Origin of the sequence: Viridibacillus arvi (assembly GCF_001274945.1) — a bacterium.
Lineage (GTDB): Bacteria > Bacillota > Bacilli > Bacillales_A > Planococcaceae > Viridibacillus > Viridibacillus arvi.
Genome location: NZ_LILB01000008.1, coordinates 391,695 through 445,461, shown reverse-complemented (window position 1 = coordinate 445,461; position 53,767 = coordinate 391,695). Strand labels below are relative to the sequence as shown.

Genomic DNA, 53,767 nt, shown 5'->3' with positions numbered 1-53,767 from the left:
TGAATTTTAGGTATCTAAACCCGAATTCAATCGAAGATGCTTTTTTTATTTGTCTATACATTTGGGGTCAGTCCCGTTAAGCTAAACTTGAATGGAGGAGCTCTTTTTCTTTTAGTTTTTTACTAGTTTTATATCTTGTTGATGTTTTATCCAGTATTGCTGTAATTTTTGCTTTCCAATGTTGATATTCGGGTGGAATTGAATAAATGCATTTGCCCTAGTTGAGTTCAATTGTTTAAGTGCATCTTGTATCTCGTGTTCTAGTTTGCCATTATAATTTTTATTGGCAATTGTTAAACCCGCTAAATGTCCTTGCTTAATAGCAATTTTAGCACCCTCAATCCCTGTGATATTGCCAGCTACGTAAAGGCCATCTAGAACTGTTTCCATCGTCTCATTATGTAGGGGAACATAGCCACCAAGTTCTTCAATCCAATGGAATGGACAGCCTGCTAAAGCGGCTAATTCTGCTAAAGGATATAAGCCACCAGCAATGCAGACAAAATCAACACTAATTTTTGTTTCTGTCCCAGGGATTATTTCACCGGATGGACTAATATCTGCTAGGACAACGCCTTCTACAGAATTATTACCATAGATCTCAATAACAGCTTTACGAAGCATAATGGGAATATCCCACATTTTCATCCCTTTTTTAGGATAGAAGGTGATGCCCATTTTCTTTAGAAAATCATTTTTCATTAATTTACTGCCCATTTTTACTAATTGGGAAGGAGCCATATGAGCCACATTTAATAAGGAATTCATAACGGCTAATGGATTCCCAGTTTCCTCCGATACCTTTGTTAGCTTAGGTAAAGCAATACATGCAACTTCTATATTTGCTATTTTTAACTCCATTGCAATCGCAGAAGAAAGTACATTGACACCTACTATTACGCCTTTATTCCCTGGTTTAACACGATGAACATTTGTCATAACTTGAGCAGCGCCTACAGACATTACACCTGGTAGCGTCCACCCAGGTATAGGGATTGGCGATTCAGCAGCACCTGTCGCTAATAATAAATTTGGTGTTGTATAGGTATGTTCATTAGTATATACAACCCACTGGCCATCAATTTTTTCGATATTAGAGACTGGGGTACTTAATTTAAAATCAACACCTAATGCTAGTGCGCTATTATATAGGTTCGCGGATTCCTTGACGCCATTCCACCAGCCACCTGTTGGTTCTTCATATAATTGACCAAGTAATCTACCACCAGCTTTCATATATTCATCAATAACTGTTACTTTGAATCCTTGTTGTGCCATGGAGATAGCCCCAGATACGCCTGCAGGCCCTGCACCGATTACGATAGCATTATTCATTATTAGCCCTCCAATCACGAACAGGTGTCGGTAATTTTCCACCACTTATGATGTCCATATTCTCCTCTAAAGGTGTTAAACATGCACGGACTCCTTGTTGGCCGTTAACATGTACTCTGCATTCGAAACAATGTCCAATATTGCAGTAAATACCTCTTGGTGTACCGCTCTCCTCATGATAACGGATTGTACGAATACCATTTGCCAATAAAGCAGCAGCAATAGACTCTCCTAATAAACCTGTTAGTGTTTCACCGTTATATGTAAATGAAATTGTATTTGAGTCATTTAATCGCCCTAATACCGGGTGATCTATAATACGCATTGTCATTTATTTACACCCCCCAAGTCTCCGAAGTGAATTGGACGAATAGGTGGTTGATATTTCAAGGAAACTTGTTTCTCGTTACGCGGTTGGACTTTATTAGCTATACTGTCGACTAAATTACGGCATGTTCTACCTCCACAGTAGCCCATACCCGCTCTAGTGCGAAGCTTTAGTTCGCGTGCTGTGCAATCGTAGGTTGTTGCTGTCTCGACCAATTGCCCGTAAGTTACTTCTTCACATCTACAAATTATCATGTTATTTTCTGACAATACGCTCACCACTTTCAAAAATGTTTGCAATCTATTCTTAAAATAAATGCAAGAACTATGCCAAAAACCAACTGTAGTTATTTTATGCCTAATTTATTTAGACGGTTGTAAAGTGTAGCGCGGGTGATACCAAGATTTTTTGCACATGTATTTTTATTCCCATCGGCTTTATGTAACTCTTTAAGTAATATATCTTTTTCGTATTCCTGCAATTGCAGATTCAAGGGAAGGGAATCGAATTGTTTCAAAGAATCGCTCTCCTCTTTTTTACTATTGGTATGGGAGGGAACATGTAATTCAATTGGTAAGTCTTCAGATTTTATGATTCCGTTATCAGAGAATACAACAAGTCTTTCAACGACGTTTTTTAGTTCGCGAATATTTCCTGGCCATGAGTAGCCCATTAGATTTTGTAGTATATCTTGAGAAATACCGTGAACAGGGCGGTTATACTTAATAGAAATTTCATATAAGAAATAATGGGTTAATTCGATTATGTCGCTAATTCTTTCACGTAGAGCAGGAATTTTAATGTTGACTACGTTTAAGCGATAATATAAATCTTCTCTAAACTTTCCTTCTTTTATAAGCTCCATAAGATCACGGTTAGTAGCTGCAACAACATGGAAATCAACTTCAATTTCCTTAGTTCCCCCAACAGGATAGAATTTCTTTTCTTGCAGAAGCCGTAAGATTTTAACCTGCATATCGAGTGGCATTTCACCGATTTCATCTAAAAACAATGTTCCGCCCTTTGCAAGTTCTACTTTTCCTTTTTTCCCTTTTTGATCTGCTCCAGAAAATGCTCCTTTTTCATAACCAAAGATTTCACTTTCAAATAGTCCAGGTGGAATGGCACCGCAGTTTATGGCTATAAACGGAGCTTTATCATCTTCTCTAATGGTGTGAATGGCTTTAGCAAATAACTCTTTTCCAACACCGCTTTCACCATTAATTAGAATATTGGCATGTGTTGTGGCAGCCTTTTTTACTCTTTCTAATGTCTTTTTTAGAGTAGGGCTATTTCCTTTAATGTAAGTGAATGGATTATCAGCGTTCTTTACTTTTCTTACTTCTTCTTCTAAAGAGAATAATTTTTCTGAAGTCTCATAAAGCTCATTATTTAAACGAATTTGATTTGTAATATTAGCTTCTGAGACAACTGCCCCAATAATAGTATCTTGCCAAATTACTGGATTTGAGTTAATTCTTACAACTAAATCTTCTCGTGGCTGATGCTGAGCGTGTTGAATAGATGTCCCTTTTTGCAATGAATTTAGAATTTCGAGGTGTTCAGCCTGGAAAAAATCAGTGATCGGTCGACCTAATACATCACGTTCCTTTAACGTAAATAACTCTTCTGCTCCTTTTGTCCAATATAATATGTTCTGATTTTCATCAATAACTGTGCAAGATTCATCAATCGTATTTAAAATCGTATCAAAAAATATATTAGCTTTTATGTGCTCTGCAAATAAATTTGAAAGTAATAGAGTGCTAGAAGTATAGCCGATAAAGTCACCATTCATAGTAAATAATAAAGGCTTATTATGCTCACAAGCATTAAGAATAGTTGATATCGGAGTATCCAAAGAAAAGATATCGCAAAAGATTCGTGAATCATCTAATTTAATAAATATTTCCCCAGTATCATTACGAAAAAAAGTTTGTTCTGAGGGATTAGTTTGTAATGAAGAAGTTAAAAGTTCTTTTGAATTCAGTATTGAAAAGTTTTTTGATAAGAGCTTAAGAAGTAATTTTTGTTCATTATTCATTAATATCCCCCACCTTAATTGTTTAATAAATTAGAATTGTCTAATTTATTTTACACAATATAAGAAAAAATAGAAAGTTAATCCATCAATTCTAAAAATATCTTAAAAATGGGTTGTTACATATTAATAGTGATTTTATTTTAGCAATCCATCTTTATTTTATAAGCTGAATGCTAAATAGATAATTCAATACAACAGAAATAGAGAGGTTTATTATATTAATTTATTTATCAATTTTTATTAAATACGTGATATTTTCTGAGCAAAATTAAAAGTTGGCACGGTTCCTGCATTATATATTGCTGACAGAAAGAAAAAGGAGGAGACATAGTGAGTGCTATACAACATCGAGATATTGTTGTGATAGGTGGTGGGATCATTGGTGCAGCAATCGCGTATTATGGCTCAAAAGCTGGTTTAGATATAACAGTACTTGAAAAAAATGAACTAGCTAGTGGAACATCCTCAAGATGCGACGGCAATATTTTAGCAATAGATAAAGATCCAGGTTTTGATAGCCAAATGTCTTTAAAAAGCCAGGAACTTGTTCATAAATTGAGCAATGAATTAGAAATACCTTTTGAATATAGAAATCCGGGTAGTATTTTAGTTTGTGAAAATGATGCGGAAATGGAAGCAGCAAATCAATGGGTGAAAAGGCAACAAGAAGCTGGCCTCAATTTTAGAATGTTAGATCGACAAGATTTACGTAACGAATCAAAGTATTTTGCAGATGATTTATATGGGGGGCTAGAGTGTGCAACTGACTCAACTGTAAACCCATATATGCTGACGTTTTCTATGTTTCATAGTGCAGAAAAGCAAGGTACAAGAATTCATAAAAATATTGAAGTAAAGCATATAAAGAAAAATCCTGATGGTCGCTTTACAATCGAAACATCAAATGGCATCTTTTCAGCAAATAAAGTAGTTAATGCATGCGGAGTTTGGGCTCCCAAAATTGGTGAAATGTTAGATGTACATATCCCCATCTTACCAAGGAAAGGTCAGCTTATTGTGGCATCTCGTCAAGAGCCAGTTGGTCTGCGTAAAGTGATGGAATTTGGTTATTTAATATCGAAATTCGGTGGAGAAAGACAGGTGGATAAAGCGACTGAACAATATGGCGTTGCTTTAGTTTTTGAACCAACAGAGAGTCAAAATTTTTTAATTGGTAGTAGTCGCCAGTTTGCTGGATTTGATACAAGAGTAGACCATGAAGTAACGAAGTATATAGCAAAGAGGGCAGTTCGTTTTTATCCTAAAATGGCTGATATGACAGTAATTCGAACGTATGCAGGATTACGACCATGGACAGAGGATCATTTACCTATAATTTCTGAAGTAGAACATATTCCTGGATTTTATATTGCAGCAGGACATGAGGGTGATGGTATTAGTTTAGCAGCTGTGACTGGAAAATTAATTGAAGAAATGCTTACTGAAAAAGCTACTTGTGTTCCAATTGAACCTTTAAGATTACAACGTTTTAGGGAAAGGATGTTGACCTAATGAATCTGCAAAGATTATTTACAACTGTTGATACTCATACAGGAGGGAATCCAACACGAACATTAGTTAGTGGGTTACCACCTTTAAAAGGTAAAACTATGTCTGAAAAAATGCTCTACATGCAACAAAACTATGATTGGATTAGAAAATTTTTGATGAATGAGCCTCGTGGACACGATGTGATGTCCGGTGCTTTTATTACGGACCCTTGTCATCCAGAGGCAGATGTAGGCGTAATTTATGTAGAAACAGGCGGTTATTTACCAATGTGTGGACACGACACAATTGGTCTGTGTACAGCATTGATTGAAACAGGAATGGTGCCGGTTGTTGAACCATATACAAATATTAAAGTAGATACACCTGCAGGATTAGTGGATGTTCAAGTGAAGGTGGAAAAAGGCATAGCAAAAGAAGTAACTTTTGCTAATGTTCCAGCATTTTTATTGAAGTCTATTGAAATTGATGTGGCGGATATTGGGGAAGTGAAATGTGACATTGCTTATGGTGGGAATTTTTATGGAATTATAGATGCTCGATCATTGAATCTACCATTAGTTGAAAACAATGCATCTACAATTATCGACATAGGTATTCAAATTCGTAACGCTATTAATGAGCGTGAAGATATTGTGCATCCTGAATTTCCGTTTATCCGTGGTCTAACTCATATTGAATTTTTTACAGATCCGGTTCATCCAACGGCAGATGTGAAAAATACAGTAATTGTTCCTCCAGGAGGAATTGATCGTTCACCTTGTGGAACAGGGACTTCTGCAAAACTGGCTACATTATTTAGTAAAGGTGAAATTGGCATAGATGAGCTCTTTGTACATGAAAGTATTGTGGGCACTCTATTTAAAGCAAGAGTATTAGAAAAAACGAAAGTTAAACAATTAGATGCAGTGATTACTGAAGTAACCGGTTCGGCTTGGCTTATGGGTATGCACCGCTTCTTCTATAATGAACGTGATCCTTTAAGAGAAGGGTTCCTACTTATTCCACCAATGGAACATGAAACAGAGAAAGAAGGTGTCTAAATGAAGTTTGAGAAAATGTTTAGCACGATTGATGCGCATGTTGCGGGCGAGGCATACCGTATCGTATTTCAATCACCCATCACCTTTGCAGAAAATAACATTAAAATGAATCACGAAAAACTACAATCACAATTTGAAAATACTAAAAATCTGTTGTTAAAAGAACCTAGAGGCCATCGAGGTATGCACGGATGTATCGTTCTACCATCGGTTGTAGCAGATTTTAGCCTACTATTCTTTACTCATGAAGGAGTAAGCAATTTTAAATACGAGTCTTTAATTGCAACTTTAACAGGACTATTAGAAACAGGGAATTTACAACAAAAATCTTCACACCTTTATACCGTTGAAACAGTGAATGGAATTTTTGAGTTACATGCTGAAATAGCTGATGGTGAAGTTATTGCTGTAACACTTTGTCACACAAGTGATTTAATAGTTGAGAATTCTCAGGATACGCCTCTAATAGTAATAGATGCAGAGAGACAGTATGCATTATTTGAGAAGGAAAATAAAGCTCAAGAAATTACTTTGGAGAATTTAGCTTCACTTAGTAGATGGGGCAAAGGGAAAATTCGTAACTTAGTGGAAAAAGGTATAAATGTTACGGGTGTCATTTTAATAGAGCAAGATGCTGAAGATATTTCTCAAGTACGCTCAGTAACATTTGAGAGCGATGGCTATATTTTACGCTCACCAGGTATCGATAGTACTCTTGCGATTGCAAAAGTTTATCAGAAAGAAGTATTACAAAACTCAAGTGTTTTTAACAGTACTTTTAAAGTACAAAAGGATTCAAGTGAAGCGCTTTATACTATTTCAACAGAAGCTTTTGTGACAGGTATACATCAGTTTATATTCGATCGGGAAGATCCGTTAGAAAACGGTTTTATATTAGCTTAAACAAATTTGAGGAGGAATTAACATGACAAAATTAGAAGGCGTATTTCCAGTATTAATCACACCTATGTTCGACAATGGTGAAGTGAATTGGGAAGGATTCAAAAACAATATTGAGTATTTTGTTGCACAAAACGTAGGTGGTATCACGATTAATGGTAGTACAGGAGAATTTGTTAGTTTAACAAAAGAAGAACGTTTTAAAGCAGTTGAAATCGCTGTTGCACAAGTAAATGGTCGTATACCCCTAATTGTTGGTACAGCAGCAGAAACGACTGCTGATGCAATTGAGTTTACAAAACAAGCTGAAGAAGCAGGTGCTGATGCAGCATTATTAATCAATTCATACTATGCTCACCCAAAAGAAAATGAAATCTACGAGCATTTCAAAGAAGTAGCAGAATCTGTGAAATTACCAATAATGATTTATAATAATCCGTTCACATCTGGCGTAAATATTAGCCAAGAAACGATTTTACAAGTCGGTCGTGACGTAGAGAATATTACACATATTAAAGAATCAAGTGGTGAAATCCGTAAAGTACGTGATATTACACGCCAAGGTAAAGGATTTATCAAAACATTCTGTGGTGCAGATGATTTAGTATTAGAGTCATTCCTAGTTGGAGCGACAGGATGGATTTCAGTAGCAGGTAATATTGCGCCAAAATTAGCGGTGGAACTATATGAGAGTGTGCAAAATGGCGATCTAGATAATGCTTGGTCAGTATATGATCGCTTATTACCATTATGTAACTTCCTTGAAGGTTCAGGAAAATATGTGCAAATTGTTAAACGCGCAATGGAGATTAAAGGATTAGCGGGTGGCCCAGCACGTAAACCACGCTTACCATTGAATGAGGAAGAAGAAGCACAATTACAAGAACTTATTAAAAATGTAGAAACAGTACCACAATAGTTTAATAGAAAACTATTAAAGGAATATGACAGTAAAGAGAAAATAATCCTCTTTTAGTGAATAACTATTAGAGGATTGTTTTCGGTCAATTTAATTTTGGAGGGAGTATGAGATATGACAACAATTAATTATAGTCTAAAAGAAAAAGTAGTAGAATTTCTAAACGGAACTATCGGCTTGTATATTAACGGAGAATACGTACCATCTATTAGTGGGGGAAAGATAGACGTTATTGACCCTGCTACAGAGGAAATCATCACACAAGTATGTGAGGCTCAAGCAGAAGATATTGATGTAGCAGTAACTGCAGCTCGTAATGCTTTCGATGAGGGTGAATGGACGAAATTAGAAGCAGCAGAGCGATCACGTCTTATGTACAAATTTGCGGATTTATTAGAGGAACATCGTGAGGAACTTGCACAATTAGAGTCACTTGATAATGGTAAACCGTATGAAGTGGCTTTGGCAGATGATATCGATGGTACAATTCAGCATTTTAGATATTATTCAGGATGGGCAACAAAAAGTGTAGGTAATACAGTTCCGGTTTCTCCTGATTACGTAACTTATACGGTTCACGAGCCAGTAGGTGTTGTGGGGCAGATAATTCCGTGGAATTTCCCGTTAGCGATGGCCGCTTGGAAACTTGGAGCTGCTTTGGCAGTAGGTTGTACCGTAGTTATTAAGCCGGCGGCAGAAACGCCATTGTCATTATTATACGCGGCTAAATTATTTAAAGAAGCGGGTTTCCCAGATGGTGTTGTAAATGTTGTTCCAGGATCGGGTCAAGGAGCAGGCGGGGCAATTGTAGAGCATCCTCATGTTGATAGAGTGGCGTTTACAGGATCTACTGCGACGGGTAAAAAAGTAATGGAAACAGCTGCACAGCAAATTAAAGGTGTGACATTAGAACTTGGTGGTAAATCGCCAAGCATCATTTTAGAAGATGCTAACTTGGAAGAAGCTATTGAAGGTGTTTTCAATGGGATTATGTATAACCACGGTCAAAACTGTAGTGCGTGCTCACGCTTGTTTATTCACCGCAAACATCATGATTATGTTGTTGGGGAATTAGTGAAGCGAGCTAATCAGTTAAAACTAGGACGTGGTTTAGAGCCGTCAACAGATATGGGCCCATTAGTATCTGCAAAACAGCAAAATACTGTTTTAGGCTATATTGAAAAAGGAAAAGCTGAAGGTGCAAAATTAGTTGCAGGTGGCGGCAAGCCATTTGATAAAGGATATTTTGTAGAACCTACTATTTTTGTAGATGTTGAAGATCATATGACTATTGCTCGTGAGGAGATTTTTGGACCAGTACTTGCTGTATTTGTATTTGACACAGTTGATGAGGTTATTCGACGTGCAAATGATAGTGACTATGGTTTAGCTGCTAGCGTATGGACTGAGAATATTAAAACAGGTCATTATATCGCCAACCGTTTACAATCAGGGACAGTATGGATTAATGATTTCGGTCTTGAATGGGAAACAATGCCGTTTGGAGGTTATAAAAAATCCGGGGTTGGTAGAGAAATGGGCGGAGAATATGGCCTAGCAAATTACACTGAGGTTAAGAGTGTATTTGTGAATATTAAACGTTCATAGTTAATCGACTTTAAAAAGAGATGTTTTAAGACTGCGTAAAATTTAGAGTAACATTTCAATATTACTATTATAGAAAATGCTCGATATCCTATTAAGGGGTATCGAGCATTTTGTAGTTCAGATTAAAGTTCCTTACGCTTACTAGCAGAAGGAATTCTCATTTCTTCGCGGTATTTATTGATTGTCCTCCTAGAGATTGTGATGCCATATTCGGAGTTGAAATATTCCGCCATTTTTTGATCGGAATAGGGTTTTATTTTATTTTCTTCAGCAATGAGCTCCTGCAAAAGAGTCTTTACTCTTTCTTGTGAAATCGTATGACCATCTTTTGTTTCGAGTTTAGATGTAAATAAGTTTTTAAGTTCAAATGTACCAATTGGTGTTTGAACAAACTTATTGGTTGTTGCTCGACTTACGGTAGATTCATGCATTTCTATAGCTTCTGCTACTTCTTTTAAAGTAAGTGGTTGTAAAGCAGAAAAACCTTTAAGAAAAAATTCCTGCTGCTTTTCTAAAAGTACCTGCATGATTTTAATAATTGTATTACGACGTTGTTCAATGCTGTTAATGAGCCAATTATAGTTTTTATAATGCTCATTAATATATTTTTTTTCATCACGATTAGCAGTCGGTAAGTTCATATAAAAACTATTTAATTGGATATTTGGCAAGTAAGTATCATTTAAATGGAATAGTAGTTGATGATTATGTTCTTCCACAATAATATCTGGACGCAAATATTCCGTTGTTTCATGACTCATAACAGCACAGGGTTTCGGGTTCAAGGTTTTAATCAAATCATTGCATTCTTTTATTTCTGAGAGTGAAATATGCATTTTATTGGCGATAACTTGCCATTTTTTATCTGCCAATAAACTTAAATGTTCATTAATAAGTATAGTTAGTTGTTGATGTTCAGGATATCGATCACGAGCTTGTAATGTTAGACATTCTTCTAATGTACGGGCACCAATACCAGAAGGACCGATTTGTTGTAATAGTTGTATTCCTTCAGTAATTTCTTTTGTTTCAGAAGTGGTATGTATGTGATCCGTTTGGAAGTATCCTTGATCATTTAAATTATAAATAATGTACTTTAACTGTTTTTGTATGTAGTCATCATTGAAATTAAGTTTTACTAATTTATATAAATAATCTCTAAAATCAATTTCAGCTTTATATGTAATATCTGTAGTTTCTTTTCTTGAGTGATTCGAAAAAGTGTACATAGGTAACTTTTCGACGTATTGATCATCTGCTTTTTCTTGAAGTTCAATTAAAGGGTTCTCTAATTCTTGTTGCCGGATAAATTGTTCTAAATCATCATTAGAGTATTGAAGTAACTCGATTGACTGTCTAAGTTGAACCGTCATTAACATTTTCAATTCCTGGCGTTGTTGAATTACAAGTTCCATATAATCCCCCTCTAATCTAATTCAACCATTATTTAATTATTGTAGCACATGTTCTATTTCTTAAAATATAAGTATTTCTATGAAAATATACCAAAGAAGAAATCGTTTCCATTCAAATTTTCAGTATTATTCCATTTAAAGTAAAAGAAATAGTGGTTAATGTAGTTATTTTCTAATGATAGATTATTTTGAATATAAAATCAAAATATGTCTTGTTGTGTCGGTAGAAACTCGAAGTGGCATGAAGATTGCATATAATAATATGGAAATGAAGGATTTCAATTTAATGGGAGATGGGGGGTATTTTATGTTTCGATATATTATGAGTAGGATTGGTTATATGTTTGTTACATTGTTTATCATTATTTTATTATCTTTTGTATTAATGCAGACGTTACCTGGGTCACCTTTTAATGATGAAAAATTGCCACCTGCACAAAAAGAAATATTATACGAAAAGTATGGGTTAGATAAGCCGGTAGCCGAACAGTTTGTAATTTACTTGAAAAATTTATCACAAGGGGATCTAGGTGTTTCCTTTACCTTTGACAATCGTCCAGTAACGAAGATTATTAGTGAACGCATTGGCGCATCAGCTGTTTTAGGGATACAAGCGATTCTATTAGGGACGATGGTAGGTTTATTATTAGGTATTTTAGCTGCACTAAGACATAACTCATTTTGGGATTATGGTGCCATGTTAATAGCAGTATTGGGTATTTCAATTCCATCATTTGTATTTGCAGGGTTTTTACAATATTGGGTAGGGGTCAAACTAGAGTGGTTACCAATTGCCTTTTGGGGAGGATTTGAATATTCAATTTTGCCGACATTTGCGCTGTCAGTGAGTGTTGTTGCAACGATTGCTAGATTTACACGAATCGAAATGTTAGAAGTCTTAGGACAGGAGTATATTATAACTGCAAAATCAAAAGGGCTATCCAGTTTCGAAATCATAGGTAAGCATGGAATAAGAAACGCACTTATTCCTATTATTACAATTATCGGTCCACTAATTGTTAATACTATTACGGGTTCACTTGTTATTGAGAAGATTTTTAGTATACCAGGATTGGGCGAACAATTTGTAAATTCAATTATTACGAATGACTACCAACTGATTATGGGAACCACTATTTTTTACGCTGTTCTCTTCATAGTAGTTGTATTAATTGTAGATATTTTATACGGCTTTATTGATCCGCGTATTAGAGTAGCGGGGGGGAACCGATAATGGTAATAAAACATGATGAAAATTTAAAAGTAAAAAAGTATACACCTGATTTATTTGAACCATCCAATCAAGATGCAATAAAAAGAGAACAAATCATGAGACCTGAGCAATCCTTTTGGCAGGATGCCTGGAATAGGCTGAAAAAAAATAAAGCGGCTTTCTTAGGTTTACTGATTATTGCAGGTGTCATTTTATTGGCGATATTTGGACCTTATATGAACAGTCATGGTTATGACGAACAAGATTTAACCCGCACTAATTTGCCACCGAAGATTCCTGTGCTAGAGAATATTTCATTCTTAGGGGTTGATGGCAAGGATATTCGTAATGTCGATCAATATGCTTCTAAAAACGTTGATGAGTTCTTTTGGTTTGGTACAGATGAATTGGGACGAGATTTATGGACGAGAGTTTGGCAAGGGACTAGAATTTCGTTATATATTGCTTTTTTAGCAGCCACTATTGATTTAATTATTGGCGTAGCATATGGAGCGATATCTTCATTTTATGGAGGAAGACTTGATACATTGATGCAACGTATTATTGAAGTTCTAGTTGGGATTCCAGGTTTAATTGTCAATATACTATTGATTTTAATACTAAAGCCTGGGATTCTTTCAATTACATTAGCAATGGTTATCGTAGGTTGGATAGGAATGGCTCGGATTGTCCGAGCACAAATACTAAAGTTGAAAGGTCAAGAATATGTATTAGCTTCTAAAACTTTAGGTGCGAGCAACCAGCGTTTAATATGGAAGCATTTGATACCAAATACATTTGGTCCGATTATTGTGGTTACAACTTTCACTATTCCAGGTGCTATTTTTACCGAGGCTTTATTGAGCTTTATTGGCTTAGGATTACAGCCGCCTGTCGCCTCTTTAGGAACCATTGTTAATGATTCTTATAAATTATTGCGAATATATCCTCATGGAATGATCGTATCGTCAATCATTATTAGTTTAATCATGATTAGCTTCAATTTATTAGGTGATGGTTTACGGGATGCGTTTGACCCTAAAATGAGAAAATAAGGGGGATGAAACATGGATAATATACTTCAAGTAAAGAATCTTCATGTATCTTTTGATACATATGCAGGAGAAGTACAAGCTGTACGAGGTGTTTCTTTTGATTTGAAGGCTGGTGAAACACTAGCGATTGTAGGTGAATCAGGTTCAGGGAAATCTGTAACATCAAAAAGTTTGGTGCGATTAAATCCCCCTGATTCTACTAGGGTAAAGAACGGTGAAATCCTGTTTGAGGGAAAAAATATCTTGAATATTACTGAGCAAGAAATGCGTAAAATACGTGGCGCAGATATTGCGATGATTTTCCAGGATCCGATGACCGCATTAAATCCAACGATGACGATTGGAAAACAGATTGCGGAGAGTATCCGAAAACATACTAGTATGGGTGGTGCTAAGGTTAAAGAGCGAGTAATTGAGCTCCTTCAAATGGTCGGAATAAAAGATGCTGAAATTCGAATTAAGCAATATCCGCATCAATTTTCTGGAGGGATGCGGCAACGTATTGTCATTGCAATGGCGTTAGCATGTGAACCTAAGATTATTATTGCTGATGAACCGACAACCGCATTAGACGTTTCAATTCAAGCGCAAATACTGGAGCTTTTAAAACATATACAACAGCAAATGGGTTTATCTATTGTATTTATCACACATGATTTGGGTGTTGTAGCAAAAATGGCTGATCGTGTAGCGGTTATGTATGCAGGCAAGATCATTGAAATCGGCTTGGTAGATGAGGTTTTTTATAAAACAACACATCCGTATACCAAGGGATTACTAGCAGCCATGCCTAGACCAAATATGATGTCAGATGAACTTTATTCAATCCCAGGATCTCCGCCAGATTTACTAAATCTTCCTCAAGGTGATGCATTTGCAGAACGCAATAAACAGGCGTTGAAAATAGATTTTTTAGAAGAACCACCTTTATTTCAGATATCAGATACGCATTTTGCTGCGACATGGCTATTGCATGAACTTGCACCCAAAACAGCGCCATTAGAAAATAAATCTGTGAATCCAATACCTAGTAATCATGCACTAGAAAAGGATCGTATTGCAAAGGGAAATCTGATTTTAGTTAAAGGATTAAAGCAGTATTTTAAATTGGATAAGCATAATACTGTAAAAGCAGTTGATGATATCAGTTTTAATATATATAAGGGCGAAATTTTTGGTTTAGTAGGTGAATCAGGCTGCGGAAAATCAACGACAGGTCGCTCTCTTATTAAACTAAACGAGATGACAGAGGGAGAAGTAATTATAGATGGTAAGGATATTAGAAAAGTGAAGTCTAAGAAGGAGTTACTGGAGTTTAATCGTAAAGTTCAAATGATTTTCCAGGATCCTTATTCTTCTCTCAATCCGAGGATGAAAGTCGCTGACATAATTGCAGAAGGGCTTGATATTCATCAGCTAAATTTAGGGCAGCGTCAAGAAAAAGTATATGAATTACTTGAAACTGTCGGCCTAAATAAAGAGCATGCTAATCGCTACCCTCATGAATTTAGTGGTGGTCAGCGCCAACGTATTGGTATTGCAAGAGCTCTAGCAGTGGAACCAGACTTTATCATTGCGGATGAACCAATTTCTGCGCTAGATGTTTCGATTCAAGCGCAAATAGTAAATTTGCTAAAGAAGTTACAAAAAGAAAAAGGGCTTACTTATTTGTTTATTGCTCACGATTTATCGATGGTGAAATATATTAGTGATCGAATTGGCGTAATGTATAGAGGGAAAATTGTAGAGATGGCTAGCAGTGAAGAATTATATGGAAATCCAATACACCCTTATACAAAATCATTACTATCGGCATTACCACTGCCTGATCCATTGTTAGAAAGAGAGCGAAAACGTATTATCTTTGATGATAAATCTCATGAAGGTAGAAATCGAGAAAATGAGATTCTAAGAGAAGTTAGAGAAGGGCATTTTGTGATGTGCACCGAACAAGAATATGAAGAGTATAAGAAAAATCTTGAGGTGGTGGCTCATTAATGTCTTTTAAAGATGTTTATAGAATCGTAATTTGTATGTTGATTTCTATTGTCTTGTCAGTCGTATTCATCTATGTGTTTGGACAAACAAATGTATTTCTGAGTATATTAAATAATTTGTTTATCATAGCATCTATATTGTTAATAATCGGTGGAGGATTTTTTGTTCTTCAAGGGGGATTCTTCAATGGTATTACTTATAGTTTTAAAAGATTTTTTAGTCGAATAACTAGATTAGGAGAGTATGCTACAGCAATTGACGGAGAAGTTGAATATACTTCAGTTTTTTCAAGTGATTACACGTATCCCATATTAATAGCAGGGGGTATTCAATTTATACTCGTATTGATAATCTCAGTTGTTTATTTTTAAAAAAGAGATGTGAGCAATTTGCTCACATCTCTTTTTAATGAATTATTTTAGAGATTTTTAATCTTGTTATTCGGATAGTGATGTAAGAGTCTGTTAGTTAATCACATTCTATTTTTCGATGTATGCCCATTTATAACTTATATCTGCAGAGAATGGATGCTCATAAAGGTTTTTTACATAAGGTTTCGTCAAGCGGCTAATTCCTGTTTGGTAAGTTGGTGCGAAAGCGGCATCATCTAGCATTAACTTCTCAGCTTGTTGCATTAGTTCCCAACGTTTTTTAGTGTCGACAGTTACTTTCGCTTCTTTGATTAGTTTATCAACACTACTATTACTGTAGTTAGATTGATTGTATGGTGCACCTGTCTCAAATAAATCGATATACGTCATAGGATCTTGGTAGTCAGGTGACCAGCCACCATAATCTAAGTCAAAATCTACTTTAGCTTCTAAAGCTAATTTTTGCTTGTTAGGTTGCATATTAATAGTCATTTCTAAGCCCTTTAGATTTTTTTCAAGTTGATTTTTAATGTATTCGACGGCACTTTTAGTTTGTGCAGTATCATAACTTAGTATGTCTAGAGTAACTTTGTCTGTACCTAGTTCTTTTAATCCTTTAGCCCAATATTCTTGAGCTTTTTTAATATCGGTTTTGTTCATATCACCATTGCCGTCACGGAAGTCTTTACCATCAGGACCTGAAGATAAACCTACTGGTACTAAGAAATATGCTGCGATAGAACCGTTTTTCATAATGACATTTGCCATCGCTTCTTTATCCCAGCCCATATCGATAGCTTTACGGATATTTTGATTAGATAGATATTTATTTTCGTGATTAAAACGTAAAAAGTATGTGTTAGGTTTTAAGAAAGTTGAGAATTCTGGGCTATCTTTGTACTGATCAACAAATTCGCTTGATAAAGTAGCTGTATCAATCTCATTTGCTTCGTATAGGTTCATAGCAGTTGCCGTATCTTTAACGATTTTTTGGTTAATTGTAGTTAGTTTTACAGTATCTTTATCCCAATATTTTTCATTCTTTTTAAATGTCCAGCCTTGACCTTGTTTCCATGATTCCAATACAAAGGGACCATTGTATATCATTTTGTCAGTTTCAAGTGCATACTGGTCGCCTTGTGCTTCTGTGAATTCCTCATTTTGAGGGAAGAAAGGTGCATATGTTGTTAAGCTTAAGAAATATGGAATTGGTCGTTCTAGTTCGATTTCTAATGTATAGTCATCTACTGCTTTAATTCCAAGTTGATCGATTTTACCATACAGTGGGTCGTTTTTATCTTGAATTTTCACAGCATTTTTAATGTCTAGCATTAGGTAAGAATAGACAGCTTGTGTTTCGGGATTAATAGCCTTTGACCAAGCATAAATAAAGTCGTGTGCCGTAACTGGAGCATCGTTACTCCAAACAGCATCTTTTCGAAGTTTGAAAGTATAAGTCTTACCGTCTTCGGATATTTCATGTGACTCTGCGATACCTGGAACTGCTTCGTTTTCAGGCCCAATACGATACAAGCCTTCATAAACAGAGTTCATAGCAGTTACTGCTAGGGCGTCTAAGCTACCGAGTGTACTCATCGTTGTTAAATCCCCTGACGCAGATAGATTTAATACTTGTTCAGCCGTTGAACTGTTAGGGTCATTAGCCTTTTCACCTTCCGTTTTAGTAGTTTCATCCTTACCGTAACAGCCTGTTAAAATAATCATTAAAGAAAATAATAACGTGAAAGAAAACAAAAATTTCTTCTTCATAAAATAAGCCCCCCTATTTTAAAATCCCAACAAACGAAAGGAATCCTATACTCCTTCTGAATGTGAGTCGTAGTAATAGTATGCAATATTCGTGCCTATATTTTTAATTAGGTACGAATTTAGTGGAAGACTGGCATAATACTTGCAACATGTTAAATATTAAATTATTGGAGGGTTGAAAATGGGGAAATTAGAAAAGCTAAGAGCCGTATTAGAAGAGCAAGGGTTGGAAAGTTTAATTATAACTAATGATCAAAATCGACGTTACTTAACAGGGTTTACAGGGAGTGCAGGAACTGTATTGGTAACAAAGAATAAAGCATTTTTATTTGTGGATTTCCGCTATGTTCAACAAGCGCAAGATCAAGCAATGGACTTTACTGTGCAAGAAATTGACCGCGCTGTTATGTATGAAGTAATTTCTAATACATTACAGGAAGAAAATATTGGTAGAGTTGGATTTGAGGAAAAGAATATTACGTATTACTTACATTCATTATTTGCTAAGCATATTCAAGCAGAACTTGTACCCGTTTCAGGCGCAGTTGAAAAATTACGTATGATTAAATTACCTGAAGAAATTGAAAAGATTAAAATAGCGGCAAGTATTTCTGATGCGGCATTTACTCATATATTAGATTATATAAAACCAGGCATATCAGAAATAGATATTGCCAACGAACTAGAGTTTTACATGCGAAAAAAAGGAGCTACTTCGTCTGCTTTTGATATGATTATAGCTTCAGGGCATCGCTCAGCACTACCACATGGTGTCGCTAGTAATAAGTTAATAGAAGAAGGGGATATCATAACGCTTGATTTTGGGGCTTACTATGATGGCTATCGGTCAGACATGACACGTACAATTGCTATTGGACAACCAACAGAAGAAATGAGAGAAATCTATAATATTGTTCATGGCGCACTAGAAAATGCACTTGCTCATATGAAGGCAGGCATTACTGGCAAAGAAGCTGATGCTTTGACTAGACAATATATAGAAGAAAAAGGATTCGGCAAACAATATGGGCATGGTTCTGGACATGGAATTGGGTTAGATATTCATGAGGACATTTTCATGTCTACAGTATCGGAAGATGTATTACAAGAAGGAATGGTGTTGACTGTTGAACCCGGTATTTATTTACCTAATATAGGTGGAGTTCGTATTGAAGATGATGTTTTAATCAAAGAGGATGGAATAGAAATTTTGACTTCTTCTCCAAAAGAGTTAATTATTTTATCTATGTCTATAAAATAAGACAGTTGTCAAAAAATCTATACAGTACAAAAAAGAACGACTGATAATATCAGTCGTTCTTTCTTTATGTTACTCAATTACTTCATACAATGAAATGCTCTCAATATAATTTACAAATCTTCGTAGCTCTTTTTCTTCTGCGCGTTCAATTTCACCGGCTTCGTACATTTTCTGAATTTCCATACGTTCAGTTTCGATTAAAAGAGCCCGTAATTCTTCTTTTATTTCATCTCGTCGTTCGGAATTTTGAGTGACGGATTGTTTCATCCTATCCATAATTTTGCGATATTCGTAAATAATAGAATTTGCAAGATCAGGATTTTCTTCCGATTTAGCATGTTGTTCTAAAGCATCTATACCTGCACCTAAAGCGCGCATACGCAACTCTTTCTTTTGGCGGAAATATTCAATACGCTTATCTTTATTTAGACTGTATCTTTTTCTAGAAGTTCGCCAGTGAAGTAAAATTCTATATAGGATAGCAATTACTTTAGGGCGATTTGGATTACTAATATTTTTTTCACGTTCTTTAAAAGCAGCTTGGCATGCTGAGTATATATCAGGGTCTAAGTTTTGTTCTTTTTGGGTCCTTTCTATATACTCCTTTTCTGCTTTTAAGCCGAGTAAACGCAGGCCCTTTATCTGTTGTTTTCGTTCTTTAGAAGCTAACTTTTCTGCATTGAGCTCTACATCGATCTGATTAAACATTAATTTATATTCGTCTATTAATTCAAAAGCGACAGTTTGGTTTTCTTCAGTCATCACTGAATTGATTTTACGAATTGAAGCAATCAGCAAGCGTTTCTTTGCTTCATTGAAAGTGAGTTTTCCTTCACGTATTTCTAAAACTTCTTCTTCATCAATTAAAAGAGGTAAGAAAATTGTAGCAATCAGCAATGTAAATAAAATAACACTAGATGCTAAAAACAATATCAAGGAGCGTTCTGGAAACAAATCGCCGTTATCGACTAGTAAAGGAAGGGATAAGACCCCTGCCATTGTTACAGCACCACGCACGCCTGTTAAGCTTGTTAGTAAACTCGTTTTCAAACTAGGTTTTTCAATTTCTTGAATTGCGTCTTTTTTATATTCATAGTAAGAAAAAGCGTATGACCAAATGAAACGAATACCTAAAATAACAAAGCCAATGGCAATAGAGTAACCGATGATTTTCCAGTTATTCATAGATGGATTCTCTAATGTTTCGGTCATAGACAATGGAATATTCAATCCAAGTAATAAGAATACAACCCCGTTTAAGATAAACAGTACGATAGACCAAGTGTTTTCTGTAATTAGCTGTTCTTCTGCAATTAAAGTCTCCGTATGATCTTTAACAAGTGCATGAATAATACCACCTACAACAACTGCAATAACCCCAGATGCATGGAAAACATCTTCAGCAATTAAGTAAATAATAAAAGGTGTTAATAGCTGTAATAGTGAATGGAAAACGACATCATGGATGCCCTTCTTCCTAAGGGTAAAGCGCAGCTGTGTAATTATGACGCCTAAGATTAGGCCAAGAATAGCTCCGGCTAAAAATGTATAAGTAAATTCAAAAAGAGCTTCCTTAATTGAAAAATACCCTGTGACAACAGCAGCTACTGCGAATTTGAAAGCAACTAAACCAGAAGCATCATTAATAAGTGATTCACCACGAACGAGATTTAAAATCTTCTCAGGTATTTGGATACGCTTTGCAATACCGTTTACCGCAACTGGATCTGTTGGCGATAAGATGGCTGCAAGTGCAAATGCAGCAGCAAGTGGTATATCAGGAATTAACCAATGAATAAAGTAACCACCGCCAAGTGTCGTTAGAAGAACCAGTATAATGGCATTTCCAAGAATAGGGGCGCGCATTCTCCATAGATCCTCTCTCGGGAAATTGCGTCCATCATTATACAAAAGTGGGGCAACAAAAAGTAATAAAAACCATTCGGATTCAAGCTGAAGCGTCATTTCATTTGCGAATATAGCCAGTAGAATGCCAAGTGCTATTTGGATTAGTGCTGTAGGTATAAATGGAATATAATGTCCAATTACATTTGATAATAATAGGCACACTAATAGTAAAAGGATTGTAATTAATAAATCCATAAAAAACTCCCTTCAAAAAAAGTATCGATAGAAAAGTAAGTAATTATTCATTACCCTTTTTCAGAAAAATGTACTGGATAAAGAAACTTTCAAGACTATTTACGAAAAGACCACGTTAATTTTGACAAAGATGTAAACGTTCGCAAATAAGTACTTAAATAAGTGATGGATATCATGACAGTTTTGAAAATGAAAGTTTATACTAGAACTACAAACAACCAATTAAAATAAAACAGAATCCGCTATGAGGAGTGAATATATTGAAAACAGTTGTTGTAGTTGGTGGCGGTATAACAGGTCTTTCTACTATGCACTATTTACAAAAGGAAAAAGAAGAAAAAGGCTTAGATATAAATTTAGTATTGATAGAAAAGAATGACTACTTAGGCGGTAAAATGCACTCTGTCGAAAAGGACGGCTTTATATTGGAGACGGGTGCAGATTCGATTGTTGCACGTCATTCTAGTGTTATGCCTTTAGTAGAAGATTTAGGATTACAAGATGACCTTGTATATAATGGTACAGGAATTTCGTATATTTACACAAATAATACATTGCACGCAATTCCAGCAGACAGCGTTTTTGGCATTCCTACAAGTGTAGAGTCTCTGGAAAGTAGCACATTAGTTTCGGAAGAAGGAAAAAAAGAGGCGTTAAAAGATTTAGAATTGCCTAATGAATATTTTACAAAGGATAGCTCGATCGGTTCTTTCTTAGAGCATTTTTTAGGAAAAGAACTTGTTGAAAAGCAAATTGCTCCAGTGTTATCAGGGGTCTATTCAGGAAAATTAGATACGTTGACAATGGCTTCAACATTACCGTATTTACTCGATTATAAAGAGCAGTATGGAAGCATTATTAAAGGGTTTGGCGCACATAAAGAAGAATTTCAAAAAGCGGCAAATAAAAAATTCATATCCTTTAAAAATGGATTATCTTCTTTATTTAATCGATTTGAAGAGAAGCTATCAGACGTTACAATATTAAAAGGCGTTTCAACAAATCATATCGAAAAAAGAGATGACAAATATAAACTGACATTTGATAATCACGAAGTAATTGAAGCAGATTTCATCGTGTTAACAACACCACATGATGTAACTAAAAAGCTATTAAAAGATCCAAATTTGGATGAGGACTTTAATGAATTTAGCAATGCCTCACTAATTACGATTTATTTAGGTTTTAACATTCCTGATAGTCAATTACCTGCAGATGGTACAGGTTTTATTGTGTCTGAAAACAGTGACGTCAAATGTAATGCTTGTACATGGACAAGTCGTAAATGGAGCCATACTTCAGAAGATGGCAAATTACTTGTTCGTTTATTTTATAAAAATTCAAATCCGGATTTTGAGAATATGAAGCATTTAAGTAAAGAAGAATTAACTAAAATTGCTTTAAATGATATTGCAAAAAGCCTGAAGATAGAAGCACAGCCTACTGTAGTAGATGTGACAAAATGGAATGATTTAATGCCTGTTTACCATCTTGGCCATGCAAAAACAGTAGAAGCTTTATCAACTAAACTGGCTTCTTCATATGAAAATATATTCCTTGCAGGCTGCTCTTATTACGGTGTAGGTATTGGTCCTTGTATTAAGAACGGGAAAGAAACAGCAGAATCAATTCTAGCTAAATTATCAAAGTAGGTAGAAAAGAGCTAAGGAGATACCAATTTCTTTAGCTCTTTCTTTTTTGATAAAGTTTAACGTTATATCAAACCGCTCGAAAAAGCTAAATGAAGTAATACTATAAAATGAGTGAGTAAAAAGAAGGAGGATAACATGCGGAAAAAGAGAAGTTTAATATTAGGTATCCTTTTGCTAGTAATTGGTTTAGTATTTATTTTCTATCAGCCTATCATGGGGTATTTCATTTCGAATATGTCGAGGGCAACGATTGAGAAACAAGACATAGCATTGGAGATGAAGAATCCAGATGCATCCTTTGATTTTCAACAAGTGGATGATCTAAATGTAAAAGATGTAGTAAAGGCACAATTCAATCAAAAGAAAATAAATGCCATAGGCGTTATTAGTGTACCTCAAGTGAATATGCGATTACCCATTTTATATGGTGTATCGAATACAAACTTAGCCATTGGTGCTGGTACGATGAAACCTGAACAAAAGATGGGGAAAGCTAATTATGCCTTAGCAGGTCATAATATGAATAATGGGAAGGCACTCTTTAGTCCTCTTACAAGTGCGAAGGAAGGTATGCAAGTTTATGTAACTGATTTTAAAAAAATCTATGAATATAAAATTGATAAAATGCATATTGTACAACCGGAGCAAATTGATGTGATTGATGATTCAAATGAAAAATTGATAACGCTTGTTACATGTAATTATGATGGTTCTAAGCGACTGATTATTCAAGGTAAATTGGTTGAAATAAAGAGCTATGATAAGACATCAGCCAATAATATTTTTGCAAATAAACAGTTGTGAAGGCGAGATTGACGTTATAATACGTAATCATCAAAAGTCCTCTTCTTTTGTTTTGTAGTCAAAATATACGTATAATACAGAGTTTTTCTACAATTCAAAAAATCCTCTTGACGATATTCTTTTCTAGGGTTATGATTCTTTTAATTATTCGAACAATTAAATAAATATTTCTTATCAAGAGAAGCTGAGGGACTGGCCCTTTGAAGCTTCAGCAACCAGCCATCTGGTCAGGTGCTAACTCCAGCGGATTTACAGATTGTCCGAAAAGATAAGAAGGAGCGAACATCGTAATCGTCAAGCCTTCTTATCCATAAGAAGGCTTTTTTATGTAGAAAGGAAGGGATTTTAATGGGACTACTTGAAAAATTGCAAACACAAGTGTTAACAGCTGACGGTGCGATGGGCACTTTATTATATTCTTACGGAATTGACTATTGTTATGAGGAATTAAATATTACTAAGCCTGAAGTGATTGAAAATATACATCAACAATATATTAAAGCAGGCGCTGACATTATTCAGACTAATACGTATACAGCGAATGCCATTAAATTAGAACGTTATGGTTTAGAAAGCTCAGTAAAGGAGTTTAATGAATCGGCAATCGCCATTGCAAAACGTGCTGCAGCACCAGGAGGCCAATTTGTCTTAGGAACAATTGGTGGTATTCGCGGTATTCGTAAAAGTGAAGCGACACTAGAAGCGATTATAGCTGCATTAGATGAGCAAGCGGGGTATCTATTAGCTGGTAATCCTGATGGTTTATTACTAGAAACTTACTATGATTTTGAGGAACTTTCATCTGTAGTGAAACATTTGAGAAAATTAACTGACTTACCGATTATCTCCCAAGTGTCAATGCATGAACCAGGTATTTTACAAAATGGTTTATTGTTAAATGATGCACTGCACCAATTAGAAGCTTTGGGTGCAGATATTGTCGGAGTAAACTGTCGTTTAGGCCCACATCATACAATCCAAGCGTTTGAAGATGTTGAATTACCATCCAAAGCATTCTTATCTGCATATCCAAATGCTAGTTTGCTAGATGTAGAAGATGGCAAAATTGTTTACGAATCAGAGGCTGATTATTTTGGTCGTGCTGGTGTTTTGCTACGTGACCAAGGTGTCCGCTTAATTGGTGGATGTTGTGGGACGACACCAAAGCATATAGAGGCTGTGAAAAAACGTATTGCTGATTTACCCCCAATTGAAAATAAAATTGTGAAAAAGAAAAAAGTAATCGAAATTAAAGAAGCGACTCCTGATCATCATGAGCCACTTCACGAAAAGGCAAAAAGGGAACGTACAATCATTGTAGAGCTTGATACCCCTCGCCATCTTGATACGACATCCTTTATAGAAGGGGCGCAAATACTCAACTCAACAGGTGTTGATGCTGTCACTATGGCTGATAATTCATTGGCATCCCCTCGTATTAGTAACATGGCAATGGGCTCAATTTTGAAAACGCAAAATAATATTCGTTCCCTTGCTCATATTACTTGTCGTGATCGCAATCTTATCGGCTTACAATCGCATTTAATGGGTCTAGATGCATTAGGTATTAATGAAATTTTAGCAGTCACTGGAGACCCTACAAAAGTTGGCGATTTCCCGGGTGCAACTAGCGTGTACGATGTCTCAAGCTTAGAGCTACTTCAATTAATTAAACAGTTGAATGAAGGAATATCATTCTCAGGTAAACCTTTGCGTAAAAAGGCGAATTTCTCAATTGCAGCTGCATTTAATCCTAATGTACGGGTGCTTGATAGAGCCGTAAAAAGATTAGAAAAGAAAATTGAGTGTGGAGCAGATTATTTCATCACACAGCCTGTATATACGAAGGAAAAAATAATAGAGATATATGAGGCGACTAAACATTTAGAAACCCCTATTTTCATAGGAATCATGCCGCTAACAGGTATCCGAAATTCAGAGTTTTTACATCATGAAGTACCAGGAATTAAGCTCTCTGATGAAGTGCTTGAAAGAATGCGCGCAACGGGTGATGATAAAAACCTTGCAACTGCAGAAGGCATAGCGATTGCGAAGGAATTAATTGATACAGCCGCAGAGTTATTCAACGGCATTTATATCATTACGCCATTTACACGTTACGACATGTCAGTAGAATTGATTCATTATATTCAAGAGCTAGACCAACAGAAAGTAGGAGATCACAACTATGTTAAAACAACCAATTAAAGAACGACTCCAACAACATATTCTTATATTAGACGGTGCAATGGGGACAATGCTCCAAAATGCTAATTTAACACCAGAGGATTTTGGTGGAGATGAATATGATGGCTGTAATGAATATTTGAATATTACACGACCTGACGTGATCGAAAATGTACATCGGGCTTATTTAGAGGCGGGTTCAGATATTATTAGTACGAATACATTTGGTGGAACTCCTGTAGTGTTAAATGAATATGCACTGGATGATCAAGCGCATGAAATTAACTTATTAGCCGTGCAAATTGCTAAAAAAGTAGCGGATGAATTGTCAACACCTGAATGGCCTCGTTATGTTGCTGGTGCAATGGGACCAACAACTAAAACCTTATCAGTAACGGGGGGGATTACATTTGATGAGCTATTACATGACTTTTACGTGCAAGCAAAGGCATTAATTGAAGGTGGAGCGGATTTATTATTACTTGAAACAAGTCAAGATATGCTGAATGTTAAGGCTGGTACTTTAGGTATTAAACAAGCATTTGAAGAGCTTGGTAAAGAGCTACCTGTGATGATTTCGGGAACAATCGAACCTATGGGTACTACTCTGGCAGGGCAAAGTATAGAAGCCTTTTATATTTCAATTGAACATATTAAACCGTTATCAGTAGGGTTGAACTGTGCTACAGGGCCTGAATTTATGACAGATCATTTACGCTCGCTTTCAGAATTAGCAACAAGCTATGTTAGTTGTTATCCGAATGCAGGTTTACCAGATGAAGAAGGGCATTATCATGAAACTCCAGAATCATTATCTAAAAAGCTTGAAGGTTTTGCGGATAAAGGTTGGTTAAATATCGTTGGGGGTTGTTGTGGTACGACGCCTGAGCACATTAAATCAATCCGTAAAGTAGTAGAAAATAAGCAGCCCCGTCAAATGCCTGAAGCTGAGCATGGTCATGTCGTAGCGGGAATTGAACCGCTTATTTATGATGATTCAATGCGCCCATTATTTGTTGGAGAGCGTACAAATGTTATTGGTTCGCGAAAATTTAAGCGTTTAATAATAGAAGGTAAATTTGAAGAAGCGGCAGAAATTGCTCGTGCCCAGGTGAAAAACGGTGCGCACGTAATGGATATTTGCTTAGCAAACCCTGACCGTGATGAACTTGAAGATATGAAAAACTTCATGACGGAAGTGGTAAAGAAGGTAAAAGTTCCTCTTGTAATCGATTCAACGGATGAAAAGGTAATTGAAGAAGCACTGAAATATTCCCAAGGGAAAGCAATCATAAACTCTATCAATTTAGAGGACGGAGAAGAGCGTTATGATGCTGTTTTACCAATAGTGAAAAAATACGGTGCATCTATCGTTATCGGCACAATTGATGAAAAAGGAATGGCTGTTGACCGCCATAGTAAATTAAAAGTTGCTGAACGTTCTTATGACCTGCTAGTGAATAAATGGGGAATCGCACCAGAAGACATTATTTTCGATCCTCTTGTATTTCCAGTTGGCACGGGTGATGAACAATATATAGGAGCAGCTGAAGAAACGATTGAAGGCATTCGCTTAATCAAAGAAAAAATGCCTCGAGTATTAACTATTTTAGGTGTTAGTAATGTATCGTTTGGTTTACCGCCAGTTGGACGTGAAGTATTAAACGCTGTCTATCTATATCACTGTACACAAGCCGGGCTAGATTATGCAATTGTAAATACAGAGAAATTAGAACGCTATGCTTCAATTCCAGAAGGTGAGATTAACTTAGCAAATGATTTAATCTATAAAACAAACGATAAAACACTAGCTGATTTTACGGATTTCTACCGTGACAAAAAGAAAGAAAAGACCGAAGATGATATTCCGAAAACAGTACCCGAGCGACTAGCATATTATATTATTGAAGGTACAAAAGAAGGGCTAATCCCTGATTTAGAAGCTGCAATGAACATGTACGATTCACCGTTAGAAATTATTAATGGACCTTTGATGACAGGAATGGCTGAAGTTGGACGTTTGTTCAATGATAACCAGTTAATCGTAGCCGAGGTACTACAAAGTGCTGGAGTTATGAAAGCGTCTGTATCATTCCTAGAACAGTTCATGGAAAAAAATGAAAATGACACTGGTAAAGGGAAAGTAATATTAGCAACTGTTAAAGGTGATGTACATGATATTGGAAAAAACCTTGTTGATATTATTTTAAGTAATAATGGTTATAAGGTAATTGATGTTGGTATTAAAGTTACACCTCAAGCACTAATTGAAGTTATTAAAAAAGAACATCCAGATATCGTTGGATTATCAGGATTACTCGTAAAATCAGCACAGCAGATGGTGATTACTGCGCAAGATTTCAAGGATGCAGGCATCATTACTCCAATGCTTGTAGGTGGAGCGGCATTATCAAGACGCTTTACCGAAACGAAAATCGCAGCAGAATATGATGGTCCAGTAATGTATGCAAAAGATGCAATGCATGGTCTTGAGTTAGCTAACAGACTGCAAAGTGATGATAAAGGTGAATTGCTACATGAGTTAGAAGACGCAATTGAAAAACGTGCAGCATCAGAAGAAAAGCGCGCTGCAAGACCAGCTGTTGCTATAGCAGAAAAACCGATTAAAACAGTACGTTCAGATGCACCGGTTTTTGTACCGACTGATTTACGACGACATGTATTAAAAGACTATTCAGTATCCCATTTGTATCCATATGTGAATATGCGTACATTAATTGGCCATCACTTAGGTTTAAGAGGATATAGCGATGAAATGCTTGAAAAAGGTGATTCTCGAGCAGTTGAATTATATGATTTAGTAACAGAATTCTTGGAATCAGGTATGTTAAATCCATCAGGTATGTATCAATTCTTTCCCGCACAAGCAGACGGAGATGATGTAGTCATTTATGACCCAAAAAATAGTAAGACCGTTATTGAGCGCTTTACTTTCCCACGTCAAAATAAGGCGCCGTACTTATGTTTAGCTGATTTCTTGAAAACAGTTGATAGTGGGGAAATGGATTATGTTGCTTTTATGCAAGTAACGGCTGGGCACGGTGTACGTGAGGCTGCAGCGCGTTTGAAAGAGCAAGGGAAATTCCTTGAAAGTCATGCATTCCAAGCAACAGCTCTGGAATTAGCAGAAGGGTTTGCAGAACGCATCCATCAAGAAATTCGAGACCAATGGGGATTCCCAGATGCCACCGATTTCACAATGCGGGACCGTTTTGCAGCAAAATATCAAGGACAGCGTTTTTCATTTGGCTATCCAGCGTGTCCAAATTTAGAAGATCAATCGAAACTATTTGGTTTGATCAAGCCAGAAGATATAGGTGTACATCTTACAGAGGAATTTATGATGTCACCAGAAGCATCCGTTTCAGCAATTGTTTTCGCACATCCTGATGCAAGATATTTCAATGTAGAATAAGAAAAAGCGAGATGGTTTTAAGCCATCTCGCTTTTTGCGTTCTTTTAGATAAATTGTAGGTTTTTTTCGAGAAGCCATCATAATTATTTAATGATGGCTATTAAACAACAAAGTAAGTAGTATCAAGTGGATTTTTCGATATTATTACCAAGTATTAAGACTTGCTATATGACAGATGTCATATGTTAATCATGACAACTATATCTACTAACATGTAACTATAAGTTTTAAGATGAGAATATATAAAAGCGAAGAAAAGTGAGGGACATCACATGAATAATATAGAAAAGACGAAGCAATTACGTAAGGACGTCGCACCATTCGCTAAGTCTCATTTGAATAAAAGTATTATGCAAATGGTTAACACTTTGCTACCACTTATAATCTTATGGACAGCAGCGTATCTATTAGTTCCAGTTTCTGTTTGGGCATCGGTTGGCTTAAGTATAGTCGCAGCAGGTTTTGTAGTTCGTACATTCATTATATTTCATGATTGTACTCACGGGTCATTTTTTAAAAATAAAAAAGCAACAGATATCGTTGGTACATTAACTGGAGTATTAACATTGTTTTCTTATGAAAAATGGAAACGTGAACACGCAATTCACCATGCAACAAGTTCAAATTTAGATAAACGTGGTGTTGGTGACATTTGGGTGATGACAATTGATGAGTACATTGCAGCATCAAAAAAGGAACGATTCAAATATCGTGCTTACCGTAACCCGCTTGTAATGTTCGGATTAGGACCACTATATTTAGTTTTAATTTCAAGTCGTTTTAATCGTAAGGATGCAAAACGAAAAGAGCGTATGAATACGTATCTATCAAATATTATTATCGTAGCATTAGCAACTACGCTCGTGATGACTGCCGGATGGACAGCATTTTTAATCGTACATGGTACGACGATGTTTGTAGCTGGTGCATTAGGAATTTGGTTATTCTACATTCAACATACATTTGAAGATTCATATTTTGAAGAAGAGTCTGAGTGGGATTATGTAAAAGCAGCGATTGAAGGAAGTTCATACTATAAATTGCCACTAGTTTTACAATGGGTAACAGGTAATATTGGTTTCCATCACGTGCATCATCTATCACCACGTGTACCAAATTACTTATTAGAAGAAGCACATGAAAAAGTACCGCCACTTCAAAAAGCTACAACAGTAACTATCAAAACAAGTTTAGAATCATTACGTTATAAATTATATGATCCATCACATAAAGCCTTTGTGACTTTCAAATCTGTACAAAGGTTAGTAGATGAACATGATCGTTTGTCAAAAAATCAAGAAGTACCTATGAAAAAAGCAAGCTAAGTATGAAAAACGGTCATTTCTTTAAACAGAGATGGCTGTTTTTGTTTATATGACATTTGATATAATAGGGGCAATTAGATGGGGCGGTGAATGAATTTATGCTGAGCTGGTTTAGTATTTTCCCGAAAAGTCCTTGGCTAAGTATCTATGCTTGGGTAATTTTCTGTTTACTACCGTTCTTTTTCATATTTAGGTCATCTTCATTTTTAGAAATAACGATAGGGATTTCAATTTTACTTTTATATTTTGTTTCATATCGTTTTTCACATAGATCACACAATGGACTCGTATATATGTGGGTATCCTTTGAAATGATAATTAATGTTGCGATGACATTACTTTTTGGTTATGTTTATCTATCATTATTTACAGCGTTTTTTATTGGGAATATCCGTAATACTGTAGGGTTTTATATTATGTATGGCTTACATATCGCTTTTACAATAGGCGCGATAGTAGCAGGGTTTTTCATTGAAATTGACTTGTTTCTTCCTCAAATTCACTTTATCATTATTTCGGTTATTGGAACGGTACTATTACCATTTAATTTATATAACTGGAATAGACGTGAAAAACTTGAGGGACAACTAGAGTCGGCAAAAGAACGTATTTCTGAGCTTAGTATCTATGAAGAACGCCAGCGTATTGCGCGTGATTTGCATGATACCCTCGGGCAAAAGCTTTCCATGATTGGTTTGAAAAGTGATTTAGCTGCACGTTTAGTGGAAAAGGATCCACAGGCTGCAGTGATGGAATTAAAAGATATTCGCCAAACAGCAAGTATTGCTTTGAAGGAAGTACGCGAACTTGTAGCAGATATGCGTACAGTGAAGTTACATGATGAACTTGTCCGTATTCAGCAAATTTTAGATGCAGCAGAAATGGAATTGACGATTGTAGGAGACCCTAATTTTGATAAAGTTCCAACAATCGTTGAAAACGTTCTAAGCATGTGTCTAAAGGAAGCTGTTAATAATATAGTGAAACATAGTGATGGATCGAAGTGTGAAATTACATTCGCCCAAAATAAAAATGAATTACAGATTATCATTGCAGATAATGGTGTGGGTCTATCAGCCAAAAAAGAGAAATCAGAAGGTAATGGTTTGAATGGCATGCGAGAACGATTAGAGTTCGTCAACGGAAATCTGCAAATTACTGAACAAAACGGCACAGTGCTTAATATTACTGTACCTGTCGTCATCACACATCAAAAGGGAAGTGACCAACATGATTAAAATCGTCATAGCTGAAGATCAAGGTATGCTATTAGGTGCTATGAAATCTTTACTCAATATGGAAGATGATATGGAAGTAGTCGGCATTGGCAAAAATGGTGCTGAAGCTGTCGCGCTTGTAGAGGAGCATAATCCTGATATTTGTATTATGGATATTGAAATGCCCTTGAAAACCGGGCTAGATGCTGCTGAAGAATTACAAGATCATCCTTGTAAGATTATCATCTTAACTACTTTTGCGCGTCCAGGTTATTTCGAACGCGCTCGTAAAGCGGGTGTGCGTGGTTATTTATTAAAAGACAGCCCTATTGAAGAACTTGTAAATTCTATCCGTGTAATTGTGGAAGGCAGACGACTATATGCACCTGAGTTAATCGATATTGTTTATGAAGAGACTATTGAAAATCCGCTCACAGAACGTGAAAGTGAAGTACTTGAGCTAGTAGCGGAGGGTAAAACGACGAAGGAAATCGCGGGGGAGCTTTTTCTTTCGCCCGGTACCGTGCGAAACTATATTTCAACCATCTTAGACAAACTAGAAGTAAGCAATCGAATTGAAGCTATCGCTCGTTTTAAGGAAAAAGGATGGAACAAATAGAACAATAGGCTGGCTAAGTAAGTTTTATATAAATCCATATTTTAAATTAATTAGCATCTCCTTGTGAGGTGCTTTTTTTGTTGGAAAAATTACTGATAGAGGATAGTTGAATGAAAGAGAGCCCGAATGAGTCAAAAGAGGGCGAGTAGGTTAAAAGGGAGCCCGAGTGAGTTAAAAGAAAGAGCGAGTAGGTTAAAAGAGAGCCCGAGTGAGTCAAAAGAGATAGCGAGTAGGTTAAATAAGTTCCCCAGATAGCTGCAAATGTTTAATTCATTAAAATACAGGACAAGATGGATTGTGAAGACATTCAAGGAGGCTATTTTATGACACATAATGATAATCATATTGAAGAGGAAGACACGCTTACCAATAGACAAGGGCATCCTATTACAAACAATCAAAACTTGAGAACTGTTGGTAATCGTGGGCCGGCTACTTTAGAAAATTATGATTTCCTAGAGAAAATGAGTCATTTTGATAGAGAGCGTACACCCGAACGTGTAGTACATGCTCGTGGTGCTGGAGCACACGGCTATTTTGAAACGTATGGAACTGTAGGTAATGATCCTGTGTCGAAATTTACTAGAGCAAAGGTATTTCAAGACAAAGGGAAGCAAACGCCAGTTTTTGTTCGTTTTTCAACTGTAATACACGGAAATCATTCACCAGAAACTTTGCGTGATCCCCGAGGATTTGCAGTGAAATTTTATACTGAAGATGGTAACTGGGATCTAGTAGGGAATAATATAAAGATCTTCTTTATTCGTGATGCTATGAAATTTCCTGATATGATTCATGCATTTAAGCCGGATCCTATTACGAATATACAAGATGTTGAGCGCTTTTTTGATTTTTGTGCAAGTTCACCGGAATCATTCCATATGGTCACTTTTATCTATTCACCTTGGGGAATTCCTGCAAATTACCGAATGATGCAAGGATCTGGGGTGAATACGTATAAATGGGTGAATAGTGATGGAGAAGCCGTTTTGATCAAATATCACTGGGAACCAAAACAAGGAATAAAGAATTTGACGCAACAGGAAGCTGAAGAAATTCAAGCTAAAAATTTTAACCATGCTACTCAAGATTTATATGATGCGATTGCAAATGGAGATTATCCAGAATGGGAATTAAATGTTCAAATCATGTCTGATGGAGAACATCCAGAACTCGACTTTGATCCTTTAGATGATACGAAGCTGTGGCCTGAAGATCAATTTCCTTGGCATCCTGTAGGGAAGATGGTATTAAATAAAAATCCTGAAGATTTTTTTGCAGAAGTAGAACAAGTATCGTTTGGAACAGGCGTATTAGTTGATGGACTCGATTTCTCTGATGATAAAATGTTGCAAGGTAGAACGTTTTCTTATTCAGACACACAGCGTCATCGTGTTGGAGCAAACTATTTACAACTCCCGATTAATGCACCGAAGAAACGTGTTGCTACAAACCAAAATGGTGGTCAAATGTTATATAAGCGTGATTTAGCGCCTGGTCAGAATCCACATATTAACTATGAGCCATCCATGCTTGGTGGCTTGCACGAGGCTAAACAAAATGCAAAAGAGTATACACCATTTATTGAAGGTAATTTAGTACATGAATCCATCGATCGTCAAAGTAATACGAAACAAGCAGGGGAAACGTATCGTAATTTTGAAGACTGGGAAAAAGATGAGCTTCTAGAAAATCTTATCGGTGATTTATCTAGTTGTGATGAAAAGATCCAAAAGGCAATGATTGCATTAGCAGAGGAAGCAGATGAAGATTACGGCCGTAGACTAAAAGAGGGACTACAAAATGCCAATAAACACTCATCTACGCAAAGACCTTTAGCAAATAATGATGGAGATAAGGCTCCTGAAGATGCCATTGAAAAAGGACATGACGCAGAGCCGTATTAAAATGAAACGTGAGGATAATAAACCTCACGTTTTTATTATTGTTTTCTTTTTTTATAGTCGATTGCAAAAAAATCACCGAAAACTTATTGATATTTATAAAATTGCGCATGCTATAGAAGGTATTTTTTTGCTACTGAGTCAAATTATTGGAACATTCCATTTTCAAGGTATATGCTTTACTTGTTACAAAATTTTAAAATAGAAAAGGAAGTAGACATTAAATGACTATTAAAGTAAAAGCAATAATAGGTTCAACTAGCTCAACTTCAAATAATTTAAAACTTGTAAACTTCATGAAAAAACGCTATGCAAACAAATTGGATATTACACCAGTATTAATTAATGATGTTGAAATGTTCTCGATTGATATTGAAAACAATCCACCAGCCGGTGCAACAGCTTTTAAAGCGGATGTTAAAGATTCTGATGCAGTATTATTTGCTGTTCCTGAATATAACTATTCCATTCCAGGTGCATTGAAAAATGCAATTGACTGGTTATCACGTGGTGGAGATAATACAATCAAAGATAAACTGGGATTCATTGTAGGTTCATCAATGGGTGTTTTAGGAAGTGTTCGTGCACAAATCCATTTACGTGCAATACTTTCAAATCCAGCTTTAGCGCCGGTACTACTGCCAGGTAATGAAGTATATATAGGTGCGGTTCATACGAAATTAAACGAAGCTGGCGAACTAACAGATGAAAGTACAATTGCATTCCTTGATACTGTAGTAGATAACTTTATAGCTTTTTACGACAAACATACTAAATAATATATAGCTCCCCAGTACAATTATTATGACAAAAAGCTTCTTCTCTAAGACGTATAGAGAAGAAGCTTTTTAATTAAAATTTTTCTTTCAACATTTGCATGCGACTATTAAACAATGTTGGATAGGACAAAAAACCAAGGAAAATACTCGATACAGCCGCTGTCGTAAGCAAGATGAAAACGATTAGTAATTGAAACTGCACTGCCTGGATCGGGTCAGCGCCAGCAATGATTTGACCACTCATCATGCCTGGAAGTTGGACAAGCCCAATCGTTTTTTGGCTTTCTATAGTTGGAATCATACTTGCCTTAATGGCACTAATTAATTGATGATGAATAGCCTGTTTTGGTGTTCCACCTAATGATAAAATAAGCTCTACTTGATCACGATGAGCATGCATTTCAGCTGTGAAACGATTTAAGAATAATATGGATAGTACCATGGAGTTTCCGATGATCATTCCACTAATTGGAATGATATATTGTGCAGTTGCGGGTACAATGTGGAAGCCTAGTAGTATGGCTTGCGTCAATACTTCAACAGTCAGTAAAGTAACAGCAATTTTCCACGTAATCCCGTCTATGGACTTACCTTTTTTACGTGCGTTTAATGTAGCAGTTCCAATCATCAAAGCAATCATTAAGAATATATAGATAAAATGATTGGAATCAAAAACAAATTTTAATACATAGCCGACAGCAAGTAACTGGATAATAGATCTTATCGTTGCAATAAATGTATCTTTTTCTAATCCGAGTTTTAAAGTTTTTGATAAAATTAATGGAATAAGTACGAAAATCAATGTTAAGGATAATGCCAAATAGCTCATTTAATCACTCCTTGTACAAAGTGTTTTACAAGGTCATTTTGAGGGTTCTCTAATAGTTTGCTCTCTCCGGTCTCAATGACTTCACCTTGCATTAAAACCCAAGTATAGTGACCAATTTTTAATGCTTGCTCAAGATTATGTGTAATCCAAATCATCGTCACATTATATTTTCCGTTGATTTTGACGATTAGTTCTTCTATTTCTTTTAATGAAGCACGATCAAGTGCAGATGTAATTTCATCTAACAACAAAATTTCGGATTGATTTACTAGGGTTCTAGCAATCGATACTTTTTGGCGTTGGCCACCAGATAAATCATCTGCATTTTTATGTAAAAAATCTCGTTCCAATCCGACATCATCTAAGTATGAGATAGCATCTTCTTCAGGTAATTTTTTGCTCTGCAATGCTAATGGAAGCTCCAAATTTTCAAAAACTGTGCCTTTGATCATAGGAGCAGCTTGCAACGCCATTCCAACATTTCTACGTAAATCAATTGGGTCATAATCAGTAATGAGTTTATTATGAATGAAAATTTCACCAGCGGAAGGGGAGATTAAGCCGTTGCACATTTTGAGTAAAGTTGTCTTGCCCGCGCCAGATGGTCCAACGAGTGTTGTGATTTTTCCCTTTGGAAAGGATCCAGTAACTTTTTTTATTATTTTAGAGTCACCAATTTGAAAATCAACATGATTAAAATGTATAGCTGGCTCATATACCTTATCCATTTGTAAGCCTCCTGAATAAAAGTCTTTACTATAAATGTACCATAGTTGAAGAATAATCTTCTATTTTAGAATGGCTTCAGCCGCCATTATTAAAGCAAGAGACGCTCTATTTCTGTAAGATTTTCGATATCTTACAACCTAAAACACACGTTCAACTAACAATATTGTGTATATTATAATTACACTAAAAAAGTAAGGTTTGACATGTGCTATATCTTTTATAGGTGTGAATCAAATGTATTGTTTTTATAGCATTATTAATGAAAATGACTGATGAAATATCAAAATATTAACGAAAAAAAGGGAGCATTAGCATGATAAAAGAAATTTATTGGACATGTTTTCAACATGAGGATTGGAGAATTTATTTAGCTGCTACAGACCAAGGACTTAGTTATGCTGGCATTAGTATGGAAGAGTTAGAAATGATGTCCGCAAAGAGGTTTAAAAAGTACAACTTAATAGAGTCTGAAGAAAATTTAGAAGTGTATAAAAAAGAGTTGATAGACTATTTAAAAGGTGAAAATAAGGAATTTGTGATGTCCTTAGATACAGGAGGCACAGAGTTTCAACAATCTGTTTGGAAAGCATTACAAGGAATCCCTTATGGTGAAACAACAACTTATTCAGCTATTGCCAATCAAATAAATAATCCAAAGGCAGTGCGAGCAGTAGGTACAGCAATTGGTGCAAATCCAATTTTGATAATCGTACCCTGTCATCGTGTTATCGGAAAAGATGGTCAACTTACAGGCTTCCGTAGTGGAATACCTATGAAAAAAGCACTCCTTGCATTAGAAACATCAAGTACGTGAAACATGTAATCACAGAATTATTTTACCAAAATGATGAAATAAAATTGAGTTTCTTCCTATATAAATAGAAATAATAAAATGAATAATAAAAGTTTGTGAAGTCCTTATATCATTTTGCAAGTGTGATCTAGTTCGCATAACCTAATGAAATATATCTATTTGAAATTATTTTTTAAAAAATTAAAAGCCAATTCAAAATTTGATTGAATTGGCTTGTGGATTTGTAAGTTTATTGGTGATGAGGGAAGAGGGGCAATTCTCCTAAGAAAATAATATCATCCCGTTTAGTGGCATCACCTTCTGCTATAATAGCAGCTTTTGCAACAACTCGACCCCCTGCTTTTGTAACAAGCTCTTCTAAAACTTTGATAGACGCACCAGTGCTAATAACATCATCAATAATTGCAACCCGTTTATATTTTAAAAAGGCAACATCATGAAAATCTAAACAAAGGATTTGTTTTTCTTCTGTCGTAATAGATTTCACTTCATGGATAAGTGGTTCAAGCATATAAGATTTTAATGATTTACGCGCTACGACATAACGTGGTAATTTCATTCGCTTTGAAAGTTCATACACTAAAGGAATCCCTTTTGCTTCTGCTGTAATGAGTAGATCTACATCAGGTATCTTTTCAGCAAGGGCAGTAGCTGCTGCATCCACCATCTCTATATCACCTAATAAAATAAAACTAGCTATAGAGAGATTTTCTTTTATTTGAATAATAGGTAAATGTCGTTTTAAACCTGCGACATGTAATTCATAAGTTTTCATTGCATAAAATCCTCCGATTTACAAAATAACTAATGAGACAAATTCAAAAAATACCCGATGGCCTATATAAATAGGTCTCTAATAGTCTTTACATTTTTCAGATGATTTAAGTCGTAATAATGCGCATCATCAAAAAATAACGTGACATAATCCTTAAATTGCAATATCACGATAAATACCTAGATATTTTCAATACACTTTTCTGGAAGTATACGGGATTGTTCGATTCAAAACAATGTTATCACCTTTAAAACTAATGTTCAAATTTATAGTTAATGGATTACTGAGAAGATTTAGAAATTTACAGTGGGATTAATGAAGAAATATAAGGTTCATGAGATAGAATAGCGGTTTTCAAAACATGTTTAACGTTAAATAGTGTATACTATGACTAATTACGATGGTGGAAGAAGGGACTAAGTATGAAGTCGAAATATCCAGATGATAGCTTAACGCTACATACAGACTTATATCAGATAAACATGGCAGAATCTTATTGGGCGGATGGTATACATAATAGAAAATCAGTGTTCGAGCTGTATTTCAGAAAATTACCATTTGGCAACGGTTTTGCAATTTTTGCTGGTCTAGAAAGAATGCTGGAATATTTACGTGATTTCCGTTTTAGTGAAAGTGATTTAGAGTATTTGGAAAATGATTTAGGTTATAGTGAAGATTTTATTGGGTATTTAAGAGATTTACGCTTTACCGGAGATGTGTATTCAATGGTTGAAGGTGAACTAGTCTTCGGTAATGAACCAATTGTTCGTATTGAAGCGCCTTTAGTCGAAGCACAATTAGTTGAAACTGCTCTACTGAACATTGTTAATTATCAAACATTGATTGCTACAAAAGCAAGTCGTATTAAGCAAATTGTAAAAGACGATGTAGTAATGGAATTTGGTACACGTCGTGCTCAAGAGATGGATGCAGCTATTTGGGGTACACGTGCAGCAATTATAGGTGGATTGGAATCAACAAGTAATGTGCGTGCGGGTAAATTATTTAATTTGCCAGTTGCGGGCACTCATGCTCACTCACTTGTTCAAGCTTATAAAAATGACTACGAGGCGTTTCATGCTTATGCAAGACGTCATAAAGACTGTGTATTTTTAGTTGATACGTATAATACTCTAAAATCAGGAGTTCCAACTGCAATCAAAGTAGCAAAAGAACTCGGCGATAAAATTAACTTTATGGGTATCCGCTTAGACAGTGGTGACATTGCATTTTTATCAAAAGCGGCACGTAAAATGTTAGATGACGCTGGATTCCCAAATGCCAAAATCGTTGTATCAAATGATTTAGATGAGTATACTATTTTGAATTTAAAAGCTCAAAATGCAATGGTTGATATGTGGGGTATTGGTACAAAATTAATTACTGGTTACGATCAACCCGCTTTAGGTGCAGTGTACAAAATAGTAGCTATTGAAAAAGAAAATGGACAAATGGAAGATACCATTAAAATTTCTGCTAACGCTGAAAAAGTGACTACGCCTGGGCAGAAAAAATTATATCGCATCATTGATCGTGAAAATGGTAAAGCTGAAGGTGACTACATTACGATGTTTGATGAGGAACCTCAATTGGAGGAACGTATTAAAATGTTCCATCCAGTCCATACATTCATCTCCAAATTTGTCACTAACTTTGAAGCGAAAAATTTACACACGAAAGTAGTAGAAAATGGACAAGTAATCTACGAAAGCCCTTCTGTACAAGCAATGAGAGAGTATGCAACCGAAAATTTAGACTTATTATGGGATGAATATAAGCGTTCTTTAAATCCAGAGGAATATCCAGTCGATTTAAGCCAAAAATGCTGGGATAATAAAATGCGTAACATTCAAGAAGTGAAAGATATGGTTGAACAAATCGAGCTTGGTTAAGGAGGTAAGTAGTATGTCAAATTTACAACAACAAATTATTGAAGAGTTGCGAGTATTACCAATAATTGATGTACAAGAAGAAATTCGTCGTTCAGTAGATTTCCTAAAAGCATACGCACTTAAGCATTCTTTCGTCAAAGGTTTCGTTTTAGGTATATCCGGTGGTCAAGATTCCACTTTAAGTGGTAAATTAGCTCAAATGGCAGTAGACGAACTAAATGCACAAGTAGGTAAAGATCAATACTCTTTCTGGGCAGTACGTCTTCCATACGGAGTACAATCTGATGAACAGGATTGCCAAGACGCAATTGATTTTATCCAACCTACAAAAGTCTATACTGTGAATATTAAAGCAGCTGTAGATGCTGGTGTACAAGCTTTGGCTGATGCGGGAGTTGTGCTTTCTGACTTTGTAAAAGGGAATGAAAAAGCTCGTGAGCGTATGAAAGCTCAATTTGCAATTGCAGCAACAAATGCTGGGATTGTCATTGGGACAGACCATGCGGCAGAAGCCATTACGGGATTCTACACTAAGTTCGGTGATGGTGGATCAGATGTTGTGCCGATATTCCGTTTAAACAAGCGCCAAGGTAGAGCATTACTTGAGGAGCTTGGATGTCCAAAGCATTTGTACGAAAAAACACCAACAGCAGATTTAGAAGAGGAACGACCTGCATTACCCGATGAGGTTGCGCTAGGTGTGACATATGATCAAATTGATGATTATTTGGAGGGTAAAGAAATTCCTGATGAGGCTCGTAAAGTCTTAGAAGGGCATTACTTACGTTCACAACATAAACGCCACCTACCAATAACTGTGTATGATGATTTTTGGAAGTAATTAAATAACATAGATGAGCCGAATCCCGAAGTGGGGATTCGGTTTTTTTATTATCCCAACCGAAGGACGTGCATGGGTGAAAGATATTATAAACAAGCAATTAATTAATAAACAGTTACCTATTATTAAATGAAAGTTCTGCTCTAAAGTATATTTAAAAATTATAAAGAAAAAGGGGGTTAGTAAAGTGCAATAAGGAGCAATAATATAAGGAACTAAAAAGATGAATGGAGCTAATAGTTTTTCTACTCTATAACTTGTTAGAGGTTTGTAATCAAACGAAAGCTAATGGACATGGTATAATAAGTCCAATTATATTGGAAAATACGGTTCATAAGACTTATTTTTCGTCTAATGAATTAAAACGATAGACTTTGTAAAGTGGAGGTTCAATTGATGGAAACACAAGAAAAGCTTCAAGAGATCGTACGTAATATTGAAAAGGTCATGATAGGTAAAAAGCATATAGCTGAATTGAGTGTAGTATCGTTACTTGCTCAAGGGCATGTATTACTAGAGGATGTACCTGGAGTTGGTAAAACGATGATGGTACGTGCTTTAGCAAAATCAGTAGGAGCACAATTTAAGCGTATTCAATTTACACCAGATTTATTGCCTTCTGATGTTCTAGGTGTATCCATTTATAACCCAAAAGATATGGAATTCCATTTTCGACCGGGGCCAATCATGGGCAATATCGTATTGGCTGATGAAATTAATCGTACTTCTCCAAAGACGCAGGCTGCTTTACTTGAAGGTATGGAAGAGGCTGCTGTGACAATCGATGGTGAAACATATAGTATCCCAAAACCTTTTTTTGTAATGGCAACACAAAATCCGATTGAATATGAGGGAACCTATCCATTACCAGAGGCACAACTCGATCGGTTTTTATTGAAAATGAAAATGGGATATCCATCTTATGATGATGAAATTGAAGTACTGCGTCGTGCTGAACAAGGTAAGCCAATCGATTTTTTATCATCTGTCATTACATTAGAAGAGCTAATTACTTTGCAACAACAGGTGAAAGATGTTTTTGTTGATGAAGTTGTGAAAGGTTATATTGTCGATCTATCCCGTGCAACTAGAGAAAATCAATATGTATATTTGGGTGTTAGTCCACGAGGCTCGATTGCATTGATGAAAGCTTCACAAGCGTACGCATTACTTCGTGGTCGTAGTTTTGTCACACCTGATGATGTACAGTTTTTAGCACCATTCGTATTCTCTCATCGTATAATGCTAAGACCTGAAGCTCGTTATGATGGAGTATCACCTGAAGAAATTATTGGACGCATTTTAATTAATACAGCTGTGCCCATTAAAAGGTCTGCAAATCAATGACAATAAGTAGATTACGATATGTTTCAGGAAGAATCCTGCGCCTGATGCTAGTCGTTTTGCTACTGCTTAGTACACTAGCATTTGGCATCATAGAAGGTGGTTTTGTAACCTGGTTTGTCTTTTTCATGTTACTACCTTTTTCAACGTATTCATTGCTGTTGTTTTTTACACCCTTAAAAAAAATGAAAATAGAGCGCAGTATTGAACAGGAACATATGAGAAATGGTGATTCATTGAAAATGACAATGACTCTAAAGCGCAATAATAGATGGCCAATTGTATATGCAGTTATTCGTGAAGCGAAGCCAAGTGAAGTATTGGTCAATGCAACGACACAACCAATGCAAAGGTTATTGGTAGTTGGATTTAAAAAGGAAGTTAAGTGGACATATGAGATTGAAGAAATACCGCGAGGAGAGCACTATTTACAAGGTGTTGAAATAACAGTCAGTGATTTCTTTGGCTGGATTAAAAAAACGCAAATCATACCTGCGAAACGTACTGTTGTTGTGTATCCAAATGTGACGAAAATGATTTTCAGACCACTTGATATGAGCATGCAAACTGGAACTGGACCGGTATCTTCCGCAATTGTACGAGATACGACGATGGTGTCAGGGTTGCGTGAGTATCAACCTGGAGATCGAATGTCATGGGTACACTGGAAGACATTCGCAAAAACTGGAGAGCTTCGTACGAAAGAGTTTGAAGATCAACAATCACAAGATTTATGCCTTGTGCTAGATTGTTCGCCATCAGCATTATTTGAAGAGCAAGTTGAATTTGTTGCCTCTATATTGAATGCGAGTGTTCGTCAGCAAATAACGATGGCATTTTTGTCGGCAGGTAGAAATCGTGTGCTTTTTGAAGCAATTCAAACAGAAAGCCAATTGCAAGAGGTGATGTTTCATTTGGCGAGTGTACAAGATGATTTGGGAGATTCAGTTAATCGTTTGTACGGACAAGATCGTACGTTAGCGAATGCTGCTCAAATTCTTTTTGTGACAAGTGAGCTTACAACAGATTGGCTTGATATTTTAACAAAGGCATCAAAGTCATCTCGTGCCTGTCTTTGTTTTGTTATTCGAAGTAAAGGACAAGTCATGTCTACTCAGGAAAAGGCTATGGAGAAATTAGCTCGTACACGTGGTATAAGAGTTAATACGATTGCAAAAGAACAATTTACAGAAGCTTTTATGGGGGTGTTGAAATGACGAATCACCCTATTAAGAGAACGATTGTATTAATGGCGCTCTATATAGTGATTTTCTTCATGTTAAGAGAATGGCTTCTGCCTATAGTAGATTTGACAAATACAGGTCATCTAAACTTATTCTTATTATTCGTAGCTATCTGCCTACTAACAAATATAGTCCATTTAAATGGTTGGATATCGGCTGTTATAAAGTTTGCCTATATACTATGGTTCTTAATGTACGTTTATACAGGAACGAAAGTATTCTCGATTGAGAGTGTACTAACATTAAGTAGTGATATTCAAAATAGCTGGTCAGCATTGATGCAAAAAGATTGGAACGGTGTGGAAAATTCTTTCCGAAGTATCTTATTCTTTATCTTACTTTGGATGACAATTTATCTAATTCACTATTGGGTAACTGTGAAGCATACCATTATTCATTTTTTACTCGTAACGATTATATTTTTAGTTTTGCTAGATACTTTTAGTGAATATAATGCGAAGTTTGCCATTATAAGAGTTATGTTTTTAGGATTACTTTTACTCGGTACTTTACATGCTAATCGTTTATTTGAGACAAATGCTGTAGAGAGAAAAGGTATAAAGTATATCGCTGTTCTTGTTCCGTTAGCAGTTATGCTTATTGCGAGTACTGTATTTGCCTATGCGATGCCTAAAAAAGGTCCGATGGTAACTTTACCGAAATCACTTTCGACTCTAATGGACCAACAAGGTAAAGGCAGTTCAGCAATAGGGAAAATTGGTTATGTCGAGGATGATAAAAAGTTAGGCGGACCATTTAAAATGGATGCTCGAGTAGTCTTTAATGCTAAGGCTGATAGTAATCAATATTGGAGAATTGAAACAAAGGATATTTATACTTCTAAAGGGTGGGAACGAAAAAAGGGTGATGTTTATGTCGAAGCCTTTAATCAAAATGAGAATATCCCTTTGACTATAAAACCAGGAAGTAAAATCGATCAAACTACTGCAGAAATTGAAATGGAGAAAGATTTTAAATTCATTATGCAGACATATGGTTTGATGAACGTTAGTAATGTGGAACCAGGCGTATCTTTCTACCGAGAAATAGACGGTGAAAAAATCCGCTCTTTAAAGGACGAAGAAGAAATTGCGTTAGAAGCGTATACGATATCCTATAGTTCACCAAAGTATAGTTTGAAAGCACTCAAGAAAACTAGCACAAAAGATTTGAAAAAGTTATCGAAGGATTATAATACTTATTTGCAATTACCTAAAACTTTGCCGAAGCGAGTGAAGCGACTTTCAAAAGACATTACAAAAGATGAAAAGAGCTTATACGGTAAGGCTAATGCAATTGTAGATTATTTTAAATATAACAATTATGTCTATAGTCGTGATAAAGTGGCGATCCCAGGAAAAAATGATGATTATGTAGATCAGTTTTTGTTCGATACAAAAATGGGTTATTGTGATAATTTCTCAAGTTCAATGGTTGTCATGTTACGTTCTATTGGTATTCCAGCACGCTGGGTAAAAGGTTTTTCTGAAGGTGAAGAAGTGCAAAATGTTGAAGGTGAACAGAAGGAATTCGTCATCACAAATAATAATGCACATTCATGGGTAGAAGCATATTTACCTGGAATAGGCTGGATGTCTTTTGAACCTACTATAGGCTTTGAAGGTTTTGATAATGTGTTAGATGATGTGAAAAATCAACAACAACCTACACCAATCAATCCAAAAAAAGAAGACAAAGAAGAAAAGCAAAAACAGCAAAAAGCTGAGAAGAAGAAAGAAGAAAAAACAAAAGAAGAGAAGCAGAAGCAAGAAAAAGATAAAAAACAAGCTCAAAAAGAAAAAGCAAATGAGCCTGTAATGAGTAAGAAGTCTACAATGGTGATGGCAACAATTATAGGGGCTTTATTGGTACTGACTTTAATTCTAGTATTATTCCGAAGAAAGTGGATACCAAAAGCAATTATTGCTTTATATCGTATGAAGAAGCCAGAAAATATCTCGATAGACCATGCTTACCATCAATTGTTAAAACAATTAGATCATGCTGGTTTGAAAAAGGGGAATGGGCAGACCTTGCAAGACTATGCAAATTATGTTGATGAACGTTTAAGTACTACGCATATGAGCAAAATAACTTCTTTATATGAGCAACGAATTTATAGTAATAATTACACTCAATTAGATTGGTTAGAAATTAAAGAAAGTTGGGAATATTTAATCAATCGTACAAGCGGTTGATTTTAAGCGTTACAACATGTAAAATTGAGAAAAATTATATATTGATTACCCTCATATATGTTCGAAAATAAGGTTCGGATGTCTCTACCAGGTTACCGTAAATAACTTGACTATGAAGGTGAATGACAGCGTGGTTAATCCATGTACTAGCATTCACCTTTTTTGATGTAGAGCATAAGGACGCGTAGGATGTAATTTCAGACGCGTTCTTTTCGTATAGAAATGTTAAAATGAGTAGGTAAACAGTTATTAATAATTAGAAGAGGTGGAAACGTTGTCAGCTAGTTCAATTTTACAAGATCAAGAAAAGATTATCGTTCTTGACTTTGGTAGCCAATATAATCAGCTTATTACTCGTCGTATTCGTGAATTCGGTGTTTACAGCGAATTGCATGCACATACTATTACTGCAGAAGAATTAAAAGCAATGAATGCTACTGGGATTATTTTCTCTGGTGGCCCTAACTCTGTATATGATGAAAATGCATTCCATATCGATGAAGAAATTTTTAATTTAGGTCTTCCTATTTTAGGGATTTGCTACGGTATGCAATTAATGACACATGCTTTAGGTGGAAAAGTAGAAAAAGCTGCACACCGTGAGTATGGTAAAGCAGAAATCCAAGTATTGAATGACAATGCATTATTCGGTGAATTACCAAAAGAGCAAGTTGTTTGGATGAGCCATGGTGATTTAGTAACTGTAACTCCAGAAGGCTTTGAAACAATTGCGACGAGTGCTTCATGTCCAATTGCTGCAATGGCTAACGCTGAGCGTAAATTCTACGCTGTTCAATTCCACCCAGAAGTACGTCACTCAGTTTACGGAAATGACTTATTACGTCAATTCGTATTCGATGTATGTAACGCTAAAGGCGATTGGTCAATGGAAAGCTTCGTAGAAATTGAGATTCAAAAAATCCGTGAGCAAGTTGGCGACAAAAAAGTTCTTTGTGCACTTTCTGGTGGCGTAGATTCATCAGTTGTTGCTGTTCTTATTCACAAAGCGATTGGTGACCAATTAACTTGTATGTTTGTTGACCACAACTTAAACCGTAAAGGTGAAGTTGAACAAGTAATGAAAACTTTCACAGAAGGTTTCAACATGAACGTTATCAAAATCGATGCTCGTGAACGCTTCATGAGCAAATTAGCTGGCGTTTCAGATCCTGAGAAAAAACGTAAAATTATCGGTAACGAATTTATCTACGTATTCGATGAAGAAGCTTCAAAACTTGAAGGTATGGATTTCCTTGCACAAGGAACTCTTTACACTGATATTATTGAGTCTGGTACAGCAACTGCACAAACAATTAAATCTCACCATAACGTAGGTGGATTACCTGAGGATATGCAGTTCGAACTTATCGAACCATTAAAAACATTATTCAAAGACGAAGTGCGTGCACTAGGTTCTGAACTTGGACTAGCTGATGAAATCGTATGGCGTCAACCATTCCCAGGTCCGGGTCTTGCAATCCGCGTACTTGGTGAAGTAACAGAAGAAAAATTAAAAATTGTACGTGAATCAGATGCCATCTTACGCGAAGAAATCGCTAAAAATGGTTTGGATCGCGACATTTGGCAATACTTCACAGTACTTCCTGATCTGAAAAGCGTAGGTGTAATGGGTGACCAACGTACTTACGATTATGCGATCGGTATCCGTGCTGTAACATCAATCGACGGTATGACTTCTGACTGGGCACGTATCCCTTGGGAAGTTTTAGAGAAAATCTCAGTACGTCTAGTAAACGAAGTTGATCATATCAACCGCGTACTGTATGACATTACATCTAAGCCACCAGCAACTATTGAGTGGGAATAATAATATTAAAGCTTGGAGAGCCTACATTTGTAGGTTTTCCAAGCTTTTTTTGTTTGCGTGATATCAATATACTTTAGGGCCAAATCTATCGTAATAATGTTCATCAGTAGTCATCTCAGTTAAAAAATGTCGGTTCATTTTACTATGACACAATTAAATTTAGGGATGCGGAAAATGCATATGTAGAAGAAAATAAGGAAAACTATGAACGTCAATGGACGGAATATTATTAATAGAACTTTATGCAACACATTAACTGTGTTAAATAAAAATAGATGAAAAATTCTATAAACTTTTACCTTATCACAAAAATATAAAGAAATTTGCCGAAATTACGACCGAATTGTAAATGCTATGTAAAGAGCTTGTAAAAACTCTGTGAAAAGCCAACGTAGAAAGTCAGTATTTTTTATAATAAATGTGATAAAACATGAAGGAGTGGCAGCATGGAGTTAAACTGGCAAGAAATGATTTTTGAATTTCTAGGAGGTCTAGGGCTCTTTTTATTTGCAATTAAATACATGGGAGATGGTCTGCAAAAAGCAGCCGGAGACCGTTTAAGAGATATATTAGATCGTTTTACGACAAATCCATTTATGGGTGTCTTAGTCGGTATTTTTGTCACAGTACTTATTCAGTCGAGCTCGGGGACAACCGTTATTACGGTCGGTTTAGTCAGCGCAGGCTTTATGACATTGCGACAAGCGATTGGTGTCATTATGGGGGCGAACATCGGGACGACGGTTACAGCCTTCATCATTGGAATTAATGTAGGGGAATATGCTTATCCTATTATGGCACTTGGGGCAGTTCTGCTGTTTTTCTTTAAGAAAAGTAAGATTCAAAATATTGGTCAAGTATTATTTGGCTTCTCAGGTTTATTTATCGGTCTAGAGTTGATGTCGAGTGGTATGAAGCCATTACGTGATTGGCCGGCCTTTATTGATTTAACATTAAATATGAGTGATTCTCCGATACTCGGTGTTATTGTTGGTGCAATATTTACGCTAATTGTACAATCATCTTCTGCAACAGTGGGTATTTTACAGGGCTTGTATGCTGAAAACTTAATAACGCTTCAAGGTGCGTTGCCAGTACTTTTCGGTGATAATATCGGAACAACAATTACGGCGATATTGGCAGCATTAGGGGCTTCTGTTGCGGCAAGACGTGCAGCGGCAACACATGTATTATTTAATGTAGTTGGTTCAATTATTTTCTTGCTCGTGCTAGGGTTATTTACGAATTATATGGAATGGGTTACTGGCATATTAGGCTTAGAACCTAAAATGCAAATTGCCTTCGCACATGGAACGTTCAACGTTGTCAATACACTTATTCAACTACCGTTAATAGGCGTATGGGCTTATGTCGTTACCAAGTTAATACCGGGTGAGGATACTATTGTTGAATATAAACCGAAGTATTTAGATTACTCGTTAATTACTAAATCACCAGGTATTGCGTTAGGACAAGCAAAACAAGAAGTGGTTCGTATGGGAGATTTCAGTGTGCAAGGATTATCGTCAGCAATGGACTATTTAAAAACACTAGATGTGAAGCAGGCAAGTACAGCGGCACAATTAGAAGAGGCTATAAATAATCTCGATCAAAAAACAACGGATTATTTAGTAAGCTTATCAAAACAATCATTATCAGGTGCAAATTCTCATATCCATCATGCTCTACTTGAAAATATTCGTGATATTGAACGTGTTGGGGATCATGTCGAAAACCTAATTGAGCTTATTGATTATAAAGAATCAAATCGCATAAAGCTTAGTGAAGAAGCGACGCAAGAGCTAGAGGAAATGTTTAAGCTTGTTATTGATACTGTAAAAATAGCAATGCAGGCGTTGGATACACGTGATGTGTCCTTGGCGCAGCAAGTAAGATCGCAAGAAGAACGTATTGACGAAATGGAACGTAGTTTACGTAAACATCATATTCGTCGATTAAATGAAGGTATTTGCTCGGGTTCAGCAGGCGTTGTATTTGCGGATATTATTAGTAATTTAGAACGTATTGGCGACCATGCCAACAACATTGCTGATACGATTTTCGAACAAGATTAAGGTAATAAGCATTCTTTCGGGAATGCTTATTTTTTTGCCCTAATTTTCCGAGGATACAGTAGAGTCTTTTTAAGCATCGTGTCTATAGTTAAGATCAATAATTGGTTTCATTGATTAGATAATCACATAAGTAACTGGAGATACCAGATTGACAACTTACTTTATTTAATGATTTAATTTACCTAACGACAGGTAAAAAGAGGTGTAATGTGAATAAAGGTAAAGAAACGTATCAACGTGTATTAGATGTGGCTATTTATTTCTTTGCTAAAGAAGGAATTCAGAAAACAAGCTTTGCAATGATTGCGAAAGAGTTGGGGATGTCAAAGCCTTCTCTTTATTATTATGTGGAATCGAAAGATGAACTAATCAAAAAGGTCTTTGATTATATCTTTGAAGATTATACTTTTGAGGATTATTTTCATTTAAAAGATATGACTAAAGAAAATTTGATTGAAAAGCTTTATTCAGGTGGCATGGATTATATAAAAGAGATTCAAGAACAGGATATATTACTGAATTTATTAAGTGAATTTACTTTGTATGCTAATCGCAAAAAAGAAGTGGATGAAACTTATATAGAAAAGATAAAAGAAGTACAACAAATGTTTATTGATGGCTTTGCCCAAGTTTTACAGAAAGCTGTAGAGTTTGGCTTAATGGAGAAAAATAATATTCAAGCAAAAGCTGGAGTGTTGGCTTTAATGTTGGATAACATTCTGAATTATAAAATGCTAAATATGAAAATAGAGGAGGCTACTATTTGGAAGCAAACAATTACAGATGTAATAAAGTGATAGGAGTGTAAAGGTATGAATCATACAACTGTGCATTTGAATTTTTCTAAAGCTGATAAATTATTTTTATGGTTGATGTTGCCGCTCATTGGTTTAGTAATAGGTTATTTCTTACCCCCAATTTCAGAATGGGCAAGTAAGTTAGAGTGGATTCCATTTCAAGGGCCGTTTAAGTTGGTCGCGAGTCTAAATGCTGGGTGGGTTATTTTCGCTACAATGGCATTTGGATTACTAGCGGGTATAATTTTGACGGTACTCATTTATGATGAAATATTAAATATTTATATTAGCGAGGATACATTAGTCTTTAAAATTGGGAAAGTTGAAATGAATTATGCCAAAGATGATATTAGCTATATTTATATAGATCACAAAGATTTAGTTGTGATTGGGCATGAAGGTCATGAAATTTTCAGGTATAAAAAAGAAATTAGCACAAAAATATTAAAAGAAGAACTTGGTGAAAGGGATTATCTTTTTAAAGATGGAAATCCATATAAGGAACAGTTTAAGAAATGGGTACCAGGATTGACAGATTTATCTCTTGAAGCGAATGCATTGTTAAAGGCAAGAGAAATGATGCTTAAAAATGATAATAGTGAAGAGGCTTTACAAATTGCAATTGAATTGTGGAAGCTCCATGTTTCAGTAAAAGAGATTGAAACGAAGCAATATTATAGGGTCGCGTAAGAAAAAATAACCGTACCTCCTAATCGAAGGAGGACGGTTATTTTGCAATTCTTATTGAATATTAATGCCGAGGATAGCGACGATGGCAGTGGCCTGATCATGACGAATGGATAATCCTTTTGCTAATGTTGGATCTAAGTTAATTTGTTCGAAATAGCAAGAAGATAAATCAATTCCTTTTAAATTTGTATCAGAAAAGTCAGCTGCGTTTAATTCCATTCCTTGAAACGTGACTTGAGTTAATTTTACATCTTGTAAAGTGCTTTCGTTTAATTGGCCATCTTTAAAAGCAACTGCATTCATTTTTGATTCTGAAAATGTACCATAGTTTAAAAGACAATCAAGTAATTCAACATTTTTGAGCTGTGTACGGAAGAAGCTGGAACCGATTAGTTTACACGTATCAAATTTGACGCGATAAAAAACAGATTCGGCAAAATTACAATTTGATAAATCGCATTTTGCAAAAATGACATCTAAAAACTCCATGTTAGTAAAATCATCTGTTAGGAATACACAATTCTCGAATTTAACCTCGTTTAATTGGCGCGTACCAAAGCGACAATCGATTTGACATCCTTTAAGTAAAGAGTTCGCTTCAATTTCCTCTAGCATTATTTCTTCATTTTCGAAAGTTGTTAAATAATGTTGCGAAGGTTCTATGATTTTAGGCATATTATAAAATCCTCTCCAATCCACTTTGTATCATTTTATCAGTAATACACTAGATACACACTTAATAAACCGCTAAAACATGTATTGTGAATCTGTAGTAACTCGGGATAAAAATAGCTTATTCACGAACTATAATAAAGGAAAGTTAAAAAATGTTCGGAAAAACTATTGAAAACGAAAACCAAGAATGATATATTATCTACTATAAACAAATAACGTCGTCGTATAATGTCGGGAATATGGCCCGAGAGTATCTACCAAGTTACCTTAAATAACTTGACTACGATTAAAAGATATTAGCTTTGCTAATTCTTTTATAAACTTGTGAGTATGAATACTTAGCAAGGAATCGTAGACATTCGACTATTTCTAATTAGTTGAATGTCTTTTTTATTCTCTTAGATGTATAAGACGACATACGGAGGATTATTATGAAAAAGTATTTCCAGTTTGAAGAACTTGGAACAAATTATCGCCGTGAGATCATTGGTGGTATTACAACATTTTTAGCGATGGCCTATATTTTAGCGGTGAATCCAGGGATTTTAGGAGACGCTGGTATGGATAAAGGTGCCGTGTTCGTGGCTACAGCATTAGCAGCAGCAGCTGGTTCGTTAGTGATGGGGATCTTTGCTAAGTTTCCGATTGCATTAGCACCAGGCATGGGGCTTAACGCATTCTTCGCTTACACAGTAGTATTAACCTATGGTATTCCATGGCAAACAGGTTTAACTGGTGTATTCTTCTCAGGTATGATTTTCATTATCTTATCTTTAACGGGTGTTCGTGAAACAGTTATTAATGCTATTCCGACACAATTAAAATATGCAGTATCAGCAGGTATCGGTTTATTTGTAACATTTGTTGGTTTAAAAGGTGCTGGAATCATAGTTGCTAATGAAGCTACACTAGTTACTTTAGGAGAGTTTAAAGGTGCAACACTATTAGCGGTATTTGGTATCGTTATAACAGTCATCTTAATGGCTAAAAATATTAAAGGTTCGATTTTCTTAGGAATTATTATTACAGCAATTGTTGGTATGTTCTTCAACTTAATCGCTGTACCAACTTCTGTTGTATCAAGTATTCCTGATATATCTTCAACATTCGGAGTAGCATTAGATCCTATTATCGATGGATTTTCAAATGGATATAAAGAATTATTCAATGTTCAATTTTTAATCGTTGTACTAACATTTTTATTTGTAGATTTCTTTGATACAGCAGGAACATTAATGGCTGTAGCAAATCAAGCAGGTTTAGTTAAAGACGATAAGTTACCGCGTGCAGGTCGTGCTTTAATGGCGGATGCAATTGCAACAACAATTGGTTCTTTATTTGGTACATCAACAACAACTGCTTATGTTGAGTCTTCATCAGGCGTTGCTGCTGGAGCGCGTTCAGGCTTCTCAGCAGTTGTAACAGCAGTATTATTCTTACTAGCAATGTTTTTCTTTCCGTTACTAGATGTAATTACTTCGGCAGTAACTGCGCCGGCGTTGGTGATTGTTGGAGTATTGATGGTTTCATCATTACGTTTAATCGAGTGGAATAAATTCGAAATTGCAGTGCCAGCATTCTTAACAATGATTATGATGCCTTTAGGTTACAGTATCGCAACTGGTATTGCAGTAGGATTCATCTTCTACCCAATCACAATGTTATTAGCAGGTAGAAAGAAAGAAATTCATCCTTTGATGTATGTATTGTTCTTTGTCTTCCTTGCGTACTTCATCTGGGTACGATAATTAAAACTCTATTATATAGAAGAAGCTCCCTCCAAATGGTAGGGAGCTTCTTCTATATATATAAAGATAGTTAAAGAGTTTTTTATATTAATAAAACTTTTTAATAGAAAACTATTGCAACATATCACTTAGGGTGATATAGTAAGTAACGTTGTCACTGAGACAATGAAATCGCAACTTAAATACTTAGTTAAAACTCTTTATACAAAGGTGTTGACAACAAGGTGATAAGTTGTTATGATATAAAAGTTGCTGATTGAGCAGCGGTAATACATTCAGGAAAACAACTTAAAAAGAATTTTAAAATAGTTGTTGACAACGAAAAGTTATCCTGATATAATAAGTGAGTCGCTAATGAAGCGGCGAACATAATGAACCTTGAAAACTGAACATGCAAGACGTTAATCAATAAAAAGTTTTGAACATCAACTCTGTTGGTGGGTCAAAACAAAAATAGATATCATCTTCGGATGATACGCTAGCAAAGCTAATG

Annotated in this window: 41 protein-coding genes and 3 riboswitches; of the genes, 30 read left to right on the top strand and 11 right to left on the bottom strand. The window is 35.7% G+C overall.

Going from position 1 to position 53,767, the window contains the following annotated elements; translation table 11 throughout:
• Positions 1-111 precede the first annotated feature (111 nt).
• The 4 genes from AMD00_RS20940 to AMD00_RS20925 all read right to left on the bottom strand — a co-directional run bounded on the left by AMD00_RS20940 (position 112) and on the right by AMD00_RS20925 (position 3,707).
• Complete coding sequence (locus AMD00_RS20940) at positions 112-1,335, bottom strand: NAD(P)/FAD-dependent oxidoreductase (protein ID WP_211258682.1); 1,224 nt, start codon at positions 1,333-1,335, stop codon at positions 112-114.
• Positions 1,328-1,666, bottom strand: a complete 339-nt coding sequence (locus AMD00_RS20935) for a (2Fe-2S)-binding protein (protein ID WP_053418933.1) — start codon at positions 1,664-1,666, stop codon at positions 1,328-1,330. Before AMD00_RS20935 ends, AMD00_RS20940 begins: the two co-directional genes overlap by 8 nt.
• Positions 1,663-1,917 carry a (2Fe-2S)-binding protein gene (locus tag AMD00_RS20930; RefSeq protein WP_053418989.1) on the bottom strand — a complete coding sequence of 85 codons (255 nt, stop codon included), beginning with the start codon at positions 1,915-1,917 and terminating at the stop codon, positions 1,663-1,665. Before AMD00_RS20930 ends, AMD00_RS20935 begins: the two co-directional genes overlap by 4 nt.
• 92 nt (positions 1,918-2,009) lie before the next feature.
• Positions 2,010-3,707 carry a sigma-54 interaction domain-containing protein gene (locus AMD00_RS20925; RefSeq protein WP_053418932.1) on the bottom strand — a complete coding sequence of 566 codons (1,698 nt, stop codon included), beginning with the start codon at positions 3,705-3,707 and terminating at the stop codon, positions 2,010-2,012.
• Positions 3,708-4,046: 339 nt separating this feature from the next.
• On the opposite strand from AMD00_RS20925, the gene AMD00_RS20920 reads away from it, so the two are divergent.
• The 5 genes from AMD00_RS20920 to AMD00_RS20900 all read left to right on the top strand — a co-directional run bounded on the left by AMD00_RS20920 (position 4,047) and on the right by AMD00_RS20900 (position 9,686).
• On the top strand, positions 4,047-5,219 hold the full coding sequence (locus tag AMD00_RS20920) for an NAD(P)/FAD-dependent oxidoreductase (RefSeq protein WP_053418988.1): 1,173 nt from the start codon (positions 4,047-4,049) through the stop codon (positions 5,217-5,219).
• Positions 5,219-6,259 (top strand): proline racemase family protein, encoded by a 1,041-nt coding sequence (locus AMD00_RS20915; protein WP_053418931.1) that lies wholly within the window; start codon positions 5,219-5,221, stop codon positions 6,257-6,259. Before AMD00_RS20920 ends, AMD00_RS20915 begins: the two co-directional genes overlap by 1 nt.
• Entirely contained in the window at positions 6,260-7,162 is a 903-nt protein-coding gene (locus tag AMD00_RS20910; protein WP_053418930.1) for a proline racemase family protein, read from the top strand.
• A gap of 22 nt (positions 7,163-7,184) precedes the next feature.
• The gene (gene dapA / locus AMD00_RS20905; RefSeq protein WP_053418929.1) at positions 7,185-8,078 is read left to right on the top strand and encodes a 4-hydroxy-tetrahydrodipicolinate synthase; all 894 of its coding nucleotides are present in this window, start codon (positions 7,185-7,187) and stop codon (positions 8,076-8,078) included.
• Positions 8,079-8,192: 114 nt separating this feature from the next.
• The gene (locus AMD00_RS20900; RefSeq protein WP_053418928.1) at positions 8,193-9,686 is read left to right on the top strand and encodes an aldehyde dehydrogenase family protein; all 1,494 of its coding nucleotides are present in this window, start codon (positions 8,193-8,195) and stop codon (positions 9,684-9,686) included.
• Between the two features lie 122 nt (positions 9,687-9,808).
• Here the strand turns inward: AMD00_RS20900 and rpoN are convergent, their stop codons facing one another.
• Positions 9,809-11,101, bottom strand: coding sequence for an RNA polymerase factor sigma-54 (gene rpoN / locus AMD00_RS20895; RefSeq protein ID WP_053418927.1), 1,293 nt, complete (start codon positions 11,099-11,101; stop codon positions 9,809-9,811).
• 307 nt (positions 11,102-11,408) lie between these two features.
• Here rpoN and opp3b point away from each other — a divergent pair, with 307 nt between their 5' ends.
• From opp3b to AMD00_RS20875, 4 genes are read left to right on the top strand one after another with little or no spacing between them, the layout of a single operon-like run.
• The gene (gene opp3b, locus AMD00_RS20890; RefSeq protein WP_053418926.1) at positions 11,409-12,335 is read left to right on the top strand and encodes an oligopeptide ABC transporter permease; all 927 of its coding nucleotides are present in this window, start codon (positions 11,409-11,411) and stop codon (positions 12,333-12,335) included.
• Complete coding sequence (gene opp3C, locus AMD00_RS20885; protein ID WP_053418925.1) at positions 12,335-13,369, top strand: oligopeptide ABC transporter permease; 1,035 nt, start codon at positions 12,335-12,337, stop codon at positions 13,367-13,369. Before opp3b ends, opp3C begins: the two co-directional genes overlap by 1 nt.
• Positions 13,370-13,381: 12 nt before the next feature.
• Complete coding sequence (locus AMD00_RS24200) at positions 13,382-15,367, top strand: ABC transporter ATP-binding protein (protein ID WP_083446322.1); 1,986 nt, start codon at positions 13,382-13,384, stop codon at positions 15,365-15,367.
• Positions 15,367-15,738 (top strand): DUF3899 domain-containing protein, encoded by a 372-nt coding sequence (locus AMD00_RS20875; RefSeq protein ID WP_245639572.1) that lies wholly within the window; start codon positions 15,367-15,369, stop codon positions 15,736-15,738. Before AMD00_RS24200 ends, AMD00_RS20875 begins: the two co-directional genes overlap by 1 nt.
• A gap of 108 nt (positions 15,739-15,846) precedes the next feature.
• Here AMD00_RS20875 and AMD00_RS20870 read toward each other — a convergent pair whose 3' ends face one another.
• Positions 15,847-17,508: a peptide ABC transporter substrate-binding protein gene (locus AMD00_RS20870; RefSeq protein ID WP_053418924.1), complete on the bottom strand. Its 1,662-nt coding sequence runs from the start codon at positions 17,506-17,508 to the stop codon at positions 15,847-15,849.
• A 181-nt stretch (positions 17,509-17,689) separates the two neighbouring features.
• On the opposite strand from AMD00_RS20870, the gene AMD00_RS20865 reads away from it, so the two are divergent.
• Positions 17,690-18,769, top strand: a complete 1,080-nt coding sequence (locus tag AMD00_RS20865; RefSeq protein ID WP_053418923.1) for a M24 family metallopeptidase — start codon at positions 17,690-17,692, stop codon at positions 18,767-18,769.
• Between the two features lie 69 nt (positions 18,770-18,838).
• On the opposite strand, the gene AMD00_RS20860 is transcribed toward AMD00_RS20865, so the two are convergent.
• On the bottom strand, positions 18,839-20,872 hold the full coding sequence (locus tag AMD00_RS20860; RefSeq protein WP_053418922.1) for a Na+/H+ antiporter: 2,034 nt from the start codon (positions 20,870-20,872) through the stop codon (positions 18,839-18,841).
• 260 nt (positions 20,873-21,132) lie between these two features.
• Here AMD00_RS20860 and AMD00_RS20855 point away from each other — a divergent pair, with 260 nt between their 5' ends.
• The 9 genes from AMD00_RS20855 (at position 21,133) to AMD00_RS20810 (ending at position 34,795) form a co-directional block, all read left to right on the top strand.
• Complete coding sequence (locus AMD00_RS20855) at positions 21,133-22,524, top strand: protoporphyrinogen oxidase (protein ID WP_053418921.1); 1,392 nt, start codon at positions 21,133-21,135, stop codon at positions 22,522-22,524.
• A 135-nt stretch (positions 22,525-22,659) separates the two neighbouring features.
• A complete protein-coding gene (locus tag AMD00_RS20850; protein ID WP_053418920.1) occupies positions 22,660-23,328 on the top strand; it encodes a class A sortase in 669 nt (222 codons plus the stop codon).
• A 168-nt stretch (positions 23,329-23,496) separates the two neighbouring features.
• Positions 23,497-23,603: riboswitch (SAM riboswitch) on the top strand.
• Between the two features lie 73 nt (positions 23,604-23,676).
• Positions 23,677-25,536, top strand: coding sequence for a bifunctional homocysteine S-methyltransferase/methylenetetrahydrofolate reductase (locus AMD00_RS20845; protein WP_053418919.1), 1,860 nt, complete (start codon positions 23,677-23,679; stop codon positions 25,534-25,536).
• A complete protein-coding gene (gene metH / locus AMD00_RS20840; RefSeq protein ID WP_053418918.1) occupies positions 25,517-28,951 on the top strand; it encodes a methionine synthase in 3,435 nt (1,144 codons plus the stop codon). The genes AMD00_RS20845 and metH overlap by 20 nt, the downstream gene beginning before the upstream one ends.
• A gap of 272 nt (positions 28,952-29,223) precedes the next feature.
• Positions 29,224-30,276, top strand: coding sequence for a fatty acid desaturase (locus AMD00_RS20835; protein ID WP_053418917.1), 1,053 nt, complete (start codon positions 29,224-29,226; stop codon positions 30,274-30,276).
• A gap of 98 nt (positions 30,277-30,374) precedes the next feature.
• Entirely contained in the window at positions 30,375-31,514 is a 1,140-nt protein-coding gene (locus AMD00_RS20830; protein ID WP_083446321.1) for a sensor histidine kinase, read from the top strand.
• Complete coding sequence (locus AMD00_RS20825; RefSeq protein ID WP_053418915.1) at positions 31,507-32,112, top strand: response regulator transcription factor; 606 nt, start codon at positions 31,507-31,509, stop codon at positions 32,110-32,112. The genes AMD00_RS20830 and AMD00_RS20825 overlap by 8 nt, the downstream gene beginning before the upstream one ends.
• 323 nt (positions 32,113-32,435) lie before the next feature.
• Positions 32,436-34,019 (top strand): catalase, encoded by a 1,584-nt coding sequence (locus tag AMD00_RS20820; protein WP_053418914.1) that lies wholly within the window; start codon positions 32,436-32,438, stop codon positions 34,017-34,019.
• A gap of 221 nt (positions 34,020-34,240) precedes the next feature.
• Positions 34,241-34,795, top strand: a complete 555-nt coding sequence (locus AMD00_RS20810; protein ID WP_083446320.1) for an NADPH-dependent FMN reductase — start codon at positions 34,241-34,243, stop codon at positions 34,793-34,795.
• A gap of 73 nt (positions 34,796-34,868) precedes the next feature.
• On the opposite strand, the gene AMD00_RS20805 is transcribed toward AMD00_RS20810, so the two are convergent.
• Positions 34,869-35,624, bottom strand: coding sequence for an ABC transporter permease (locus AMD00_RS20805; RefSeq protein WP_053418912.1), 756 nt, complete (start codon positions 35,622-35,624; stop codon positions 34,869-34,871).
• Entirely contained in the window at positions 35,621-36,352 is a 732-nt protein-coding gene (locus AMD00_RS20800; RefSeq protein WP_053418911.1) for an ABC transporter ATP-binding protein, read from the bottom strand. The genes AMD00_RS20805 and AMD00_RS20800 overlap by 4 nt, the downstream gene beginning before the upstream one ends.
• Positions 36,353-36,666: 314 nt before the next feature.
• Between AMD00_RS20800 and AMD00_RS20795 the strand changes: the two genes are divergently transcribed.
• The gene (locus tag AMD00_RS20795; RefSeq protein WP_053418910.1) at positions 36,667-37,167 is read left to right on the top strand and encodes a methylated-DNA--[protein]-cysteine S-methyltransferase; all 501 of its coding nucleotides are present in this window, start codon (positions 36,667-36,669) and stop codon (positions 37,165-37,167) included.
• Positions 37,168-37,396: 229 nt separating this feature from the next.
• Here AMD00_RS20795 and AMD00_RS20790 read toward each other — a convergent pair whose 3' ends face one another.
• Positions 37,397-37,942: a phosphoribosyltransferase family protein gene (locus AMD00_RS20790; RefSeq protein WP_053418909.1), complete on the bottom strand. Its 546-nt coding sequence runs from the start codon at positions 37,940-37,942 to the stop codon at positions 37,397-37,399.
• Positions 37,943-38,364: 422 nt separating this feature from the next.
• Here AMD00_RS20790 and AMD00_RS20785 point away from each other — a divergent pair, with 422 nt between their 5' ends.
• From AMD00_RS20785 to AMD00_RS20745, 9 genes are all read left to right on the top strand, one after another.
• Positions 38,365-39,834, top strand: a complete 1,470-nt coding sequence (locus tag AMD00_RS20785; protein WP_053418908.1) for a nicotinate phosphoribosyltransferase — start codon at positions 38,365-38,367, stop codon at positions 39,832-39,834.
• Positions 39,835-39,847: 13 nt separating this feature from the next.
• Positions 39,848-40,675 carry an ammonia-dependent NAD(+) synthetase gene (gene nadE, locus AMD00_RS20780; RefSeq protein ID WP_053418907.1) on the top strand — a complete coding sequence of 276 codons (828 nt, stop codon included), beginning with the start codon at positions 39,848-39,850 and terminating at the stop codon, positions 40,673-40,675.
• 396 nt (positions 40,676-41,071) lie between these two features.
• The gene (locus tag AMD00_RS20775) at positions 41,072-42,022 is read left to right on the top strand and encodes an AAA family ATPase (protein WP_053418906.1); all 951 of its coding nucleotides are present in this window, start codon (positions 41,072-41,074) and stop codon (positions 42,020-42,022) included.
• Between the two features lie 44 nt (positions 42,023-42,066).
• Positions 42,067-43,236 (top strand): DUF58 domain-containing protein, encoded by a 1,170-nt coding sequence (locus tag AMD00_RS20770; protein WP_053418905.1) that lies wholly within the window; start codon positions 42,067-42,069, stop codon positions 43,234-43,236.
• Positions 43,233-45,461 (top strand): DUF4129 domain-containing transglutaminase family protein, encoded by a 2,229-nt coding sequence (locus AMD00_RS20765; RefSeq protein WP_053418904.1) that lies wholly within the window; start codon positions 43,233-43,235, stop codon positions 45,459-45,461. The genes AMD00_RS20770 and AMD00_RS20765 overlap by 4 nt, the downstream gene beginning before the upstream one ends.
• 31 nt (positions 45,462-45,492) lie before the next feature.
• A riboswitch (purine riboswitch) is annotated at positions 45,493-45,594 on the top strand.
• Between the two features lie 141 nt (positions 45,595-45,735).
• Entirely contained in the window at positions 45,736-47,289 is a 1,554-nt protein-coding gene (gene guaA, locus AMD00_RS20760; RefSeq protein ID WP_053418903.1) for a glutamine-hydrolyzing GMP synthase, read from the top strand.
• A 446-nt stretch (positions 47,290-47,735) separates the two neighbouring features.
• The gene (locus tag AMD00_RS20755; protein ID WP_053418902.1) at positions 47,736-49,364 is read left to right on the top strand and encodes a Na/Pi cotransporter family protein; all 1,629 of its coding nucleotides are present in this window, start codon (positions 47,736-47,738) and stop codon (positions 49,362-49,364) included.
• 209 nt (positions 49,365-49,573) lie between these two features.
• Entirely contained in the window at positions 49,574-50,161 is a 588-nt protein-coding gene (locus AMD00_RS20750) for a TetR/AcrR family transcriptional regulator (RefSeq protein ID WP_053418901.1), read from the top strand.
• 15 nt (positions 50,162-50,176) lie between these two features.
• A complete protein-coding gene (locus AMD00_RS20745; RefSeq protein ID WP_053418900.1) occupies positions 50,177-50,851 on the top strand; it encodes a YqeB family protein in 675 nt (224 codons plus the stop codon).
• A 51-nt stretch (positions 50,852-50,902) separates the two neighbouring features.
• On the opposite strand, the gene AMD00_RS20740 is transcribed toward AMD00_RS20745, so the two are convergent.
• The gene (locus tag AMD00_RS20740) at positions 50,903-51,526 is read right to left on the bottom strand and encodes a pentapeptide repeat-containing protein (protein WP_053418899.1); all 624 of its coding nucleotides are present in this window, start codon (positions 51,524-51,526) and stop codon (positions 50,903-50,905) included.
• 201 nt (positions 51,527-51,727) lie between these two features.
• Positions 51,728-51,829, top strand: a riboswitch (purine riboswitch).
• A gap of 128 nt (positions 51,830-51,957) precedes the next feature.
• Here AMD00_RS20740 and AMD00_RS20735 point away from each other — a divergent pair.
• Positions 51,958-53,274 carry an NCS2 family permease gene (locus AMD00_RS20735; protein WP_053418898.1) on the top strand — a complete coding sequence of 439 codons (1,317 nt, stop codon included), beginning with the start codon at positions 51,958-51,960 and terminating at the stop codon, positions 53,272-53,274.
• Positions 53,275-53,767: the final 493 nt, after the last annotated feature.

Bases quoted from the DNA above. Each gene is read 5' to 3' on its own strand.
- AMD00_RS20830 (WP_083446321.1), top strand. From the start codon at position 30,375: ATGCTGAGCTGGTTTAGTATTTTCCCGAAAAGTCCTTGGCTAAGTATC.
- AMD00_RS20745 (WP_053418900.1), top strand. From the start codon at position 50,177: ATGAATCATACAACTGTGCATTTGAATTTTTCTAAAGCTGATAAATTA.
- AMD00_RS20765 (WP_053418904.1), top strand. From the start codon at position 43,233: ATGACGAATCACCCTATTAAGAGAACGATTGTATTAATGGCGCTCTAT.
- AMD00_RS20810 (WP_083446320.1), top strand. From the start codon at position 34,241: ATGACTATTAAAGTAAAAGCAATAATAGGTTCAACTAGCTCAACTTCA.
- AMD00_RS20935 (WP_053418933.1), bottom strand. From the start codon at position 1,666: ATGACAATGCGTATTATAGATCACCCGGTATTAGGGCGATTAAATGAC.
- AMD00_RS20795 (WP_053418910.1), top strand. From the start codon at position 36,667: ATGATAAAAGAAATTTATTGGACATGTTTTCAACATGAGGATTGGAGA.
- AMD00_RS20940 (WP_211258682.1), bottom strand. From the start codon at position 1,335: ATGAATAATGCTATCGTAATCGGTGCAGGGCCTGCAGGCGTATCTGGG.
- AMD00_RS20875 (WP_245639572.1), top strand. From the start codon at position 15,367: ATGTCTTTTAAAGATGTTTATAGAATCGTAATTTGTATGTTGATTTCT.
- AMD00_RS20860 (WP_053418922.1), bottom strand. From the start codon at position 20,872: ATGGATTTATTAATTACAATCCTTTTACTATTAGTGTGCCTATTATTA.
- AMD00_RS20820 (WP_053418914.1), top strand. From the start codon at position 32,436: ATGACACATAATGATAATCATATTGAAGAGGAAGACACGCTTACCAAT.
- AMD00_RS20850 (WP_053418920.1), top strand. From the start codon at position 22,660: ATGCGGAAAAAGAGAAGTTTAATATTAGGTATCCTTTTGCTAGTAATT.
- AMD00_RS20775 (WP_053418906.1), top strand. From the start codon at position 41,072: ATGGAAACACAAGAAAAGCTTCAAGAGATCGTACGTAATATTGAAAAG.
- AMD00_RS20805 (WP_053418912.1), bottom strand. From the start codon at position 35,624: ATGAGCTATTTGGCATTATCCTTAACATTGATTTTCGTACTTATTCCA.
- AMD00_RS20900 (WP_053418928.1), top strand. From the start codon at position 8,193: ATGACAACAATTAATTATAGTCTAAAAGAAAAAGTAGTAGAATTTCTA.
- metH (WP_053418918.1), top strand. From the start codon at position 25,517: ATGTTAAAACAACCAATTAAAGAACGACTCCAACAACATATTCTTATA.
- opp3C (WP_053418925.1), top strand. From the start codon at position 12,335: ATGGTAATAAAACATGATGAAAATTTAAAAGTAAAAAAGTATACACCT.
- dapA (WP_053418929.1), top strand. From the start codon at position 7,185: ATGACAAAATTAGAAGGCGTATTTCCAGTATTAATCACACCTATGTTC.
- AMD00_RS20755 (WP_053418902.1), top strand. From the start codon at position 47,736: ATGGAGTTAAACTGGCAAGAAATGATTTTTGAATTTCTAGGAGGTCTA.
- AMD00_RS20835 (WP_053418917.1), top strand. From the start codon at position 29,224: ATGAATAATATAGAAAAGACGAAGCAATTACGTAAGGACGTCGCACCA.
- nadE (WP_053418907.1), top strand. From the start codon at position 39,848: ATGTCAAATTTACAACAACAAATTATTGAAGAGTTGCGAGTATTACCA.
- AMD00_RS20870 (WP_053418924.1), bottom strand. From the start codon at position 17,508: ATGAAGAAGAAATTTTTGTTTTCTTTCACGTTATTATTTTCTTTAATG.
- AMD00_RS20925 (WP_053418932.1), bottom strand. From the start codon at position 3,707: ATGAATAATGAACAAAAATTACTTCTTAAGCTCTTATCAAAAAACTTT.
- AMD00_RS20910 (WP_053418930.1), top strand. From the start codon at position 6,260: ATGAAGTTTGAGAAAATGTTTAGCACGATTGATGCGCATGTTGCGGGC.
- AMD00_RS20790 (WP_053418909.1), bottom strand. From the start codon at position 37,942: ATGAAAACTTATGAATTACATGTCGCAGGTTTAAAACGACATTTACCT.
- AMD00_RS20785 (WP_053418908.1), top strand. From the start codon at position 38,365: ATGAAGTCGAAATATCCAGATGATAGCTTAACGCTACATACAGACTTA.
- AMD00_RS20825 (WP_053418915.1), top strand. From the start codon at position 31,507: ATGATTAAAATCGTCATAGCTGAAGATCAAGGTATGCTATTAGGTGCT.
- AMD00_RS20800 (WP_053418911.1), bottom strand. From the start codon at position 36,352: ATGGATAAGGTATATGAGCCAGCTATACATTTTAATCATGTTGATTTT.
- AMD00_RS20915 (WP_053418931.1), top strand. From the start codon at position 5,219: ATGAATCTGCAAAGATTATTTACAACTGTTGATACTCATACAGGAGGG.
- rpoN (WP_053418927.1), bottom strand. From the start codon at position 11,101: ATGGAACTTGTAATTCAACAACGCCAGGAATTGAAAATGTTAATGACG.
- AMD00_RS20740 (WP_053418899.1), bottom strand. From the start codon at position 51,526: ATGCCTAAAATCATAGAACCTTCGCAACATTATTTAACAACTTTCGAA.
- opp3b (WP_053418926.1), top strand. From the start codon at position 11,409: ATGTTTCGATATATTATGAGTAGGATTGGTTATATGTTTGTTACATTG.
- AMD00_RS20770 (WP_053418905.1), top strand. From the start codon at position 42,067: ATGCTAGTCGTTTTGCTACTGCTTAGTACACTAGCATTTGGCATCATA.
- AMD00_RS20865 (WP_053418923.1), top strand. From the start codon at position 17,690: ATGGGGAAATTAGAAAAGCTAAGAGCCGTATTAGAAGAGCAAGGGTTG.
- AMD00_RS20735 (WP_053418898.1), top strand. From the start codon at position 51,958: ATGAAAAAGTATTTCCAGTTTGAAGAACTTGGAACAAATTATCGCCGT.
- AMD00_RS24200 (WP_083446322.1), top strand. From the start codon at position 13,382: ATGGATAATATACTTCAAGTAAAGAATCTTCATGTATCTTTTGATACA.
- AMD00_RS20845 (WP_053418919.1), top strand. From the start codon at position 23,677: ATGGGACTACTTGAAAAATTGCAAACACAAGTGTTAACAGCTGACGGT.
- AMD00_RS20930 (WP_053418989.1), bottom strand. From the start codon at position 1,917: ATGATAATTTGTAGATGTGAAGAAGTAACTTACGGGCAATTGGTCGAG.